Annotated in this window: 48 protein-coding genes and 2 pseudogenes (2 of these 50 cut by a window edge); 26 read left to right on the forward strand and 24 right to left on the reverse strand. The window is 42.2% G+C overall.

The features are described from left to right. On the reverse strand, window positions 1-722 hold the 5' portion of the coding sequence (locus tag AC5JM2_RS21555; protein ID WP_495836876.1) for an NAD-dependent epimerase/dehydratase family protein. Its footprint begins 217 nt before the window's first position; only the first 722 of its 939 coding nucleotides appear in the window; the start codon lies at window positions 720-722; its stop codon lies beyond the left edge, outside the window. A gap of 370 nt (window positions 723-1092) precedes the next feature. On the opposite strand from AC5JM2_RS21555, the gene AC5JM2_RS21560 reads away from it, so the two are divergent. The 6 genes from AC5JM2_RS21560 (at window position 1093) to AC5JM2_RS21585 (ending at window position 7033) form a co-directional block, all read left to right on the forward strand. Next, window positions 1093-2235 carry a glycosyltransferase gene (locus tag AC5JM2_RS21560; RefSeq protein ID WP_495836931.1) on the forward strand — a complete coding sequence of 381 codons (1143 nt, stop codon included), beginning with the start codon at window positions 1093-1095 and terminating at the stop codon, window positions 2233-2235. Between the two features lie 315 nt (window positions 2236-2550). Next, window positions 2551-3303 (forward strand): undecaprenyl-phosphate galactose phosphotransferase family protein, encoded by a 753-nt coding sequence (locus AC5JM2_RS21565; RefSeq protein WP_495836932.1) that lies wholly within the window; start codon window positions 2551-2553, stop codon window positions 3301-3303. Window positions 3304-3894: 591 nt separating this feature from the next. Beyond that, window positions 3895-4974, forward strand: a complete 1080-nt coding sequence (gene gmd, locus AC5JM2_RS21570; RefSeq protein WP_495836877.1) for a GDP-mannose 4,6-dehydratase — start codon at window positions 3895-3897, stop codon at window positions 4972-4974. A gap of 22 nt (window positions 4975-4996) precedes the next feature. Then, the gene (locus AC5JM2_RS21575; RefSeq protein ID WP_495836878.1) at window positions 4997-5941 is read left to right on the forward strand and encodes a GDP-L-fucose synthase family protein; all 945 of its coding nucleotides are present in this window, start codon (window positions 4997-4999) and stop codon (window positions 5939-5941) included. Window positions 5942-6010: 69 nt separating this feature from the next. Next, window positions 6011-6553: a 5-formyltetrahydrofolate cyclo-ligase gene (locus AC5JM2_RS21580; RefSeq protein ID WP_495836879.1), complete on the forward strand. Its 543-nt coding sequence runs from the start codon at window positions 6011-6013 to the stop codon at window positions 6551-6553. A 168-nt stretch (window positions 6554-6721) separates the two neighbouring features. Next, window positions 6722-7033 carry a hypothetical protein gene (locus tag AC5JM2_RS21585; protein WP_495836880.1) on the forward strand — a complete coding sequence of 104 codons (312 nt, stop codon included), beginning with the start codon at window positions 6722-6724 and terminating at the stop codon, window positions 7031-7033. A 173-nt stretch (window positions 7034-7206) separates the two neighbouring features. Here the strand turns inward: AC5JM2_RS21585 and AC5JM2_RS21590 are convergent, their stop codons facing one another. Next, window positions 7207-8418, reverse strand: coding sequence for a HEAT repeat domain-containing protein (locus AC5JM2_RS21590; protein ID WP_495836881.1), 1212 nt, complete (start codon window positions 8416-8418; stop codon window positions 7207-7209). Between the two features lie 411 nt (window positions 8419-8829). Beyond that, window positions 8830-9234, reverse strand: a complete 405-nt coding sequence (locus AC5JM2_RS21595) for a QcrA and Rieske domain-containing protein (RefSeq protein ID WP_495836882.1) — start codon at window positions 9232-9234, stop codon at window positions 8830-8832. Between the two features lie 597 nt (window positions 9235-9831). Here AC5JM2_RS21595 and AC5JM2_RS21600 point away from each other — a divergent pair. The 7 genes from AC5JM2_RS21600 to AC5JM2_RS21630 all read left to right on the forward strand — a co-directional run bounded on the left by AC5JM2_RS21600 (window position 9832) and on the right by AC5JM2_RS21630 (window position 19946). Next, window positions 9832-11439: a ferredoxin--nitrite reductase gene (locus AC5JM2_RS21600; protein ID WP_495836883.1), complete on the forward strand. Its 1608-nt coding sequence runs from the start codon at window positions 9832-9834 to the stop codon at window positions 11437-11439. A gap of 203 nt (window positions 11440-11642) precedes the next feature. Continuing rightward, on the forward strand, window positions 11643-13154 hold the full coding sequence (locus AC5JM2_RS21605) for a NarK family nitrate/nitrite MFS transporter (RefSeq protein WP_495836884.1): 1512 nt from the start codon (window positions 11643-11645) through the stop codon (window positions 13152-13154). Between the two features lie 444 nt (window positions 13155-13598). Further along, window positions 13599-15833 carry a molybdopterin oxidoreductase family protein gene (locus tag AC5JM2_RS21610; RefSeq protein WP_495836885.1) on the forward strand — a complete coding sequence of 745 codons (2235 nt, stop codon included), beginning with the start codon at window positions 13599-13601 and terminating at the stop codon, window positions 15831-15833. A gap of 746 nt (window positions 15834-16579) precedes the next feature. Continuing rightward, window positions 16580-17035 (forward strand): phosphate-starvation-inducible PsiE family protein, encoded by a 456-nt coding sequence (locus tag AC5JM2_RS21615; protein WP_495836933.1) that lies wholly within the window; start codon window positions 16580-16582, stop codon window positions 17033-17035. A gap of 19 nt (window positions 17036-17054) precedes the next feature. Further along, entirely contained in the window at window positions 17055-17507 is a 453-nt protein-coding gene (locus AC5JM2_RS21620; protein ID WP_495836886.1) for a nitrate reductase associated protein, read from the forward strand. A 199-nt stretch (window positions 17508-17706) separates the two neighbouring features. Next, window positions 17707-18306, forward strand: a complete 600-nt coding sequence (locus AC5JM2_RS21625; protein ID WP_495836887.1) for a DJ-1/PfpI family protein — start codon at window positions 17707-17709, stop codon at window positions 18304-18306. A 239-nt stretch (window positions 18307-18545) separates the two neighbouring features. Further along, a complete protein-coding gene (locus AC5JM2_RS21630; protein WP_495836888.1) occupies window positions 18546-19946 on the forward strand; it encodes a PrsW family glutamic-type intramembrane protease in 1401 nt (466 codons plus the stop codon). 274 nt (window positions 19947-20220) lie between these two features. Here the strand turns inward: AC5JM2_RS21630 and AC5JM2_RS21635 are convergent, their stop codons facing one another. From AC5JM2_RS21635 to AC5JM2_RS21645, 3 genes are all read right to left on the reverse strand, one after another. Further along, window positions 20221-20868: a hypothetical protein gene (locus AC5JM2_RS21635; protein ID WP_495836889.1), complete on the reverse strand. Its 648-nt coding sequence runs from the start codon at window positions 20866-20868 to the stop codon at window positions 20221-20223. Window positions 20869-21014: 146 nt separating this feature from the next. Further along, window positions 21015-22604: a CHAT domain-containing protein gene (locus AC5JM2_RS21640; RefSeq protein ID WP_495836890.1), complete on the reverse strand. Its 1590-nt coding sequence runs from the start codon at window positions 22602-22604 to the stop codon at window positions 21015-21017. A gap of 246 nt (window positions 22605-22850) precedes the next feature. Then, entirely contained in the window at window positions 22851-25181 is a 2331-nt protein-coding gene (locus AC5JM2_RS21645; RefSeq protein ID WP_495836891.1) for a protein phosphatase 2C domain-containing protein, read from the reverse strand. An 851-nt stretch (window positions 25182-26032) separates the two neighbouring features. On the opposite strand from AC5JM2_RS21645, the gene AC5JM2_RS21650 reads away from it, so the two are divergent. Next, complete coding sequence (locus tag AC5JM2_RS21650; protein WP_495836892.1) at window positions 26033-26302, forward strand: hypothetical protein; 270 nt, start codon at window positions 26033-26035, stop codon at window positions 26300-26302. Between the two features lie 693 nt (window positions 26303-26995). On the opposite strand, the gene AC5JM2_RS21655 is transcribed toward AC5JM2_RS21650, so the two are convergent. Beyond that, window positions 26996-27370 carry an NAD(P)H-quinone oxidoreductase subunit M gene (locus AC5JM2_RS21655; protein ID WP_495836893.1) on the reverse strand — a complete coding sequence of 125 codons (375 nt, stop codon included), beginning with the start codon at window positions 27368-27370 and terminating at the stop codon, window positions 26996-26998. Window positions 27371-27423: 53 nt separating this feature from the next. Next, the gene (locus AC5JM2_RS21660) at window positions 27424-27969 is read right to left on the reverse strand and encodes a LeuD/DmdB family oxidoreductase small subunit (protein ID WP_495836894.1); all 546 of its coding nucleotides are present in this window, start codon (window positions 27967-27969) and stop codon (window positions 27424-27426) included. A 473-nt stretch (window positions 27970-28442) separates the two neighbouring features. Here AC5JM2_RS21660 and AC5JM2_RS21665 point away from each other — a divergent pair, with 473 nt between their 5' ends. Continuing rightward, on the forward strand, window positions 28443-28721 hold the full coding sequence (locus tag AC5JM2_RS21665) for an Npun_R1517 family heterocyst differentiation transcriptional regulator (RefSeq protein ID WP_048869887.1): 279 nt from the start codon (window positions 28443-28445) through the stop codon (window positions 28719-28721). 771 nt (window positions 28722-29492) lie between these two features. Here AC5JM2_RS21665 and AC5JM2_RS21670 read toward each other — a convergent pair. The 8 genes from AC5JM2_RS21670 to ctpB all read right to left on the reverse strand — a co-directional run bounded on the left by AC5JM2_RS21670 (window position 29493) and on the right by ctpB (window position 37375). Further along, the gene (locus tag AC5JM2_RS21670) at window positions 29493-30188 is read right to left on the reverse strand and encodes a response regulator transcription factor (RefSeq protein ID WP_495836895.1); all 696 of its coding nucleotides are present in this window, start codon (window positions 30186-30188) and stop codon (window positions 29493-29495) included. Window positions 30189-30346: 158 nt separating this feature from the next. Beyond that, a complete protein-coding gene (locus AC5JM2_RS21675; protein ID WP_495836896.1) occupies window positions 30347-31108 on the reverse strand; it encodes a class I SAM-dependent methyltransferase in 762 nt (253 codons plus the stop codon). Continuing rightward, window positions 31089-31862: a polysaccharide deacetylase family protein gene (locus AC5JM2_RS21680; RefSeq protein WP_495836897.1), complete on the reverse strand. Its 774-nt coding sequence runs from the start codon at window positions 31860-31862 to the stop codon at window positions 31089-31091. The genes AC5JM2_RS21675 and AC5JM2_RS21680 overlap by 20 nt, the downstream gene beginning before the upstream one ends. Further along, window positions 31855-32586 carry a glycosyltransferase gene (locus AC5JM2_RS21685; RefSeq protein ID WP_495836898.1) on the reverse strand — a complete coding sequence of 244 codons (732 nt, stop codon included), beginning with the start codon at window positions 32584-32586 and terminating at the stop codon, window positions 31855-31857. The genes AC5JM2_RS21680 and AC5JM2_RS21685 overlap by 8 nt, the downstream gene beginning before the upstream one ends. A 309-nt stretch (window positions 32587-32895) precedes the next feature. Continuing rightward, entirely contained in the window at window positions 32896-33573 is a 678-nt protein-coding gene (locus AC5JM2_RS21690) for a class I SAM-dependent methyltransferase (RefSeq protein ID WP_495836899.1), read from the reverse strand. Window positions 33574-33602: 29 nt separating this feature from the next. Continuing rightward, entirely contained in the window at window positions 33603-34850 is a 1248-nt protein-coding gene (locus AC5JM2_RS21695; RefSeq protein ID WP_495836900.1) for a hypothetical protein, read from the reverse strand. Between the two features lie 87 nt (window positions 34851-34937). Then, window positions 34938-35903: a glycosyltransferase family 2 protein gene (locus AC5JM2_RS21700; RefSeq protein WP_495836901.1), complete on the reverse strand. Its 966-nt coding sequence runs from the start codon at window positions 35901-35903 to the stop codon at window positions 34938-34940. Window positions 35904-36028: 125 nt separating this feature from the next. Next, on the reverse strand, window positions 36029-37375 hold the full coding sequence (gene ctpB, locus AC5JM2_RS21705; RefSeq protein WP_495836902.1) for a carboxyl-terminal processing protease CtpB: 1347 nt from the start codon (window positions 37373-37375) through the stop codon (window positions 36029-36031). A 447-nt stretch (window positions 37376-37822) separates the two neighbouring features. Between ctpB and AC5JM2_RS21710 the strand changes: the two genes are divergently transcribed. Beyond that, window positions 37823-38569, forward strand: coding sequence for a YdcF family protein (locus tag AC5JM2_RS21710; protein ID WP_495836903.1), 747 nt, complete (start codon window positions 37823-37825; stop codon window positions 38567-38569). Between the two features lie 9 nt (window positions 38570-38578). Further along, a pseudogene (locus AC5JM2_RS21715) lies at window positions 38579-39038 on the forward strand (DUF4351 domain-containing protein); the annotation flags it as partial. A 30-nt stretch (window positions 39039-39068) separates the two neighbouring features. Here AC5JM2_RS21715 and AC5JM2_RS21720 read toward each other — a convergent pair. The 3 genes from AC5JM2_RS21720 to AC5JM2_RS21730 form a co-directional block, all read right to left on the reverse strand. Beyond that, on the reverse strand, window positions 39069-41516 hold the full coding sequence (locus AC5JM2_RS21720) for a single-stranded-DNA-specific exonuclease RecJ (RefSeq protein ID WP_495836904.1): 2448 nt from the start codon (window positions 41514-41516) through the stop codon (window positions 39069-39071). Window positions 41517-41754: 238 nt separating this feature from the next. After that, entirely contained in the window at window positions 41755-42393 is a 639-nt protein-coding gene (locus tag AC5JM2_RS21725; RefSeq protein WP_495836905.1) for a GNAT family N-acetyltransferase, read from the reverse strand. A 29-nt stretch (window positions 42394-42422) separates the two neighbouring features. Continuing rightward, the gene (locus AC5JM2_RS21730; RefSeq protein WP_495836906.1) at window positions 42423-43271 is read right to left on the reverse strand and encodes a PD-(D/E)XK nuclease family protein; all 849 of its coding nucleotides are present in this window, start codon (window positions 43269-43271) and stop codon (window positions 42423-42425) included. A 188-nt stretch (window positions 43272-43459) separates the two neighbouring features. Here AC5JM2_RS21730 and AC5JM2_RS21735 point away from each other — a divergent pair, with 188 nt between their 5' ends. Together AC5JM2_RS21735 and AC5JM2_RS21740 are read left to right on the forward strand one after the other, a co-directional pair. Then, window positions 43460-44302, forward strand: coding sequence for a lysophospholipid acyltransferase family protein (locus AC5JM2_RS21735; RefSeq protein WP_495836907.1), 843 nt, complete (start codon window positions 43460-43462; stop codon window positions 44300-44302). A 396-nt stretch (window positions 44303-44698) separates the two neighbouring features. Beyond that, window positions 44699-44893 (forward strand): hypothetical protein, encoded by a 195-nt coding sequence (locus AC5JM2_RS21740; RefSeq protein ID WP_210611790.1) that lies wholly within the window; start codon window positions 44699-44701, stop codon window positions 44891-44893. 299 nt (window positions 44894-45192) lie between these two features. On the opposite strand, the gene AC5JM2_RS21745 is transcribed toward AC5JM2_RS21740, so the two are convergent. Further along, window positions 45193-46614, reverse strand: coding sequence for an NADP-dependent isocitrate dehydrogenase (locus AC5JM2_RS21745; protein ID WP_495836908.1), 1422 nt, complete (start codon window positions 46612-46614; stop codon window positions 45193-45195). A gap of 433 nt (window positions 46615-47047) precedes the next feature. On the opposite strand from AC5JM2_RS21745, the gene AC5JM2_RS21750 reads away from it, so the two are divergent. From AC5JM2_RS21750 to AC5JM2_RS21760, 3 genes and pseudogenes are all read left to right on the forward strand, one after another. Next, window positions 47048-47761: a GUN4 N-terminal ARM-like repeat domain-containing protein gene (locus tag AC5JM2_RS21750; protein ID WP_495836909.1), complete on the forward strand. Its 714-nt coding sequence runs from the start codon at window positions 47048-47050 to the stop codon at window positions 47759-47761. Window positions 47762-47817: 56 nt separating this feature from the next. Then, window positions 47818-48241: pseudogene (locus tag AC5JM2_RS21755) on the forward strand (ATP-binding cassette domain-containing protein); the annotation flags it as partial. A gap of 390 nt (window positions 48242-48631) precedes the next feature. Next, window positions 48632-49033, forward strand: a complete 402-nt coding sequence (locus AC5JM2_RS21760; protein WP_495836910.1) for a hypothetical protein — start codon at window positions 48632-48634, stop codon at window positions 49031-49033. A gap of 166 nt (window positions 49034-49199) precedes the next feature. Here the strand turns inward: AC5JM2_RS21760 and mtnA are convergent, their stop codons facing one another. The 3 genes from mtnA to AC5JM2_RS21775 form a co-directional block, all read right to left on the reverse strand. Continuing rightward, complete coding sequence (gene mtnA / locus AC5JM2_RS21765) at window positions 49200-50261, reverse strand: S-methyl-5-thioribose-1-phosphate isomerase (protein ID WP_495836911.1); 1062 nt, start codon at window positions 50259-50261, stop codon at window positions 49200-49202. 579 nt (window positions 50262-50840) lie between these two features. Continuing rightward, window positions 50841-51536: an acyltransferase gene (locus AC5JM2_RS21770; protein ID WP_495836934.1), complete on the reverse strand. Its 696-nt coding sequence runs from the start codon at window positions 51534-51536 to the stop codon at window positions 50841-50843. Window positions 51537-52193: 657 nt separating this feature from the next. Next, a complete protein-coding gene (locus AC5JM2_RS21775; protein WP_275944996.1) occupies window positions 52194-52322 on the reverse strand; it encodes a hypothetical protein in 129 nt (42 codons plus the stop codon). A 312-nt stretch (window positions 52323-52634) separates the two neighbouring features. Here AC5JM2_RS21775 and AC5JM2_RS21780 point away from each other — a divergent pair, with 312 nt between their 5' ends. The 4 genes from AC5JM2_RS21780 to rsgA all read left to right on the forward strand — a co-directional run bounded on the left by AC5JM2_RS21780 (window position 52635) and on the right by rsgA (window position 57215). Then, a complete protein-coding gene (locus tag AC5JM2_RS21780; protein ID WP_495836912.1) occupies window positions 52635-54275 on the forward strand; it encodes a purple acid phosphatase family protein in 1641 nt (546 codons plus the stop codon). A 182-nt stretch (window positions 54276-54457) separates the two neighbouring features. Further along, entirely contained in the window at window positions 54458-55312 is an 855-nt protein-coding gene (locus AC5JM2_RS21785; RefSeq protein ID WP_495836913.1) for a DUF72 domain-containing protein, read from the forward strand. A gap of 43 nt (window positions 55313-55355) precedes the next feature. Continuing rightward, window positions 55356-55784 carry a hypothetical protein gene (locus AC5JM2_RS21790; RefSeq protein WP_495836914.1) on the forward strand — a complete coding sequence of 143 codons (429 nt, stop codon included), beginning with the start codon at window positions 55356-55358 and terminating at the stop codon, window positions 55782-55784. A 369-nt stretch (window positions 55785-56153) separates the two neighbouring features. Then, entirely contained in the window at window positions 56154-57215 is a 1062-nt protein-coding gene (rsgA, locus tag AC5JM2_RS21795) for a ribosome small subunit-dependent GTPase A (RefSeq protein ID WP_495836915.1), read from the forward strand. Here the strand turns inward: rsgA and AC5JM2_RS21800 are convergent. Continuing rightward, a protein-coding gene (locus tag AC5JM2_RS21800; protein ID WP_495836916.1) for a calcium-binding protein crosses the window boundary here: on the reverse strand, window positions 57212-57671 show its 3' portion. It continues 485 nt past the right edge of the window; the window shows 460 of its 945 coding nt (coding positions 486-945); its start codon lies beyond the right edge, outside the window; it ends in the stop codon at window positions 57212-57214. The two genes, rsgA and AC5JM2_RS21800, sit on opposite strands and share 4 nt — an antisense overlap.

The following is a 57671-nucleotide window of genomic DNA, read 5'->3' on the forward strand; positions in this document are numbered from 1 at the left end:
TTCGGGTCGTAATGCACGATTTTTATCTCATCGGGAGATTTGCCAGCAGCAACGATGCAGGCGCGGGCTAAACCATCAAAAGTGACAAAGCGATCGCCAGATACATTGTAAATTTGTCGCAGTGCGATAGAGTTGCCTAGAACTTTGGACATTGCTGTCGCTAAGTCTTTGACATGACCGAATTGAGTTATGTGCAAGCCGTTTCCAGGGATAGGAATCGGACGGTTACGCACAATTCTGTCAAAAAACCAAGCTTCTAAATCGTTATAGTTCTGAGGACCATAAATGTAGGTGGGACGAATTGAGGTAAAAGGCAATCTTTGTTGCGTTAGGTAAGCTTCTGTTTCATGTTTACCTAAGTGGCGACTTTTGGGATCGATAGCATCCCCTTCCACATGAGGCATTTGGTCTGATTTGAGATACACTCCAGCAGAACTCATGTACACAAAATGTTCTACGCGGTCTTGAAAAATTTCTGCTAATGGTTGAGTATCAGTAAGTTCTCGTCCGTTGTTGTCAAAAATGGCCTCGAAATTTTCTTTGGATAATTTTTCTTTTAACTGGGCAGCATCAGTGCGATCGCCTATAATTTGTCCTACACCCTCAACTGGTGCAGGACGATTCCCACGATTAAATAGTACGACTGAATGTCCTTGTTCTACTAATAATTTGGTTAAGTAAACACCAATGAACCGCGTGCCACCCATAACTAAAATTCGCATACCATTACCCGATCTTAAGTTGCTTGATAAAGGGACTAGTGCCGCTTTGCGGAATTCGCTCGTTCAAAAACCCTGAACATAAGGGCTTTTGATATTTTGTCACCTGGTATGCTTATTTCCGCGCCCGACGTACTAGGGACTGGGAGTAGGAGTGAGGATATGAAAAAAAAATCCGCGCCCTAAGACTCAATACCTAGTATTTTGTCCCCATCTTGAGGTTATCAGTTTGCGGTATTCTGCAGGAACCTCCAAGAATTGGATTACGTCTTTAGCCAGAAGTGGGGCGTTTTCCATTCCTTTGGGAATACTGTTTGGTGTAAAGCAACCTCTAACTCCCGCCTTGCGTGTTCTCTACCAATTACAGTTAGCTGTGCCCTTGAAATGTGCCCTCGTTCATGAATGGTTGACACCGAAAGCCACTGGTGGTTCAGAACTCGTTGTGCGAGAAATTCTCAACCACGTCGATGCTGATTTATACGCCCTCATCGATTTTGAATCCAGTCACTCGGAAAGTTACTTATACCAGCGGAAGATTGGCACAACGTTTCTTCAACACTTTCCTTTTGCCCGTAATGGTGTACAAAAATATTTGCCCTTGTTACCACTAGCAATAGAACAGCTAGATTTACGGGCGTATGATGTCATTTTATCTTCATCCCACGCTGTAGCCAAAGGAGTTATAACCACTTCCGAACAGTTACATATTTGCTACTGTCATAGCCCCATGCGCTACGCTTGGGAGTTGACTTTCGATTATCTTCAACAGAGCAAGTTGGGAAGTGGTTTACCTGGATGGATGACGCGGTATGTACTGCATCGTCTGCGTGAGTGGGATGTGTTAAGTGCGAATCGTGTTGATTACTTTATTGCTAACTCAAAATATACTGCTCGTCGTATTTGGCGTTGCTATCGAAGAGAAGCAACAGTCATTTATCCGCCAGTTAATATTGAGAGTTTTCCTTTCTTGCCTCAAAAAGAAGATTTTTATCTAACTGTTTCCCGGTTGGTGAGTTACAAACAAGTATCTTTGATAATCAGGGCTTTTAATAAATTGCAACTACCTTTAGTAGTAATTGGAACAGGATCAGAGATGAAAAAAATCCGGAGGATAGCACAATCAAATATACAAATATTGGGGTGGCAACCCGATGATGTGGTAAAAAAATATATGGCTAACGCTAAAGGTTTTGTCTATGCAGCTCGTGAAGATTTTGGCATAGCTTTAGTGGAAGCGCAGGCTTGCGGCACTCCGGTGATCGCCTATGGTGCTGGTGGTGCTTTAGAAACTGTGCAAGATCTACGCGAACACGGTGAGCAAGGAACTGGTATCTTTTTCAAAGAGCAAACAGAGGAGGCATTGGTAGACGCGATCAAAAAATTTGAAGTTTATCAAGGAAAATTAAATCCTGAGTATGCGCGAGTGCACGCTGCTCAATTTTCGCCGCAAATGTTTGCACAGCGCTATCTTGACTTTCTAAATAAGTGTATACAAAAAAGACCATCACCTGATTGATGGTCTTGTTTTACAGGCTTTTGGAAATTTGCCCCCAGAAGCACCTCCTTTTAGCTTTAAGATTGGGACTATGTGTGGTGTGGATTGTTAAGGAGTATGATGACTGCCCAGAGCTCACTCCTCTCCGGGAAGCGATCGCGTAGTAAGCCCGGGACTGGGCGCTGTTTTTCCAGCAGCGTCCGCTCATCTGAAGGACGGACACAACTAAATGCACCTCGGTCAGCGTTGAGCAGGAAATCGCCCTTTAGGGCACTGCGCTCCGCACAACCGCATAGAGCGTCTTTACGCTCAACTGCAACAAATGTGGCTGCCCTATTGCCCTGGAAACGGGCAGGTGTTGTTGAGACAAACACTTCAACAACATACAGAGGAGCACGGCTTTTCTTCAAACGCGGTCAACACAAAAAGATACCTAGAGTTCAAACTAAAGGTCTGTCTTTTCAGGTTTTAAACGGAGAGTTTACCAAGCGACTGTTCGATATTTTCTTTTCCCTGTCGGTACTAATTCTGTTCTCCCCTGTGTACTTAATTTTGGCTTTGTTGATTGCTTTAAGCTCACAAGGTCCAATTTTTTATATACAGGAACGGGTTGGTAAAAACTACAAACCCTTTTATTGTATAAAATTCCGAACAATGGTAACCAATGCCGACGAAATCCTCGTGCAAATGATGGAAACATCTCCTCATATGCGGCAAGAATTTGAGGCAAATTTTAAACTCAAGCACGACCCGCGAATTACGACAATCGGTCGTTTTTTGCGAATGACTAGCTTGGATGAATTTCCTCAGTTCTGGAATGTTTTAAAAGGAGACATGAGTGTCGTCGGTCCAAGACCTCTAGTCACAGAAGAGTTACCTAAGTATGGTTGTCACATAGAGCAGATTTTAACTATCCAACCAGGAATTACTGGATTGTGGCAAGTCTCTGGACGTAATGATATTCCCTATCCTCGACGGGTTCAAATAGACTTGCATTACGCCAAATTCAGAAATTTTTGGTTAGATTTGTGGATAATTTTTAAAACCATTGGTGTTGTGATTATGCCCAAAGACAATGGAGCGTACTAAACAATTCAAAATCAAAAGTATGGCACTTTGTCTGGGGCACAGGCTAACGCTCTACGTACCAAGCTATCTCCTTTGGAGACGCTGTGTGTATGCCTACGATACCTTTAGTGTTTTACACTATCAAAATTGACAAGTTAATGCTCGGGAGCATTGTAATCATTTTGCGATTGCAAATTAAATTTGCGACAATGATCTCGTGATCAAAAATTCGTAATTCGTAATTAAAGTTGTGATTATGAATTACGAATTTTTCCTGAGACTCTGTGCTAAAGCGGCAATTTGACTGCTGAGTTGAGCCTAAATGGCCACTTCACTAAATTTTCCCTTATTTTTAAGATAACTTTAAAGTAAATGGTTATATATAAAGTTTTAGTGAGTGTAACAAAAAATTACAAAATAAGATAAAACAGTGTATATGGGGTAAGAAATATTGCCGTCAACTCAGGTATCGGCAGATTTACGCATCTGTCCATGAATCTACAAATTAGAACTTGTAAATTTCCCGTTGGAAAATTAAATAAATACCTGTTAGGTTGTACCAGGGTCGCGTGTAGTATTCATCTATTCAGTAACCACAAGGGATAAGAAAGCATGATGCAAAAGAAGCGAGCGTTGATTACTGGTATTACCGGTCAAGATGGTTCATATCTGAGTGAGTTTTTGCTAGAGCAAGGATATGAAGTTCATGGTATAATACGTCGGACATCCACCTTTAACACTGACCGCATAGATCATATTTACGAAGACCCTCACAAAGAGGGAGTGCGGTTATTTCTACACTATGGCGACTTGACGGATGGTACCACTTTGCGCCGCATTCTAGAAGAAGTCCAACCAATAGAAATTTATAATCTGGGTGCTCAATCCCATGTACGGGTGAGTTTTGATTCTCCTGAATACACAGTGGATTCTGTAGGGGTGGGAACGCTGCGTTTGTTAGAAGCAATTCGTGACTACCAGCGTCGCACAGGTATCCAAGTGCGATTCTACCAAGCAGGTTCTTCGGAAATGTTTGGTTTGGTACAAGCAGTCCCACAGAGAGAAACCACACCGTTTTACCCCCGTAGTCCTTATGCTTGTGCTAAGGTTTACGCTCATTGGCAAACAGTAAATTACCGTGAATCTTACGATATATTCGCGTGTAATGGAATACTCTTTAACCACGAATCACCAAGACGCGGTGAAACATTTGTCACCCGCAAGATTACTATGGCAGTTGCCAGAATCGTTGCTGGCAGACAGAAAAAGCTTTACATGGGTAATCTTGATTCCAAGCGAGACTGGGGCTATGCCAAGGATTATGTCAAGGCAATGTGGTTGATGCTTCAGCAGGATCAGCCTGAGGATTACGTGATTGCTACGGGTGAAACCCATACAGTACAAGAGTTTCTCGAACAAGCGTTTGGTTATGTCAACCTTAACTGGGAAGACTATGTGGAATTTGACGAACGCTATCTCCGTCCAGCAGAGGTGGACTTGTTAATTGGTGATTCTACCAAGGCGCAGCAAAAGTTGGGTTGGAAACCATCGATAACATTTGACCAACTGGTAGCCATTATGGTAGAAGCTGACCTGCAAGGATTGGGACTGACTTTACCAAATGGTAAGGTAGCAAAAGTCCTCAAGGATAATGCTATGATTCGGCAAGAATTGGGTGCGCTCCACTTGTGATGTACACCGCGAGGAAGAAAATATGAACGCCTTAGAACTCAAGGATAAAAGGATTCTCGTGACTGGTGGAGCTGGTTTTTTGGGGCGTCAAGTGATAAACCAGCTGTGTAAGGCAGGAGCCAATGAGAATAAAATTACGGTACCGCGATCGCAATCTGGCGATTTACGTGTCCTAGAAAATTGCCAACGAGCAGTGGATCAACAAGACATTGTAATCCACTTAGCAGCACACGTCGGCGGTATCGGTCTCAATCGCGAGAAACCTGGGGAATTATTCTATGACAACTTGATAATGGGAACTCAGTTGATTCATGCATCTTATCAAGCGAAAGTAGAAAAATTTGTCTGCGTTGGTACAATCTGCGCTTATCCCAAATTTACCCCAGTTCCATTCAAAGAGGATGACCTGTGGGATGGGTACCCAGAAGAAACCAACGCTCCCTACGGAATAGCAAAAAAAGCTCTTTTAGTCCAACTGCAAGCTTACCGCCAGCAATACGACTTTAATGGTGTTTACCTGCTACCTGTGAATCTGTATGGACCAGAAGATAACTTTGATCCAAAAAGTTCTCACGTCATCCCAGCGCTGATTCGCAAAGTTTATGAAGCACAAATCAAGGGAGAAAAGAAACTCCCAGTTTGGGGTGATGGTAGTCCTACCCGCGAGTTTCTGTATTCAGAAGACGCGGCACGGGGTATTGTGATGGGGACTCAATTTTACAACGACCCTGAACCCGTTAACTTGGGAACAGGTTATGAAATCTCCATCCGTGACTTAATCAATCTCATCTGTGAATTGATGGAGTTTGACGGTGAAATTGTTTGGGAAACCGACAAACCTAACGGTCAACCGCGTCGCTGTTTAGATACCGAACGGGCTAAGAAAGCCTTTGGTTTCAGTGCGGAAGTAGACTTCAAGCAAGGGTTGAAGAACACGATTGAGTGGTGGCGTAAAAACGCTGCTTAATCGTCGTCAAAAGACTAATTTATTGTAGGGTGGGCATTGTCCACCTTATTTTTGTTTTTTAGAACTCAGATGAGAAAAACAGAGTTACGCAAATCGTTGCTCAAAACACGTCAATCTTTATCCATAACAGACTGGAAACATAAGAGTCAGCTTATCTGCCAAAACCTTTTAGACTCCCCCCAATTTAACCAAGCAAAAACAATACTCGCTTATTTTAGCTTTCGCCAAGAACCAGATCTGAGTTCTTTATTTTCAGATTCCTCTCATCGTTGGGGTTTTCCTCGCTGTGTTGGTAAATCGCTTTCCTGGCATCTCTGGACACATCAAGACACCGTAGTAACCGGAAATTATGGTATCACGGAACCCCATCCTGACGCACCAACTATAGCTCCTGCAGACGTTGATTTAATTCTCGTTCCTTGTGTCTCTTGTGACTATCAAGGATATCGCTTGGGTTATGGGGGGGGATATTATGACCGGATGCTGAGTTCTCCAGAATGGATAAATAAGCCAACCATAGGTATTGTGTTTGCATTTGCCTATTTACCTGAGATACCCATTGATACTTGGGATAAACCGTTGCAAAGTGTATGCACAGAAATAGCCACTTAGAAATTGTTCTTTTGACAGAGTTACAAAAGATTTTTATCTAGTTTCTTTCTCCTCCTATAGACAGAATAGTTGATGATAATTTATAGCAATAATTAAATGAAGCAGATGACACTTAAGTCACTTGCAACTGAATGAATCGTGCTTACGAACAAATTCAAGGGGATTTTTATGGCAATTTCAGATGACGTGCAACCCGGAAGCGAACGACCAGATAATCTGCGAGATGAAATTTTTTACTATCTACTTAATAAAGTCAAACAGAGTCAGCAAGGACAGGATGTTACCTACTTCGCTGAAGATTTTGAGGGTAAATCAGTAAGCAAACCTGAATTGATTGAACATCTGGAGCATTTGATTCGGGAAGGAGCGATCGAGGGTAAGGTTGAATCTGATGGCTCGTCTGGTTTAGTGACTTGCAAGAACGCTCGAATTACGACAGAAGGTGAAAACCTGGCGAAAGTCAATTTTTTCAAAGTGTAGCCGTCATTAAAAAATGATTTAACAAGATTCGGCAAACTGAACTACCAACTTGCCAGACTCCCCACATCTGCCTGTACGGGCGTGGGGATATCTCGTTTTAGACGGCGTTTTATACTGATTAAATAATTTTGAAAGAAATCACATATGGAAGGAAGCGCTTGTGCAAGTAGAACTTAAAAGTCGGGAGTGAGTTTCTTCAGTGCAGCGCTTGCATGTAGCCTGACTTGAGGATCTTTGTCTGCCAACATCTGGGTTAATGGATTTATTGCTTGCTTTTTGCCCAACTGTCCTAAAGACAGAGCGATCGCACTTTTAATATTGGCAATTTCAACTCCCGGATGGTTTTGTTGCAACATTTCCAATAAAATTTCTGTTGCTTTGTCGCTTAAGCTTGTATCACTGACTCGCCCTAAAACGGTAACAATTTCCTGCCATACTGTGGGGAACTGCAGTTGATAAAGTGCTTGTTGCAGATACTCCAAGCCGGACAGTGTCCCCACCCAACTTAAAGCGCGGATGGCTTCTAGTTGCAACCGAATTGGTACATTAGGCGACACCAAAACCTCAAATAATTGCTGTGCTGCAGCTTCGCCACCCATTCTAGAAAGAGCAACGACGGCGGCACAACAAACATCTTGGTTAATGTCAAAAAGCCTCGGTTGCAATTGTGCCACCAAATCTAGTGCTTCACGTAAGTCAGGGCGAAAACCCAAACCAACGACTGCTTCTCGCCTGACTGGGGCGGCAATATCATTCAAAGCATTGATAAGCACTGGTGGCACACGGTGATCGTGAAAGCTACTCAGTGCTTCAATTGCCACAGCACGCACAGCAACTTGTGAATCTTGTACTATGCTCAACAAAGGTGCGATCGTTTCTTTTTGCCGAATGTAAGAAAGCATTTGAGTCGCTAATAGCCGTGTCTGTTCCTCGGCTAAAAGTTCTGTTAAGGAAGCAATAGCAACAGAACCCATTTGCCCCAAGGCAGTGGCTGCTATCTCCTTGAGTTCCTCACTTTCATCGGTTTTGAGCAATTCCATCAGAGGTGGAATGGCATTTGGATTTTTCAAATCCCCCAAAATGCGTGCTGCGTAAGCGCGTAACTCTTCCTCTGCATCTTCATCTTTTAATATATCTATCAATGGGGGGATGGCAATCGTCCCTAAGCTAGTTAATACTTTTGCTATTTCCCAGCGTTGCTGAAAATCTCCATTTTCCAGAAACTGAAGTGCTAATTCCAGGAGATGTTCTTGATTTTTCAGTATCTCTGGATGTTTTAAGTTGTGTTGTTGAGTCAACTGTTGCAAGCATTGAATCAGTGATGACCAATCAGCTGCGTTGTATGCTACTTGCGCTTGCACTAAAAGCTGGTTGATGTTATCCACAATTAACAAAATCTCTCGCTAGGTTTCAAAAGCTATCAGCTTTTTGTCATGTGTCCTCGCTTGCAAGGCAGAGGTGATAATACCAATTCAAAATGGACTGCGTCCCGCTGCGCTAACAAAATTCGTCTTGAAAAGTTTTGCGCCGGGAAACCCCTATGGCTAACGCCACGCCTTACGGATATCGGGGAAGACCTCCTGTCTCGCTGCGCTAACGCCAGATGCCTGCTGAGGGAAACCCTCCCGCAGCACTGGTCTCACCGGACGCGCAAACTTTTCGCAAAATGAAGAAAGCCAGACGTAACAGGGGTTTGGGAGTGTGTATCTGTCGCATTCTTTTTTCAAATTGGTATAAGAGAAGAAAAAGTTTTAAGATATGGGTTTGAGATCCCCGCTCCTACCAGGGGTGTTCTATTAGCGACTCATGACTAACACCGAATTTTTCTCTATCTTGACGGAGTAAGTTGCTAAAGGTTCTGTAGCTGGACCTGTTTGCACCTTACCATCAGTTCCAAATTTTGAGGCATGACAGGGACAGGAGAATTTTTTTGCATCATCTTTCCATTGAACTGTGCAACCTGCATGAGTACAAGTAGGGTCAACTGCAATTAGATTATTTGATTTAGATTTACCAACTACCAAGACTGGACCAACAGGTGAGTTCTTGGCAAGCAACTGACCAGTCTTATCTAAATCTTCCGTTGTACCTACAGTTTGCCAACCTTTAGGTTTTTGGGAAGAACAAGCTGCAATTAATACGGGTAAGGAACTTGCTATCCAACCCAAACCAACGAAAGTTATGAAATCACGACGATTCATGGCTGCTAAAAGAAGGTTGAAAATATAACCCTAGTGTGCCATCTCAAATGCTGTTCTGGGTAAATAAAAGGCATTGCGTGTCTTGTGCTTAATTTTATGCGAAAAATGCATCTATTTGATACAGTTTAATCAATTTATCTAAAATTTCGTAACTAAAGATACGATTTTCATCGCTTTACAACATTAAGGTAATGAGGAACAAGTACATAATGTGTATCCAGACAGTGCAGCAAACAGATTATTTTTAGCAAGTATGTAAACACCAAAAAATACAATTTTTTCTACTTATATACCTCATAAACCTAGAAAAACAGGATGTTATGAGGTGAACTAGCGCCGTGCGGTGAGACCAGTGCTGCAGGAGGGTTTCCCTCCGTAGGCATCTGGCGAACCCGGAGGGGGGTTCCCGAGCCACTGCGTTGGGCGGGTTTCCCGACTTGAAGCATGTGGCGTCCCGTTGAGGCGACTAGTGTTAGCGCAGCGAGACCGGAGGTCTTCCCCGATAGCCGTAAGGCGTGGCGTTAGCCATAGGGTGAAAATTTGATGTTGAGCAACGACCTCTAAAACTTTTCTGGAATTCGCAATTGAGTTGAGCTCATGACAGACCTAGCAACTACCACTACAACCAGCTTAAACAAGTTTGAGAAATTTAAGGCACAAAAAGATGGTCTTGCTGTTAAGGCAGAAATAGAAAAATTTGCCTCTGTTGGCTGGGAGGCGATGGACGAAACTGATCGCGATCATCGGCTTAAGTGGGTGGGTGTATTTTTTCGCCCAGTCACTCCTGGTAAGTTTATGATGCGGATGCGGATACCTAATGGTATTCTCAGTTGCGAGCAAATGCGTGTGCTTGCTGAAGTGATTCAGCGTTACGGTGATGATGGTAACGCTGACATTACTACCAGACAAAATATCCAACTGCGTGGTATCCGGATTGAAGATTTACCAGAAATCTTTGATAAACTTCGTGCAGTTGACTTAACCAGTGTACAGTCAGGGATGGATAACGTCCGCAATATTACAGGTGATCCCGTCGCTGGGTTAGATGCGGATGAGTTGTTTGACACGCGAGAGTTGGTGCAACAAATTCAACACATGATTACCAACCAAGGTGAAGGTAATCCTGAGTTCACCAACCTCCCACGCAAATTTAATATTGCGATCACTGGTGGACGGGATAATTCAGTTCACGCCGAAATTAACGATTTAGCTTTCGTTCCCGCTTTTAAGGAAGTAGAGGGAGCAGGGAGCAGGGAGCAGGGAGCAGAGGAAGAAATGACTTTCTCATCCCCAATATTTGGCTTCAATGTTATTGTTGGTGGATTCTTTTCTGCCAAGCGTTGTGAGGCGGCTGTTCCCCTGAATGTTTGGGTTCCTCCAGAGGGTGTCGTCGCTTTGTGTAGAGCCGTTTTGGAAGTTTTTCGTGATCACGGTTTACGCGCAAATCGGCAAAAAGCCCGTTTGATGTGGTTAATTGACGAATGGGGTTTGGAAAAATTCCGCGCAGAAGTTGAAAAACGGTTTGGTAAGTCGTTGATCAGCGCAGCAGCACGGGATGAAATTGATTGGGAAAAACGCGACCACGTTGGGGTATATAAACAAAAACAACCAGGATTGAACTACGTAGGGTTACACATTCCGGTTGGTCGGTTGTTTGCCGAGGATATGTTTGAAATCGCACGTCTGGCAGAAGTTTACGGCAGCGGCGAAATCCGTCTCACCGTTGAACAAAACTTGATTATCCCCAATATTGCTGATTCATTGCTGGAAAGTTTATTAACAGAACCTGTACTTAACAAGTTTAGTATTAACCCCACTTTGTTGACGCGATCGCTCGTTTCTTGTACAGGCGCACAATTTTGCAACTTTGCCCTCATTGAAACCAAAAACCGCGCTTTAGAAACCGTAAAGGCGTTGGAAGCAGAGGTAGAACTAACTCGTCCTGTACGAATTCACTGGACAGGATGCCCAAACTCTTGCGGACAGCCCCAAGTGGCAGATATCGGCTTGATGGGAACTAAAGTTCGCAAAAATGGTAAAACTCTGGAAGGGGTTGATATTTACATGGGTGGGAAAGTTGGCAAGGAGGCACAACTAGGAACCTGTGTCACCAAAGGTATCCCTTGTGAAGACTTGCTACCAGTCTTGCAAGAACTCCTGATTTCAAATTTTGGCGCACGCTTACGAGAACCAGCCACAGTTTAAAGCTACGCCTGATTAAGAAACACTGGGTGTAGGGGTGTAAGGGTGTAAGGGTGTAGGGGAAAAGAGTGAGATTTTACGAGGTTCTGTCAAGAGTTCCCTGTTCCCTATAACTGCCACGAAGTCTAATGTTTTTCAGGGCGATCGCACGATTGTGCCCAGATTTGTCGATGCAATTTTTCTGATCTTCTATTCAATAAAACCCAATGCTCAAAGGATTGTTCTCATTCAACGGTCGCTACCGCATTCTGCACCAGACTTGGTTTGCCTTTTTTCTGACTTTTGTTTGTTGGTTTAACTTTGCTCCTTTTGCGACAACTATTGGCAAGCAGTTATCTCTAGCACCAGAGCAAATTAAAACTTTGGGCATCTGCAACCTTGCCCTAACAATCCCCGCACGAATCATCATTGGGATGCTTCTAGACCGTTTTGGTCCGAGAATTACTTACTCAATGCTGCTGATGTTTGCCGCTGTTCCTTGTTTTGCAACGGCGCTATCGCAGAATTTTAACCATCTTGTCATCAGTCGCCTGCTGATGGGAATTGTTGGCGCTGGGTTTGTCGTGGGTATCCGGATGGTGGCGGAATGGTTCCCACCAAAGGAGATTGGAATTGCCCAAGGGATTTATGGCGGTTGGGGTAACTTTGGGGCTTTTGGGGCAGAGTTTGCGCTACCGACAATTGCGGTTGCTGCAAGCTTTATGAGTGGTGGCGCTTCTAATTGGCGGTTTGCGATCGCCCTCACTGGTATCATCGCCGCTATCTATGGCGTGATTTATTACAACAGTGTCCAAGACACGCCTCCCGGCAAAGCTTATAAAAAACCCAAGAAAAATGGTGCTCTGGAAGTAACCAGTGTTAAAAGCTTCTGGGCAATGATTGTCTCAAATTTCGGTTTGATTTTCGCCTTGGGTTTATTGGCTTGGCGTCTGGAACAAAAGAACATTCACTTTTTGAATCTGAGCCAAATGTATTTGGTTTGGCTACTGTTGGCAGGATTATTTGCTTACCAAACCTATAAAGCTTGGCAAGTTAACAAAGAACTTCTTACAGGCAAGAAAACATACGCTCCCTCTCAACGCTATCAATTTAGTCAAGTCGCTTTACTCGAATTCGCTTACGTGATTAGCTTTGGTTCGGAACTTGCTGCTGTTTCCATGCTACCTGCGTTTTTTGAAAAAACTTTTGGTTTAGAACATGTGGTAGCTGGGATGATTGCCGCTACTTATCCCTTTTTAAACTTAGTTTCTCGTCCCAGTGGAGGTTTAATTTCTGATAAGTTTAGCTCTCGTAAATGGACGATGACAATTATCGCTGCTGGCATTGGTGTTGCTTATTTGATGGCACATTATATTAGCAGCAGTTGGGCGCTTCCAGTTGCAATTGCAGTGACGATGTTTGCCGCTTTTTTCGCTCAAGCTGGCTGCGGTGCTACCTATGGAATTGTACCTTTGATTAAAAAGGAAGCTACAGGACAAATTGCAGGTAATGTGGGCGCTTACGGTAATTTTGGAGGCGTGGTTTATCTGACGATTTTCAGCTTAACTGATGCACCAACGCTGTTTACCACAATGGGTATAGCTGCTCTGATCTGCGCTTTTATGTGTGCTTTCTTTCTGAAGGAACCAAAGGGTTCTTTTGCTGCTGTTTATGAAGGTGAAGCACCAGAAATGGGAACTGTAGCGAATCACAATTCTGGTCTGATGGCGGAGAAATAAGATGAAATAATTGATCTCTTCTAAAAATCTGGCTTCAGAGTATTTATAACCCCAGATAAACGCAGATAAACGCAGATAAATTGTTTGTGTTTATCTATGTTTTTCCCAAAAAAATGACTGTTTGAATCAATTTAAGAATTGACATAGTTTGCAGAATAAAAGTCTATCTAAAAAATCAGCTTATCATGTTTTTTGTATCGGACATAACATTTTTTAGAATTCAATTTCGATTTAATTAAGTAGAAATACTTTTGCGATAATTGCCAAAAGAATCAACTATATTCAGGAAATATTAGTCACTCTCATCTCAGGTTTTATCAATCGGTATTCGGAGAATTTTGTCAGTCCTATCAACTGAAGAAAAAATGAAAACACAGTAATTTGCTGGAATTTATCTTTGACAAACTAAACATTTAAACAATTTATGAACATGGTGCAATTGCCATGACCGAATCTACTAAAACTCTGTGTCCATACTGTGGTGTTGGCTGTGGACTGGAAGTTTCTCCGCCAGCACAATTAGGCAAAGCAACTCATCGAGATAGTCACGGAAATCCGATTTGGCGGGTGCGAGGCGACAAGGCGCACCCATCTAGTCAGGGTATGGTTTGTGTTAAAGGTGCTACGATCGCTGAGTCTTTAGATAAAAACAGATTGCACTACCCAATGGTACGAGACTCGTTGGATGGGGAGTTTCGGCGTGTCAGTTGGGATGAAGCTTTTGATATTATCGTTAATCGCATTCAAACACTGCGCCTCACCACTGGACTAGAAGCTATATGTATGTATGGTTCTGGTCAGTTTCAAACTGAAGACTACTACATGGCTCAGAGACTCTTAAAAGGGTATCTGGGTACTAATAATTTTGATGCTAACTCGCGCTTATGTATGTCCAGTGCTGTGGCTGGATACATACAAAGCTTTGGCTCGGATGGTCCGCCGTGTTGTTATGAAGATTTGGAGTTAACAGATTGTGCGTTTTTAATTGGGACAAATACGGCTGAATGTCACCCAATTATTTTCAACAGACTTGAGAAGTACCACAAAAAGAACCGCAAAGTGAAAGTGATTGTGGTTGATCCCCGTCGCACACCAACTGCAGAAGCTGCCGATTTACATTTAGCTATTCGTCCTGGTACAGATATCGACTTGTTAAATGGTATCGCTCACTTGTTGATGCGCTGGAACTACATAGATACCGGGTTTATTGACGACTGCACCAGCAACTTTCCCGCATATGCTGAGGTGATTCGCCACTATTCTCCAGATGTGGTGGCTCGTCAATGTGGAATCAGTGTTGAAGATTTAGAAACAGCCGCACGCTACTGGGGTCAATCTAATCGGGTGTTGTCCCTGTGGTCGATGGGTGTGAATCAATCCTCGGAAGGGACTGCTAAGGTCAGAACTATTATTAACCTGCACCTGATGACTGGACAAATAGGCAAGCCCGGAGCAGGACCTTTCTCGCTCACAGGTCAGCCAAACGCGATGGGAGGGCGAGAAGCAGGAGGTTTATCCCATTTGTTACCTGGTTATCGAACGGTGAAAAATGCTCAGCACCGGGCAGAAGTTGAGGAGTTTTGGGGACTCAAGCCAGGACAGATTTCTCCAAATCCCGGTATGACGGCTTGGGATATGATTACTGGGCTGGAAAATGGCAGTGTGGGGTTACTGTGGGTTGCTGCTACTAATCCTGCTGTGAGTATGCCGGATTTGGAACGGACTAAGAAGGCTTTGTTGCGATCGCCCTTTACTATCTACCAAGACGCTTACTATCCAACAGAAACCGCTGCTTACGCTCACGTCTTGCTCCCAGCTGCACAGTGGAGTGAGAAAACTGGCGTGATGACCAATTCCGAACGCATGGTCACGCTATGTCCAGCATTCCGACAACCGCCTGGTCAAGCAAAAGCAGATTGGGAAATTTTCGCGGAAGTTGGTCGTAGGTTGGGTTACCACAAAGAGTTCGCCTTTGCTAACTCTGCTGAAGTTTACGCTGAGTTTGTCAAACTGACTGGCGATCGCCCTTGCGATATGACGGGTATTAGTCATGATCAATTGCAAAAAAGTCCAATACAATGGCCCCACCCGGAAAAAAGGGGTAGGGAGGATGAGGCAGATGAGGCAGAAGTTTTACCTCCTCATCCTCCTGACTCCAAACGCCTCTACACCGACCTCCGCTTTCACACCCCTGATGGACGTGCTCGCTTTGGGGCATATCACTCGCGAGGCTTGGCAGAACCACCAGATCCGAATTATCCTTTTGTCTTGACAACTGGGCGACTTTATGGTCATTGGCATACCCAAACCCGCACTGGCCGGATTGAAAAGATTCGCCAAATGCATCCCGAACCGTTTGTTGAGATTCATCCCCGTGATGCTGCAAAATTGGGGATTACAGATAACCAGTGGGTGGAGGTGCGATCGCGTCGCGGAAAAGCCAGGTTTCCAGCAAAAGTCACAAAGGCGATCGCACCTGGTACAGTGTTTGTCCCTATGCATTGGGGTGCGCTTTGGGCAGATAATGCTGAAGCTAACGCTCTCACCCACCCTGAGTCTTGCCCCGACTCACTCCAACCAGAATTAAAAGCTTGTGCGGTACAGCTACTGCCGATTAATGTTCATATCGAATTGCGTAACTTTCAACAAATACAGGGGTGTAAGGGTGTAGGGGTGTAAGGGCAAAACAAGTCAAAAGTATCAAGTCAAAATTCAAAAGTAAGTAGATAGGTGGAAATAAACCGAACTATGTTAAGAAATGTAAAGGGGCTAGTCTGCCCGTAGGGCATAGTCCTTGTTTTCCTCTCAGTAGCGGAGACGCTAGGCGAACACGCTTGTTCTGGTGACGACAACCGGCTGCAGGAAAGTTTCCCGACAGAGGCGACTGGCGTTCGCCCTTCGGGCGTGAAGGGTGTAGGGGAGCCGCTCTCAAAGGGCGCTTAGGCTTGGTCAGTCGGACGCTCACATTTTACATCTGAACAATTGAATGTTCTTTAAGCACTAAGTATTAAGCCGTAAATACATGATTTCCCAGAAATATCCGCATAATAAAATGTATCTTTTTTTGTGCTTTTTTTAGTAAAGCATGGTTTACACGTATAGGTACAAGATATCAGTTAATCAATACTATATTATGCATTGAAAGAATCGTTATCAACTGTCACCCTAAGAATGTTAAGCTGCTAGACATACACCACAGTATGTTTAGCTATAAAAACAATTCGTCAATAGTTAATAGTGTTTAAAATTCTTGACTATTGTTTATTGATGGTTTCTTAGCTTTAGCTATGCAAAAGAAAAAAGTGCCATTTCAACACAAAGGACAAATCGACAAAATATCCTTTTCCCATCCTAGAAATTTATCTTGGTGGTTTTTCTTTTTTCTTTTTGCTGTTAACTTTTTACTTCATAGGGGGGTGCAGCAGATGCGAAAGCTATTCAAGCGAATTGCAGAAAACACCAAAGATGATAAGTTTATGCACTTCATTGAAAACATAGAAGTGCTAGTATCCAAGTTGCTATCTCTTTTTATGGTGATAGTGATTGTGGCAGCAATTGTTGACCTGGGATTTTTTCTTTTTAAAGAGTTATTTTATACTCCTCATGGTGAGTTTAACGCAGTTTTATTTGAAATTTTTAGTTTATTCCTCAATATCTTAATTGCTTTAGAAATATTAGAAAATATCACGGGGTATCTAAAGAAACACGTTTTGCAAATTGAATTAGTTATTGTTACTTCATTAATTGCTGTTGCTCGTAAAATAATTATTCTTGACTTAAGAAAAGTAACAGGAATTGACATCATCGGTTTAGGTATTGCTATTCTTGCTTTATCAATCAGTTATTTAATTATTCGATTTAGTAACAAACAAAATGTTTAAAGTAGAGTGAAATATTATTATGTCAGAGTTTTTTGAGTTTGAAGCAGATTTTGTTGATTCCCTGCGTTGTATTCCTATGCAGGTGCGCCAAAAACTTGATATTTCTGGCATCAAGTTAAAGTTATCTGATTGGAGTCATTTGACGAAAGCTGATCGTGAAGCTTTGGTTGAATTACCTTGCTCTACAGAATCTGAAATTCAAACATACAAGGAATATCTCCAGAACCTGATTTTAGAACGCATTGGCACACTAGCCGCTGAGTTACCAATCGAACCACATCCAGCATGGTTAGATGCTAAAAGTGTACCAACAAACCTCCAGGAGAAAGCGAGAGAATTTGGTGTAACGCTTTCTCCTCAACAGTGGGCAGAATTAACCTCGTTACAACGTTTTGCCTTAATTAAACTTAGTCGTCCAGGACATGAAAATCAAAACTTTCCTAAAGCTTTAAAGGAATTTCATTTACTTTGAGGAGTCATTATTCATTAGTAACGCACCTGAAGAATTTAGAAAATTTGATATCATGTTACGATTTTTAAACTTATAGTGTTTAAGTCGGCCTGGAGGCTAAAAAAAATTCTATATTGGGATTGAAAAATTATAATTTTGCGGCACTAACACGAACAAACATAAATTAAAATTAACTAATGATTAATAACTAAAAAAGAAAATGAGTACTAAAAAAATTTTGATGCTCGTAGGAGACTATGTCGAAGACTACGAGGTGATGGTTCCCTTCCAAGCTTTGCAGATGGTGGGACATACCGTTCATGCAGTTTGTCCAGACAAAAAAGCTGGAGAAAAAATTAGGACTGCTGTCCACGATTTTGAAGGTGACCAAACTTACAGTGAAAAACCGGGTCACAATTTTATTCTTAATGCTTCCTTTGCAGAAGTAAAAGCGGAAAACTATGATGCGTTGGTTATTCCCGGAGGACGTGCACCTGAATATATCCGCCTCAATAAGCAGGTGCTAGAAATCACCCGCCATTTTGCCCAAACAAACAAGCCCATTGCTGCTATTTGCCACGGCTTGCAGTTGTTGGCTGCAGCTGATGTTTTGCAAGGCAAAAACTGCACTGCTTACCCTGCTTGTAGCACAGAGGTGTGGCGTGCTGGTGGTAACTATGTGGATGTTCCAGCTGATGAGATTGTCGTTGATGGTAATTTAGTCACAGCACCAGCATGGCCTGCTCATCCCCGTTGGTTGGCAGAATTCCTTAAAATACTGGGTACTAAGATTGAGCATCTGGAAATGGCTGCTGTTTAGCTAGCACTTCAAACAATTTAGGTATGAAATATTATATTGTAAACTTATAATAGTCAATTGTCAAGGGTAATACTGACCAACATTGTGTAAAACTCTATGTTTATTTTGATTTTTTTAATTTCTCATTGATAAGCAGTGACTGAAGCTATAGTGGATTTAGCAATTTTGCTGTTGTGGCCAGGCTTAAGTCCTACCGCCCAATTGTTTGAAGAAATACTTTAGAAACACCCTGTAACTCGATGACAGGTAAAAATGCAAGACAGAATGCAATCCTGCGGCAAGTGTCTGGTGTTGGAACCTATGCTGGATCGGAAACTCGCTACTCGCTGCTTCCCAGTCAAGAGGTAGTCATTGGACGTGATCCCAGCTGCCAAGTTGTGTTAGATGCCATGTCATATCGCATGGTATCTCGTCGCCATGCGGCTGTTCGCCCTCTGGCTTCATCTCCAGATGCTCGATCTAGTTGGTTAATCTGTGATTTGGCTAGTGCCAATGGTACGTACTTAAATGGACAACGATTGCAGGGTTGTCAGCAATTGATGAACGGAGATAGCATTACTCTGGGTCATGATGGTCCAGAATTTGTTTTTGAGTACGAACAAAACCACGAACAAGCCACTGCGATCGCCCCACCAGCAGCGACACCACTTACCCCAGCAAATAGTTATCCAACACCAACCTCGGCGTATTATCGACCTCCCTCAAAAACACCAGATGCGCTTAGCTTCACTCAACTGTTTCCGATTATTTCTACTGGCAAAGATTTAACTAGTAAAGCTTATCTGATACCGGGAGTTCTCACAGTTGTCTTCGTGGTACTTATGTTTGCCACGGTCGGTCAACCACAAGCCAATCAAGTCATAGTCGCAATTTATATAGCCTCTGCTGCTTACTACTTTATTTATCAGTTGTGTGGTAAACCAAAGCCTTGGTGGGTGCTGTGTTCATCGGCATTGACGACGGCAGTGATTTTACTGACTCCCGTTTTGGATTTGTTTATCTTTGTGTTTCGCGGTCTGTTGCCTGGTAGTTTGCCCTCAGAACAGGAGTCCATTACTTTAACAGAGTTGCTGGTGCGAATGTTTTTTGGCGCTGGCTTGATGGAGGAATTACTCAAGGCAATACCTTTACTGATGGCGTTTATGATTGCTAAGGTAGTCCCGTCACCGTGGCGGGAACGCATCGGTATCGCCGAACCTCTTGATGGTATTCTACTGGGAACAGCTTCTGCTGTGGGCTTCACCCTGTTGGAAACATTGGGACAATATGTGCCAACTATTACTCAAAATATCTCAGCACAATCGGGCTTAGAAAGTGGTCAACTTGTGGGCTTGCAACTGCTGATTCCACGAATTCTCGGTTCTGTTGCCGGACATATGGCCTACAGTGGGTATTTTGGCTATTTTTTCGGTTTGGCTGTACTCAAACCCTCTAAAAGTTGGCAAATATTGCCAGTTGGTTATCTGACAGCAGCCGGATTACATGCTTTGTGGAATACAACGGGAATTTTTAACGGTTTGCTGTTGGTGATTGTTGGGGTTTTGTCTTACGCCTTTTTAATGGCAGCTATTCTCAAAGCTAGGGTGCTTTCACCAACGCGATCGCAAAACTTTGCTACCCGTTTTCTTGGACGTAAGTAATGAGTGCAACAAGATGATGAGGGAGATGGCGGATGATTGATTTATAGTCCACTCTTGTGTCTACAATCGGCTACTGTTGCTGCACTCCTCTGAGTATTTGTATTTTTATATACATTGGCTTGATTGGGAACTCGCTACCAACATATTAAGTCAGACATTTTGTGTCTCAATGAGAAAAACCCTGCATTTTTAGATAAACAACAAAATTATCGCTCTTCTGGCAAGGTAAGTTTTCCTCGCTCGTTGAAGAGGAGCAGGAAACAGGGAACAAATCTTAGACTTCTTCTTCAATATTCTTTAGTTCATCAAGTGCATGGTAAGCAACTGCCAAACTTACCTTTGCCTTCTCAATTTCAGATAGATTTGTCCACTCACGATTGCCGACGTGATCTACAACTGAGTTTACATTTTTCTGTTCACCGCTCCTCATTGCGTAAGCGAAAGGACGCGCCATAACTAAAAGATCATCTGTTTCCCAATTAGGTAATACAGATTTTACACAACTTACCAGTTGTTCACCCTTAGATTGCCCTGAATGAAAAATTTCAGCAGCTTTGTGGGCAATTTCCTTTATCCAATCTTGAGGGACACTGGCGGCAAAGCCTGCTTGTAAATTTTTTTGAAGATTCGCCAAGACAGTAGATTTTGTAGTAATTTTGTACTGCTGAGAATTCAAATTATTATGCCAAAGCGTATCCAAGCAATTATAGAAAGCTTGGGAACGTTCTGCCAGTTCCTCATCAAGGACGTCCTCAAACTGGAACTGTTGTTCTAGTTGTGCAAAATAGTTTTCTGATTGTTCATCTGCGGGATTCCAAGGATATGTAGCATCCTCTGGTTCAAGCAGTGCTTCTAAAAGCTGGAAATCAACTTGAGACACCAGGGAAGGAGAAGTTTTTGATTTGTTGATTTTCTTAACCATTATCGCTCGCTCCGGGTTAATTATTTAGTGTACATACACAGCTACAACTGCCAAAATGTCATTTCCGCAAAAAGAACGCCGTTCTACCAAAAAGTACTGGTTTATTTAGCTATATTTCAATGGGAGAAAATCAGTGTTCCCAATCCTTATCCTGGGGAATGATCAATGATGAACTCCCAAGGTTGACTTCTGGTACTGCCAAACTTTAACTGCATGCCAGACTGTAACGGAACTTCCTGACGATGGATTTGTTGCCAACCATTAGATCGAAACACCCAGGTTGTCCCGTAGGTGGACAAATCTTGCAGATAATAGGTTCGTACTGCTGTTGCTCCTGTCAGACTATTTCGACATAATATCTCAGCATGGCGTTTTGAAACCGAAGGCTCTGGAATGACAATATCATTATCTCCGGTGCGTCCAATGCGCGTGATTCCAGGTCGCAATAACGAAGTTTTACCTCCAGGGGAGAGCGATCGCAAACAAGCATTGGAAACCAAAGAAGCGATTCCCGGAATAGAAGTTTCTGGGAGTTCTGTGATCCCCTCATCAAAATTTTTTATCAGTTCTCCATCGTAATCTGGATGCAGGTAAAGAATCGGCAATGTCCAAGCGGGTTGATTGAACCTGTAAACTATTAATAGCTGTTGCCTTGCTTCTGCCACAGCTTCATCAATTGGCAGTCGCTTTCGCAAACCTGTAGCAAAAGCTTGAATAAAAGTCTGGCTTTCTTGGGATGCTATTTCATCACGCATCGCCAAAACTGCAGGCAAACCTTGACGTATCAGCACTTCTGCTAAACTGCTGTGAGGAACAGCCTGGTGATTAGCCGCTGCTGGTTGTGCTCCCCAACAAGCATTGAAAACTGCCAGCTTCACACCTGTACGAGTCAAAACTTGGGCTAATTCCATGCCATTGAGGGTCATACCCGGTCGCAAAAATAACAAACCTCCGTCTGGTCCTTGCAGACCGTGACCTGCGTAAAACAAGACGTTGTATGCCTTAGTTTCTAGTTGTTGAATTAACTCAATAGGGGTTGGTTGCAGGAGTGTCTTCACCATACACGGTGCATAGCCACTGTTATAGTTTGCTACAATAGAACCATTGGAAAGGGTTTGTTCTAGTATATTGGCTTCTTCATTAAGTTCTAGATGCTTTTCATCTTCACCCAAAACCAACAGTATATTTAACCCCTGTTCTGAGCGTAAATACGGTAGAGGTTCGACTTCACTAGTGGTACGACTAAAAAGTATGTGTTGCGACAGAGAAATAGCAGATTGACCAGGTTCGCGCTGCATAACTTCCCAAGGCAAGGCAATCAGATTCGGATCACGAACTTCCAGTCGCACGCGCAAACGCGTATGCTGCCCCATAGCAATGCCACGACTGCGTTCAAAGCTATTGAGAATTGATCCGTCAAATACCCAACCCCACAAGCTAATTCCCAAATATTGCATCAAACGAGCAGTGTAACTGGTGGGTTGACCCGAAGTTGGGGCAACAAAATCCAGAGGGAGAGGACTTGCCGAATTGGGTGTTGCTCCTGGGGAAATATCTAAGCGGCTGTGACCAGCAAACATTTCCTGCCACTCAAGCCATGCTTGAGTTAGATGTGGAGGCCATACACAATCATGTAAAACATAGCCACTGGGGTAAGGAGCATTCACCACCCAAATGGCGAAACTGTCATTGCCGGTATTGATGAGACGGGCGATCGCCAAGTTAAGGGATGGCATGGATTCGTTAGTCTTGGTTAATCTATAGAATCAAATAATTTCAAATAACAATTTTCAAAGGCAAAAATTTTTACCTTTCGAGTTTTTGATTTAAAGTTATATCATCTATACTATTTCAGGCTTCTACCAGTTTATCGAGTTTTTGACGAAGTGCTGCTCTTCGGCTAACAGGTGTCACCTAGTTTAGCCAGTTATCTGTTATCAGTTTTTGTTAACAACTCTTAAGAGTTGACCCTCCGCGAGATCTCATTGCTCAAGCACAGAGTTTGGCACAGACTCAGTTGTTGATTCTCCATCAGGAGGTGTGGAAGTGTCTTTTGAGGGCTGACAGAATCTTGCCACTTCTGGTTGAGCTTTGGGAATATTCAATGACTTGAATTTGGAAAATGAAATTTTCACTTCATCCCCTGGCTTGAGTAAAGGTTTTTTTGCTGTAGCAGAAGTTGGTTGTGAGTTTGATGGACTTGGTTGCCCGATAATAGAGCAGACTCGCAAATACACACTCGCGTCTTTCTGTGTTTTTGGTGTCTGAAGAATTTGCAAAACACTACCATTTGGGGCGATCGCACCTTTTGGGGGCGAGGTTGTTGTTGTGAATTCTATTTCCCTGTTAGTTTGAATCACCCTTGCTGCATCCACACTATCTTTACTCGAATTACCCGAACTGTCTTGAGAACCACTTGTCATCGGTAGTGGTGTAGGTTGTGTGCTGTCCTTTAGACTTATTTTTGGTAAGAATTTGAGAGGGAGTAACTCTTGACCCCACAGGAGGTATGCCAACGCCAACAAACCGCTAACAGCAAGCAGAAGAATAATAATGATTTGTAGCGGTACTTTTAGACTTTTGACGGGCTTGCTTATTGGCATTACTTGAGTTTTCTGATTTCTACCCACAGGTGATGCAACTAGTGGCGTTTTGATCGCAGTGTTAGAAGCTATTGGTAATGTAGAGAGGTTAGCAAGAGAAGATTTGAGGATTGATTTTGGTTCTGAGTATTTAACTTGGCAGTGTACTAGCGCGATCGTGACATTATCGTGTCCATTTTGAATATTCGCTATTTCTACTAATTTATCTGTGACTTTTGCTATGTCATAATTTTCAGTAAGAATGGGTAAAATTTCTGTTTCCCAGTATTGATCTACGCGGTCAAAGTCACTCAAACCGTCAGAGCACAACAGAAAAACGCTATCTTCGTCGAGAAGAAATCGTTGTGACGTCGGATGCAATGAATTACTAGCACTCATGCCTAATGCCTGCACCAAAGACCCTGATGCTCCCTGTTGCACTGCATCTCGGTATGTGGCATAGCCCAATCGTACCTCACGAGAAGCAACATCGTCATCTAAGGTCACTTGATAGCAACCAGAGCGTGTAATCCAGTAAGCACGACTATCACCAACGTGAGCAATGTACATTTGATGAGCAATGGGCAATGCCATCACTAGGGTTGTGCCCATGCGTTGACGCCCTTGCCGATGTTCGTCGTCGTTGCGCTCACTGATGATGTCATTAGCTGCTGCGGTTGCGCCTTCTAACTCCGCAAGTACAATAGATGAGTCTATATGCTCAGAAGGCAATTTCGTCAGTTCATGCAGCTGTTGTTGAATCGTTTCAATGGCTAAAAGTGATGCAACATTGCCTCCCTCGTGTCCACCAATGCCATCACAGACAATAGCTAAAGCTGTTTGTGATGGTGGTTTGCTGACAATACTGCCACCAGGAGGGTAACAAGCATCTTCATTACGTTGGCGACTTGGTCCTGTGTCAGTCTTGGTGACTATTTTGATAAGAGGTGTTTGGGTTTGCCCTAATTGTGTCAACCCCCTGTCTATAATGGCAACGAGTTGCTCACCAGAGTGTATTTCTCCAGCAATCAGAGAACGACAAATTTCACTCAAAAATTCGGCGATCGCTCCTTTGGCTTGTGGCTGCAACTGCTGCCAAAATTCCCCGAGTTGGGGTAAACCAGGCGAAGTTTGATTGTCTTGACGCAATTCCAATAAGCGTACTAAAGACCCTTCTATCCTGACTAACTCTGGGTTCAGTAAGCTAGAGGCTACGCCTTCACTCGCCAGAGGTTGCCACAGATTAGCTATCTGCCACAGCAAATTCAGTTGGCGTATTGATGTTGCGTTACGCCAAGCTGTGGTTAACTCGTAAGCAATCTGGACTTCCAAGGGTTCTGTACTGTCTAGCACAGAAAGCGGAGGTTTTTCTAAAAGTAATATTTCTTTGTGATAAGTGTCCCCACTTATTGGCATAATTCCATACACTTGCGGTACATGCAAGCGGTAGGGAAATAGCCGCAAGTAAGGTTTTATTGCCTGTGCATGTTCTCCATTTGGCGTTTGAGGTAACAAACCGGGCTTGGTATCCAAAACAAGCGCCTTGCTGATAACCAAATAGCGATCGGCTAATAATTCTCCGGCATTAGCCAAGCTTTCCCCCTCTGCCACAGCCCAGAGGAATCGTTTAGGCAGGGGTGTGGAGCATCGTAGGCAAAATTTGTGTGTCAGGGGGTTTGGAGCTTGACAAAGTTCATTTGGGCAGTAGAGCGTTGCCGCATCATTTTCCATAGTCTTCGCACCGATCAGCGGATTGGCATTTTTTCAACAGCATTGGCAGCGGCACTGTTGACCGCTCATATCTTTTGGATCACGATTTTAACTTGTGAACAAACTTAAGATGCTAAATTTTTGGAAAAGTTTGCTTAATGATAAAAATAGATATTTTTCAGTTGGTAAGCAATGCCACCCACTGGACTGACTCACAGATACTTTAACTGGATAAGGCATACAAGCTATTGTTTATTTTTCAACATACAGCATTCCCAAATTAGTCGTGAACTCCAAAAGCCACCACAAAGATTATTCTGAGCGAGAATTTTCTGGTTCACAAACAATAATAAAATAGCTGTAGCAGGCTGAAAACCACTCTCCGATGGGAAAGTCATGTCACTTGGTCATAGAGTCCTAGGATGATTACAGTTGTGTCTTCAAAGAACAGATGTTGGCACCAGAGCTTACTTCACCAAAATTTCATACCTTTACCTAGATAACTTTGTGAAAGCTTCATACCTCCCCTCTTCAGGATTCTCTTTAGAAAAAACTGTGTTTTCAGTCACAAGTTTTTTCATTTGCTTTTTTTTATGACATATCTCAAGGTGTGCAGAGTGTCAAGTAGGTTTATTTTACACTTTACACCCTTGTTCAAAGAAATTATTCCATCAGAAAGAGGAGATAAGTGAGCTTTTTCTCTAATTTATAGGTAGGTGGTAATCAATTAACTTTAGTTAAGACCAACAGGTAAATTAAAGGACGTCTTGCTAGTTACTATTAGCTTTTCACAGTGACTCCTCTTTTGGGTTATTGATTACATTACCATTGCTAATGAAAATTGCACATATTTAAGAATTTGGTGAATCCGAATGGTAGATAACAAAGAAAAAGAAACTCATCGTGCAGTGAACCCTGGTGACGTCATTTCTGAAGAGCCAGAAACAGTGGAAGAAAAAAAACAACAACTTGCCGTTGATTCTCCAGATATCACAGGTGAAGAAATTGAAGTTCCGGCTTATGTTGCCGTTAAAGAGCCAGATGGTGAAGAAAAGGCTCTTCATCACGTTAAAGATGCAGAAGAAATCTCAGATGTGATTCGCCAAGCACGAGTAGACGATGAAGGAAATAGAATTTGGTGATAGATATTAAACGGTCAGCAGTCAGCGATTAGCTCTGGTGGTAGCTTTCTGCTGCCGTTTTCTATTTAAAAATTTATGAATACTATTCAGTTGAATTTTTAGACACTTTCTTATAAGTTATCAAGTCATTAAACAGACGAGATTTTGCACTAATAAAAATTGATTTAATTTAGTCACTCAGTATTAAACCAAAAGTTCTTTATTGAGAAAGAAAACTCAAGATAAATCACACAATTTTCTTGCGTATGTTTTTCTCTTGTATAATTTTATATCCATATCTGCAAGATGTGAGCCTCCAACCGGCGTGGCTAGTACAGGGTGGCGTAAATCAACCAACCATTAAACAGCTAATACCAACCAAACAGAATTTTACTTGTTGTTTCTTATTCTGCCACTAAATAGTAGGTTTACTTCTGCCCAACTGTACTAGGCCTTGGCAACATATAAAAAAATCTACAGAATTTATCTTCCTTGATTTGCGATCCTTTTTTACGTCACCGTAAAAAGGATCGCAAATCAAAAGTTTGATGACCTTAGACAAAGTTCATCCAAGCAGCGAATTCCGTGGCTGATTTATGGTGGGCTGTACTAAGACGCTGAGCGAGCGTAAATTGATAAAAACGGTATACTGCAGAGCAGCTTACAATTTTCGAGGTTTGTTATCACTCAGTACTTGTTTTCACTTACAACTGCTCACACGCCATTACCTTCTGTATTTTCCTCAGATGCAATTTGGGGTAGTCCCATGCTGTAATTAGTGACGCGTGCGGAAAGATTGTAGCTGACTTCGCCTTTTTGCAAGAGCGATCGCAGAAAATGCTCTAAGTCTGAGCCAATCCGGCGTAAATTATAGTCTGTCAGGTCTGCCCCACTAGATCCTTCTACCAGTTCATCAAACTTGCGATAAACCTTTTGCAGAGCATCTTCATTCCAGTTGAACTCGTTGTCTGGGTCAACATCTAAGGTTAAAACCTGACTACTGGGAACGAGTTCTCCGTCCTGGTCTATTTCGCCGGCAAAAATCCTTATGTGCCGGGTTGTGGACTTAAGCAGCATCGGGTTATCCATTGGCGGTTTTATTTAGGGGTTAATCGCGCTCTCAATCATTGTAGACGGAATTCTTAGCGAGAAGAAATCATGCCTGTCTGACGAGCATAAGCAAAAATACCTCCTGCGTCAATCACTGGTCCAACTTCTCCTAAAGGTTTGAGGTTGTATATCTGACCAAGAGTGTGATTAATCAATTGATTGCTTTCAAAATCTATTGATACTTCATGACCAGTCTCAAATTTGTCACATAATCTTTCTTGTGATTCCCAAGGATAAAGTTCTCCTGTAGCAGCACAATTACGGAAAAAGATGCGGGCATAAGACTCGGCAATCACTGCTTTGACGCCGCTTGCACCCAAAGCTATGGGGGCATGTTCCCGTGAGGAACCGCAGCCAAAGTTTTCTCCTGCCACAATGATGGGGTAAGTTGTTTTCATTTCGCCTGGAGGGATAAATTTGCCGTAACGGTCTGGTAAACCAGCTAAAGCATAACTTCCAAGCTTTTCGTATTCATCTGGTTTGGAAGGAACTAAGGTAAGATATTCGGCTGGAATAATTTGGTCTGTGTCTATGTTGTCGTCCAAAATGAAAATTTTACCCCTAATTACTTTGGTCATTTCAGTTTCCTGCATTTTTCAATGAATAAATTGTACATTTAGTAATTTTACGGAATTATGGTACAGCAACGTCTGGCTATCATTATATAGGAAATATTCAGCGGATTCACTTACGTGTTAACACCAGTTTTACAGTAACAACTCAAACTCTTATTGACTTCCAGATAAAGTTGATGTAAAAAGCTTTAAAAAGCTTGAACAAGTTCTTACAGAAACTTTATTGCATGGAATCCTAAAAACTGAATAATAGTTATGGTTTACTTGAACCATAGCTATTGCAGAAAACTGAAACACCAGAGAGTGAAAATCAAACCTGAAGATAAATTAGGAGAGTAAAATGCAATAAGATTGTTTCCCGACAAACAAGGATTGTTAATTCCGACACTTTGAAAGTCAAAAAAGTATAAAGAATTCTTGCTTGAAAAATAGCAGATCACCCAAATTACCTCTTAGTACAAGGAAGTCTAAAAGCTATGAACTTTGAAGCATTACCACGGCAAGTAAATAGTGTCGATGTAGGTGTTTATGAGTGCGAAATTCACCTGAAATTCCGGTTGATAGAAGAAAAAAGTTTGTTGAGCGATCGCGACCAACTTTTGCAGGTTCTGCTAGACGCTTTAACCGAGGGTTCTGACGACTTTTTAGAAACCTTGCAAGCAAATGTCAAGGCTCAAGAAGTTTCTGAGTTCAAAGCTTCACCGCAAATGAGACGCCAATTGATGCGCTTACGCAACTCTGCTGAAGCTAGTTAATACTTAAGTTTGTGTCACCCTACTAATGGCAGATTGTGCATTAATTTTTCCTATTGACAGATTGTTCTAATAATGACTTGGCTTGCTTAACCATCCCCCACAAACCATAGCGCTGGGGCTTATAATAGTCCTCACCCTTAGCACTACGGAAACAATGGGTGCCTACTTTAATGTTGTATTCATGCTTTGCTTTTATAACAGGGTTGTGGTTAGTAAAAATTAGATTTCAGTGTAATTCCTCTATCCGCATTATTCCTCTAAGATATCGAAGGAGCTTGAAGAAAACCTGAGAATTTTACTTTAAAAAAATAAAAATAGAGGAAAACAGCGAAACCTGAACAAATTAGTGTTGTTAGGAGATTTTCCTTTTTCTCAATGAGTTAAATAGAATCTGTTGTACTTAAACTCAAACGTGTTAGAATTAATTCCCCTTAGTCTAAATGGAAAAAATTCAGCGTTAAAGTTGTCATAGATCAAGATCGTTCAGTAATCTACAGATTGCTACGCTCACGCTCGCAACGAGGCACATACCAAACGTATTCCCAAAGGGGTAAACGCGCTGGGAGCCGTCCATAATTGCGGTATGGTGTAAAAAGCTGTATTTCGGACGAGTATGAGCTGTAAGACTTCAGAAGGGAAACCCAAAAAAGCAAGCCCAGCCCGAGAATCCCATCCGCTTTTAGCGGTGGGAGTCTCAACTCAAAAATTGGGGATGTAAGAAGCAAAATCTTATGGTGGCTCTGCGACTTTTCAGAACGCAGAGCCTCAATGTTACTTTGCAAGACCGTGTTCTAAAGCAAAACGAACTAACTCTGTACGGCTATTGGTACCAGTTTTACTGAACAAACGGCTAACATACTTTTCTACATTTCGGACACTCGTTTCTAGACGGCGAGCAATTTCTTTATTCATCAACCCCTCAGCTACTAAGTTTAAAACACTTTGTTCTCTGGGCGTTAAATCAATACTAAAAGGTGCTGGGGATTGAGCTATTGCATTTCTTTGAGTTAACAAAGCTTTGATTTGGGCAATCTGATTAGCCAGTTCGGTAATATCTGGCGTATCACCTTCTTCTGTTGGAGTTGGAGTTCTGGCGGTGCGCCGTTCCAGTAAATTTTCCACAATTGCCACAAGTTCATCTGGATCAAACGGCTTGGGTAGATAGGCGTCAACGCCAGCTTGATAACCTTGGATGCGATCAGTTGTCATGCCCTTAGCAGTGAGAAATATCACTGGTAGCGATCGGAAGCGAGGATCGTCCCGCAGTTGTTTGAGAAACTGGTAACCATCCACCTGAGGCATCATAATATCAGAAATGACTAAGTCTGGTGTATTTTGCTGCATCATCTCCCAGCCCTGTCGGGCGTTACTGGCAACTTGAACGCTAAAACCGCTCTCTTGCAAATAGTCTTTTACGGCTTCACGCAATCCTGGTTCATCATCTACCAGTAACAATTGTGCTGCCATTTACCGTTTCCTTTGCGCTACTTTTCTCCAATTTAGCGAACTTGAGTCACACTGGGCTACTGGCAAGATGGGGAGATTTGCTTTCAAGAAACACGCTTAACGCTTAACGCTTAACGCTTAACAACGTCTCAAATCCTTACTAATGACTAATGACAGCCTTAACGAGTTAACTTTATTTGTACCGACTTACTTAGCTTTTTTGCTGTTGCTAACGCTATTAATGAGATGCCAAGAGGGAAAGAGACTTTAGACTCAAATCCCAGTAAATTTTCTAAGATTTTTGTCGTCACTGACTGATTCTCTAGTTCGCCTACTGGGTAAGGTTTGCGTAACCACCGACTATAAAATAAGGCAATGGGAATAAGACTGGCTCCGAAATAACGGCATTTACTTACATTGAAGTAAACAGATAATTTCTTGATTAATTCTTTGCGATGATAGCGGCGATAATGAGCAAGCATTTCATCGTGATAACCAAAGAGCCATTGTAAAGCTGGTACAGAAATACCTATTAATCCATCTGGTTTGAGTATATCTGAAAACTTTTTTATCACTGCCTGGTCATCTTCAATATGTTCTAAAACATCATTAGAAATGATAATATCGTATTTTTCTGGTGCTGTGTAGTCTTCAATAGTCGTGTGATAAAGATTGAGATTTTTAATACTATTTTCTAGTTTTAACTTTTGTGAAAGCCTGATAGCTTCTATGTCTATATCCAAAGCATCTACTTGCCAAGTTGAGTTTTGCGATAGCAAGATGTTCATTTCTCCCGAACCACATCCCGCATTTAAAACTCGCATTTTTGGTGTTTGAGGTAACCAGTTCATTAAAATTTTGTACTTGGTTAAAGAATAGCGATCGCTAGAACGAGCTAAATAATCAGCCAGCTTGTAATTTCTATCTTCTGATGGTTTCATAAAACTCCGAAAAGTAAATAAATTCTCCTTTACTTTGCAGCCAAATCAAATATTTTTCCAGACGTTCAACCATTTCTTTTCCGGAGTGTTTAGTAATATAAGTTGGCATCCTAAAATGGCTAATATCAGTAAATTCCCACGGATGAAAATAAAGACTTATGTAACGGTCATTTTTGAGAGTCAGTTGAGAACCTAATTTGATTAACGATAAGGGAAAATTTTTAAAGCTTAACCAGAACAAAGGAAATCTGAGGAGGGGTGTAACTGAAACAGGAATATTAACTAAGTTGTTTGAGTAAAAGGCTGTTCTTGGTTTAAAAAAGTTATTGTATCTTCCTGGGATGTAAGTAGGATTCATGGACGAGTTATATTTGTATCCTGCTTTTACTATCTCTGTATCATCTACTTTTTTCAGTCTAGGCATCCTGAAACCAAGAACTTTCTGGCTGGTTATTTCTTCTAAGGCTTGCCGTGACTTATTTAAATCTTCTAATAAAAAAGTGCAATGATCAAAACCATGAGAAGCTATTTCATGTTTTTGGGAAATTTCTTGGATGAGGGCTTTGTAATAGATAGCAAATCTAGCTGTGACAAAAAACGTGGCTTTGATATTTAATTTTGTTAAAACTTGAAGAAGTTCTTTTAAGCCTTTGTAAGAAGTTTCCATTTTTACTGTTTCTTCAATTTTTTCACCATATTCCTCTGGAATATCAAATTCTTCTAAATCAAAGCTCAATAAAATCATGCTATTCATATTTGTTTAGTATGAGATCACGGTAGACTATTTGCAATAAATCAAAGAACATTTCTATGGAATGCTTCAATAATTTAACTTGTGATTTTTTATGTAAATGTTTTTTAGAAACGACAACTGGAATTTCCCCAATAGTATATCTTTTCTTTTTGGCTAAATATAGCAACTCTACATCAAAGGCAAATCCGGGGATTATTTGAGTTTTAAATAAATCTTTGGCTGCGTATCTGTCAAATCCTTTGATTCCGGCTTGCATATCGGTAAAATTCAAATTTAAAAGACTTCTCGATATCAAATTAAAAATTCGACCAGCCAGTATTCTCCGAAAATTAAACCCGTTGTTTTTTTCGGGGGTGAGATTTCTACAGCCAATAACAATATCAAAATCTGCTAGTTTTGCTACCATCAAATCAAGGTAGTCTAAAGAGTAAGCTAAATCTCCATCGAAAAAGCAAATATAGTCGCTATTGGCATATAAAACTCCGGTTTTTACGGCATATCCTTTGCCACGATGAGCTTTATAAGAAAGTAACGAAATCTGCTTACTATTGAACAATGTGATTTGACTTTCTAATATTTCTCTAGTTCGATCAGTTGAGCCATCGTCAACAAAAATAAAATCGTACCAAGGTTTATTGACAGCAAATTGAAGAACTGAAGAAAAAGTCGAAACTATACATTGTGCCTCGTTATAAACGGGCACAATTATGGAAATTGTGTTCATTATTATCAAGCACTCCTCACATATTAATAAGTACATCTAATTCAGCTGTCGGGCATTAAAATTGCACTTTTTTTGTCCTGGATTCCTGACACTAGGGCATTCTAGTAGGAAAAAAATCAACAGCTAATTAACGCATGACCATATCTATGTATGGTTATGCGACTAGGGATATACTTATTTCTACCTAGCATACCAACCTTGTTTCGATTAGTTAATAGGTTAAAATAATCAAATCTTAGAAAAAAATGTCGTCGTGATGACTACAAAATGCTTTTTTTTTGGATGTGCAACTCAAAAAGAACTCAGAAATCAGGATTTATGCTGGCTTGGAGAATTCTTATTCGACTTGCACCCAAGGAAAAGAATATCACTGTAAGGACGGCGTGAAGGCATAGGCACGACAGTTGGATCTAACCCAGCATTACGAATAGCTTGGAGCGATTCTTCGCTATCCATAAAAAATATACCAGCACCTTTGGTAGGACCAAGCTTAGTCATGAGCCATTCTTGGGCATAGGTTATAGTATATTTCCACTGGGGGCGATGGCTGTGGGTTTTCCAAATCAGCACACCGTTTGGTTCCAAAGCACAAGCAATACTTGCCAGAATTGCACGTTGGATGTCAGGGGGAATAAGGTACATAACATCGGCAATAGTGACAGCGTGGAAGGAAGTATCTGGCAAAACAGTGGCGTCACCAACTTTAAATTGGATGTTACCTCTGTTGCCAACAGTACCTTGTGCAGCGGCAATTTTTTTCGCGTCAATGTCAATGCCAAGTACCTGTCGCTGGGGACTGGTGATGGCAAGTAAGTTACTCAGTAAACCGTGACCACAACCTATATCAAGAATTCTACCCTCCTTTGGTACGTAAGACTCTAACTGATATAAATTACTCAAAAACAGGCGAGTGCGGACAAAAAAGCGATCGCTCAATGGCAGCGGATCATACAGTGCAACTAGTGTGCGCAAAATATTGTCAGTCACGGCAAGATTCCTTGCTTGTAGTGATGTGCTTAATGCTTAACAAGTTCCATAAACCAACCGGGTGGATTAATAGGAATTGTTACCTTAGTTCCTGTTGGTGCTTCAATAAACTGCCTTGAATAGTTCTTGAATTTTAAGTCAGCAAATGTATGATAACGCCAGTCTACTACAATACCAGCAAGCATAATCACCAGAGCAATTCTAGCGGTTAACTGTAGCTGACGGGGTCTTGTTGCACCTAACAGCCAAGTTAATATTGTCACAAACGCAACTATCGGTATAAACCAGTACCGAACACCAGTTCCAGGACGCCACAGAAGCGACCACTGAGGTACAGTTTCGCTGACTACTGGAGACAAAAGCGACATACCAAAAACTCCAGCAGCAAAGATAGAGAAAAGTCGAAGTTCTAAAGGGGCTTTCAGAAGGCAGTAAACGAATGCGGCGCTTCCAGCGATAGCGATTAAAACTGCTATTATGCTGTACCCAAAAGAAATAGAACTGATCAATTTACTGCCTTTTTGTCCTATCAAAGCAGCTAAGAAAACTTGACTCGCAAGGATTTTGGCGAATAGCTCTGGTGTTGCCCCTAAAGGAGTGTGAAAACGGCTAGAATTCCCAGTTAGTAGAATAGCTATACCTTGAACTACAGCACCTGCACTTAAACCTAAGAGTAAAAGAAATGACCATTTCTTACGACGTAACCACAAAATAATTGCAGCAATAGGAGCCAGCAAAACCGAGAAAGGTCCACTTAATCCTGACAACATGATGACTGCGATGTCAAAAATTTGCCATACTAGAAGGCGGCTGGGTGTTGCTAACACGACCATGCAGGCTAGTATTGCCAAGTGCCAGTGTGCATTAGTGATGTTGGCATGAGTTTCAAAAGAGTTGGGTAAGGCTAAATACAGAAATCCCAAAAACAACCTAGTCTGAAGGTTTGGTATTAACTGCGAGAAGCGCACCGAAGCAATAAGATTAACTGGCAGAATTTGAATAACAATTGCAGTTAGATTGAAGATGAAGGGTGCCCATACCAGTGGGAAAATTTGCACAAAAGCAGCTGTCAGCCTGGAAATAGTTTGGAAGTAGCCACCCTTAGGCAAAAATAGGGATTGGATTATCCCAAGATTGTAAGCCTCAGCATACCAGCACTTGCCATCTTCAGCCCAAAATTGTGCATTGAAAAGTGCATCTGGTCTTCTGGAAACCAGAATTGCAAAAGCAGTTATAAAGATGAAAACTTGAAGACGCCAGCCAGCATGCAGCTTCATTTGTTGTTTATTGATTTGTTGTAGTAAGCTGTTCGGGATTTTACCATTTGGCTTGGTAGTCTGGTGTCAATCCAGAATTTTAAATCCCTACAACGACTCAATTATCTTGGCATTCTCTGGCAACTTCGCTTCTTTTTGCCCAGCCGCACGTGCGATCGCTGTGTACAATCCAATAGGAGTACTCACTAAATCTACAAGGCTGGCTTTTCCTGCTAAAGCTTTCACGCTGTCTTTTGGTAGTTCCTTCAATAACCACCGTCCCAATAGATAAAAGCATTCGCTGAGTGTGATGTCCCGCATTAAATCCACACCGTGAAGTTCATGCAAATAGCGATTTGAGCGTCCGTAGCGCCGCCATTGACTTTCTAGTTCCTTAAGTGTCGCGCGGTGGCGGTGCTTCACAATGGCATTGGGGGCAAATTCCAAACGTCCAATTTTTTGTTGCAAAATTCGCCAACACATATCAGCATCACCACCACTGGTTAGGTAGGGACGAAACAAACCTACTTGTTGCAAAGCTTGGCGTCGAATTGCTAAATTTGCTGTTTGACCGTAGGGACAGAAGGGATGAGCAAGAGTGTGCTTTTGCGACAGGGTTTCTTGGCGGTCTGCGTGCTGTTCTAGCAGGGTTTTTCCTGGTAGCGCCAAAATCTCACCGGCGACAAGGACAATATCTTGGTTGACAAAAGGAGCAATTAATGCATCTAACCATTCTGGTTCTGGACGACAATCTGCATCGGTAAAAGCAAGTATCTCACCAGTTGCGGCACGAATGCCAGCGTTACGGGCGGCGTAGGAACTTTGGATCTGGTTCTCGCTTTTGGGACGAATAGTGATTTGGCTATTTTCACTCGCTTGTTGAAGTAAGGCAAAAGTGCGATCGCCACTGTTATTATCTACCAGCAAATACTCTACCTGGTGTTTTGGGTAAGTTTGAGCCGATAGACAACACAGCAACTCTGGTAAATCTGGCTCACCGTTATAAACAGGTATAACCACCGATACCTTTGGCAAGAAGGTATTAGTGGTTCTTTCAACTGGTTCATGATTCATAGTCTTGAGATTTTGGATTAAGAATTGAGGACTGTAAGTTGTTTTATTAACAGCTAAGCACTCATCACTACTTACTAACTACTGTCCTTTGTCCAATATTTTCAATCCAAAATCTAGAAGCTTAGCTAAAGTTTTAGATTTCCGGCGCGATTACTCATTGGTTGTTGCTGCGACTGTTGATTTTGTTGCATAGGTTGGGCAAAGTTGTTACTAGACAGAGCTGCTAGCGCACGCGCGTATTGAGGATCACTCTTAGTTCCAATCAAATCTGGATTTGCTGCGAGTTGACGCTGTTGTGCCTCTGTCAGATCTAACTTGATATCTGGCGCAATTCCCTTGTGGTTGATATCTGTACCTTTGGGAGTGAAATAATGAGCTATGGTAATAGCTACGCCAGAACCGTCTGCAAGTTCATGAACCGACTGTACTAAGGCTTTACCAAAGGTTTGGCCGCCAACAACCACTGCTCGGTTATTATCCTTGAGTGCGCCTGTGAGGATTTCGCTAGCACTGGCTGAATTGCCATCCACTAGTATCGCTAGAGGGCGTTTTGTGATCGCAGTATGATTTGCCTTCATTTCGTCACTGCTTCCCACACGATCCACTGTCTTGACAATTGCACCATTGTCCATCCACATCCGAGCAATTTCAATGCTCGCCTGCAATAAACCGCCAGGGTTTCCACGTAGATCTAAGACAAAGCCATCAACTTGCTTGGTATTTAAATCGCGGATCGCTCGTCGCATCTGAGTTGAAGCATGAGCACTGAACTCACGCAGGCGGATATAACCAACACGGCGATCGCCTTCTTGCTTTAAGGTGTAACGTACTGTTGGTACTTCAATACTTGCCCGTGTCAAATTCACATTAAAAGCACTTTGCCCAACTCTAGCTAGCCGCAAAGTCAACTTAGTTCCTGCTTTGCCACGAATGAGCTTTGAAGCATCTTCCACTTTCATTTGGCTTGTGGGTTTGCCGTCAATTGCCACAATTTCGTCCCCAGCTTTAATACCTGCTTTTAGTGCAGGGGAATTTTCTATGGCTTCGATAACGGTGAGCTTCTTGGTTTTCTCGTTCAATTCCATCCGAATGCCAATTCCAGAGACTTCCCCAGATGTTTGGTTGGTTAAAGCTTCATACTGTTTGGGATCCATAAATCGAGTGTAAGGATCACCCAACTTTTCTAAAGCTTGACGGATGGCAGTGTATGCTTCTTCACGGTTCGTATAGTCTTTACTCAGCAGACTCTGTCTGACTCCTAGCCAATTTTGTTTATTAAATGAGCCATCAACATATTCGCGGTTTACTAATTGCCAGACGTTATCGACTACTGCTTTTGGGCTATCTTGCAGAGCTGCACGCACAGAACGACACCAAACTGGACCAAAAGCGGACAACGTAGCGGTTGAGGCGATTGCTCCGCTAATTAAAGCTACTTGGAGCGGCGAGTAACGTTTCGCAGATCGATTCATGTATCTTGACTAGAATAATTGTATTGTTGACAGTGTAGCAATCTGACTTTGTAGGAATTTATAAGCTTTTCTTCTTGATTATGCTTTGTTCATCACTTTTCCTTGATGTTTTTTGAGAAAACTACATATTGTTCAAACAGCTTCTTTACTTTAGCTTACTTTTCCTGCCAGCTAAGTGCCACCATATGATGGTTTCATCCGCAATCCTATCCAATCCGGCAAAATTGCTTAAAATAGCACTTATGGCAAAGGAAATAGGGAACGCTTAACGCTTAACGCTTAACAGGGAAAAGCGAACAGGGGACGCTTAACTATGAAGTAAGAATAAAGGTGTACGAAGCTTCGCAAAAATCTTTGGAGGAGTCCTATAGTACACCTCACCATTAACAGAGCAGTCAACCGTTTCTCACCTTTCTTATGGAAATGTGTACTTGGCTGCTTTAAATAATGTTGCCGATTATACAAATAAAGCTTGTATTGAGTACCGATCACAAACCTAAAGTGACAAACAGTCAACCTAATTCAGTGTCAGAGCGGTTCCACAAAAAACGGCAATTTTTACGAAGACTCGCTTTGGGATTGTGTCTCGTATTGCTTAGCTGGGTAGTTTTTAACACTGTAACTATTATTTCTGCATCTTCTAGGCAAGTAGATGCCTTTTTTGTACTCGGTGGCAGTATTCGTCGGGAAATTTATGTTGCTGAGTTAGCACAACAATATCCACAAACCCCAATTTTAATTTCTCGGGGTTCTCCCGATCCGTGCATTTTGCTGGTTTTTCAACGCTTAGCACCCCAGAGACTGCAAAACGTTTGGTTGGAAAAGTGTGCGGATTCTACGTTTGATAATTTTTACTATTCCATTCCCATTCTGCGTCGTTGGGGAGTCCGCAAGGTGAAGCTAATTAGTTCTCAAACACACTTCCCGCGTGCAAAATGGATGGCACAAATTCTTTTTGGTGTTCATGGTATTTGGGTAGAAACAGACATTGTTCCAGAACAAGGTGTGCCTGGTAATCGAGAATCTTGGTCAAAAACAGGACTAGATGTCACGCGTAGCTTGTTATGGGCAGGGTTAAGTCGGATTATTCAACCAAAATGTTTTTATGTTATGAAATTAGCAGACGTAAGTATTGACTTTTGGAGGTCTAGGGGTTTTCAATGTGAACACCAGGAGGATGTCAACCTCCGTTAGGATAAATTGTTGATGGTGTTAACTACGGTAGATGATGAACTTGCACCGCAGGAAGCTAGGTATTTGATAGCCAGAAGTCAACAGGAAACATCTCAACCATCAAGTCGCGCCATAATTGAGTTAGTTACAACAATCATGGTGTACAAGTTTGAACAATTAAGTCGAACGGAGGTAGAACAGATGTTAGGAATTACCCTCAAGGAAACGAGAGTTTATCGGGAAATTAAGGAAGAAGGACGAGAACAGGGAGAATGATCGCTCATTCTTCGTCTACTAACTCGACGGGTAGGAGAATTGTCTACTGATGTGCGTTAGCAAAGCTTACCGTTTGCGCAGCGCCCCTTTTAGGGGCTAGGTATCGCGTATTGAAACTCTCTCCCTAGAACAGTTAGAAAATCTTGGTGAAGCACTGCTAGATTTTCAGGGAATGGCTGGTTTGTTCGCTTGGTTAGAAGCGGTTCAAAATTAAATTAGTAGGAATTAAGCGTGTGCTTTGTGCTTAGGCGATCTGCGCTCCGCGCAGCAGCGTTTGCGCAGCGCCCCCTAAGGGGCTAGCTATCGCCTCAATTATAGATAACGGAACTTCCGCAAAATACTGTCGCTGAAATTGTTCTTCCCGAACGGCAGCTAAAAATTTTTCCACAGCAGCTTCTGCTTGAGTTGTTTCAATGGTAGAGTGCTGAGTGAAAACCAACATACGGTCAGTACGTGAGATATTAAAACCTAAGTATCTCAAACTTCTTAACCCGAAAAGTAAGGTTTGGTCGTTAATACCAAGTTTTTCTAATAACTGGATACGGGTAACAGGTTGATTTGTGCGGTTCAAATATTTGGCAATTCCTACAAGGGTAAGCCAGATTTGTTGTGGTGGTTGGGGATTTGGTTTCAACCAAGCAAGCACGAGGGGTTGTTGGTTGTGAAGCGATCGCCTCAAATGTCCGCGTAAATCGTCCCAACTTGTTGGACACTCTTGCAGTATGAGTGCTGAATCGTGAGTGCTAAGTGCTAAGTCTTTTTCTAATGGCTGGTTGCGTAAATCTAAAATGAGTCCTGCATGGTGCTGCGTACTCAGTGCTGAGTTTGTCAGGGAACGAACAGCTATCAGTCGGATTTCATAGCGTTTTTTAAACGTATTATAGTCCAATTCCGCTATACAGTCACACCTTCCTGGAGGTAATTCATCCTTATAGTGTCCCCACCAGATGCCAGGAAAAGGATTTCTCGTCGAGTCATCTCGAATATCAAACTCGGCTTTTATGTACTGTACCTTTTTCCCCTGCGAATCTTGCTGATTGCGATGCCAAGCATTTTCAAACCAACAGTTTTGAATCAGAAGTTTGGGAACTGGGTTTCCCATTCCACAGGGTTCTAGCAGCTTCAGTTCCAAAAATAAATCTTTCCCCAAATCTGATACTGTCACAGTTAAGTCAGCTTGTACAGTTGGTGTTAGGGTTGTTCCTCCCAGAGATTGACGTAACCTCTGGTTAATTGCTTGTGTAAATAAGGGTATATTCTCTACTGGAAGACTTAACCCTGCTGCATAAGGATGTCCACCAAATCGATGCAACAAATGTGCTTGGTCTTTTACTAATTGGTATAAATCAACCGAGTTTACCGATCGCGCCGAACCCCGCGCCAGAAGAGGAGGGGGGGAAGAGGAGAGGGGGGGAGTGGGGGAGTTTTCATTCCCGTTGTCCCGTTGTCCCGTTGTCTCCTTGTCCCCGGTTCCCGTCTCCCCGGCTACCTCTGTACTCAAAAGAATCGTCGGGCGTCCTGTCTCTTGTGCGACTTGTCCTGCAACTAACCCCAAAACGCCAACAGCCCATTGAGGATCTTCCAAAACGATGACGCTGGTGGTTGATAAGTCCATTTTGGAAAGCTTTTGCGCGACTTGTCCAGCAACATCTTTCTGCAAAGACTTGCGACGACTGTTCGCTAATTCTGTGACTTCTGCAAGTTCTTTCACACGCTCTTGATCGCGGCTTGTCAGTAATTCCACGCAAAAAGAAGCATCGCATTGAATGCGACTGACAGCGTTAATTCGTGGGCCTAAACCAAAGGAAATATCTGTGGGGCGATCGCCACTTTTCTGGCATAATTCCAACAGCCGCCCGACACCCGGACGCCGCCTCTTATCTGGTGTTTTCTTAAAATCCTCTTGCAGTCGCCCAATTCCCAACTGTGCCAAATAGCGACAATCTCCACTCAACTGCACCAAATCAGCAATCAGTCCAACTGCGACTAAATCCAATAAATCCTCTAGCTGTTGTTGCGCTACATTTGGCAGAGTTTGATAAAAAGCTTCCACCAACTTATAAGCCACCGCCACCCCAGAAAGATGAAACAGTTGATGTGTTTCGCTCAAATAGCGAGGGTTAATAATTGCCGTTACTGGGGGACGTTCTGGTGGTAAAGTGTGATGGTCTGTGACTATAACATCTACACCTAACTGCTTAGCATAAATAATTTCATTAATATTTGTACTGCCAGTATCACAAGTCACAATCAACTGAAAGCCCTGTTTTGCAAGCTTATCAATTCCTTGACAATTCAAGCCATGAGATTCCGTTAAGCGATTAGGAATGTAATAAACAAGCTGCGTATTTTGAGCAAAGAATTGTCCCAAACCATCCCACAGAACAGCCGTAGACGTGATACCGTCAGCGTCAAAGTCTCCCCAAATAGCAACTTTTTCCCCAGCATCTCGTGCTTGTTGCAACCGTTCCACCGCCAGATGCATTTCTTGCCCAAACTCAAATGGACTCGCAGCTTCATAAGCTTGTGAGTTGACAAAAGCGGTTAATTGTGCATTGTCTCGTATTCCTCGTTGCCACAACAACTGCGCGGCAAAATGTCCACTCGATGCAGGTGCATATTGCTTTACCGCTTGGATAAACCATTCGGGGGGTTGTTCAGTTGTCGCAAGAATCCACTGTTGTTCTGGCATATAAAAATCAGAGATTTATCAACCAAACTTTGAAAAATCAAATCACAGACAAACACAGATAAATACAAATAATTTATCTGCGTCCATCTGCACGGCAGGTGCTTCAAAGAGGGCATTGCCTCCCCAACGCACTGCCTCGTCCATCTGCGGTTCCAAATACTAAATCATGATTTAGGCACTAAGTTCGTTAAAACAGTGAACAGTGAACAGTGAACTGATAACTGATAACTGGTAACTGTTAAACTGGTGCTTCTTCCTCCGAGATTTGAGGTTCACTCACCAAAGTATTCAGCGCGACTTCACTTGCAACTGCATCCGACTTGCGAGGACGCATCGCAGGACGAGAACGTCTGTAACCTGCCCTTTCAGCTTTTTGATGTTCATAATCAATAAGTCTGCCATAGTAATCATGCTTGCTTAAATTCATCGACAAGAAAACATGCTGACGAACATTGCCAAAACCCTTGCGGTTGAAAAACTTCACGGCGGGAGTATTTGCCGGATCAGTGTCTACCAGCATGAACCGCGCCCCATCTTCAATCATACGTGCAATAGCTCTATCAACCAGCTTGTCTGCCACACCGCGACGCTGAAATTTCGGACTGACTCCTAGCCACAGAATGTATCCGTAAGTCCAGCTTGCTTTAGTAATAATAGTTCCTAAAATGAATCCTGCTAGTTGTTCATCAACTTCTGCTACTAGGCAGTATTCTGGATCAGTGTTGTAAAGTCCTATAACTTCCCACTCATCCCAGCAACGATATAAATAGGGATATGAATCACTGGTAAATAACTGTTCTCCCAAGTGATAAACAGGGGCTATGTCATCTATTCGTATTTCGCGGACATAAACCGCATCATTTTCATCAAAATGCATAAAATAATAATCAAAAAGTTATCTGTCATTTACAGACTGACTTCTTGAATGCTAGCTATATTCAGTAGGTTCGTCTCTACTATTGTAGAATTTGTAGGAGATATCTGCCCAGAAATTGTAGGTGAGTTAATGTGTTGGACACTACTTTGCCGATTGCACCGCGTTGTATACTGGCAGTAGTCACAGGCTTTGCTACCTTCTGGTTCTTGCGGGAATGGCTGTCCCTGGTAGTAATGTTCCATCCAATCTGTGAATCGACTTAAAAGCTGGTTAAGTTTTTTTGCTGTTTGTTGGTGTCGGGTGGTGTTGTAGCTAAATTTAACGCTTTGCGGTTTACCTTCGGGTTGGACAAACCAGTAAGTCATAGAAATATTTTCTGGCAGATAATTACTCGTTTCAGCTAAAACATACAAGTAAAGACGCGTCTGCCAGTTTTGTTCCAACTTGCGTTTTTGAGATGGTTTGGGATAAGTTTTCCAGTCAAGAATTTGTGCTTGCTGGTTATCTGCAATTAATAAATCATAAATAACCGTAAGCAAATAGTCTTGAACTTGCAGAGTACGGTAGTGTTCGCTTTCGCGAAAAGTTTGGCTATTAGGAGTAGAGTTTAAAATTTCTGGCGCTGCATTCGCGAAAGCTGACATCCAGCGTTGTAGTTGAGCATCCTCTTGTAGGAAAGTATCAATAGGTAAACCCATTTCTCGCTGCTGCATTAGCAGGTGAAAGCGGCTTCCTAAAGTTTGCCGTTCCTCATGTTCTGGATCTAAGGGAGAATGAAGTTGCTCTAGGTAGGTGTGTTGAAATTGACGGGGACAACGTTCTAGTAGGTTAAGTTGTCCTTGTGAAAGTCGCAATAGTTGAGTTTGAGTTGATTGCATACTTGTATTCTAGAGTGAATCATTGCTTGCAGCTTAAATTTGCAGAACGTTTTTACCGTTGCTTCAGGATTAGACTGATAAAACTGCCAAATTTATTGCGTAGTACAATGAGATATTGATTTCCCTGACGATAAACTGCTGAACCACATCTTGTCCACCGATAATATGTGTTAGTAAAAAAACAATTTATGAGTAATCAAAATTCAACTACATCATTACCAGGTTGGACGTTATCGACGCGAGAACCCGAATTTATTGAATCGTTGATGCCAATATGGGAATGGTTTTACCGCTACTACTTTCGAGTACAAACTTCAGGTTGGCATCACATTCCAGAGGATGGAAAGGTTTTGCTGGTTGGTTCACACAATGGTGGGATGGCGTCTCCCGACTTACACATGATGATGTACGATTGGTTCCGTCGCTTTGGCACGCAACGTTTAGTGTATGGTTTAACGCATCCTTCTGCGTGGAAAGTCAGTCCTCCTATCGCCAGCCTCGCACAAAAATTGGGATCCATTCCCGCACATCCAAAAATGGCTTGTGCCGCCTTTGACATCGGTGCAAGTGTCCTTGTTTATCCGGGAGGACAATACGATATGTTTCGTCCTCATAGCCAGCGTTACAAGATTCAGTTTGCAGGTCATAAAGGATTTATTAAACTAGCATTAAAAAAGTCAGTACCAATCATTCCGGTTATCTCTGTAGGGGCACATGATACCTTCATTGTTTTGGGTGATTGCTACGAACAGGCTAAACAGTTAAATGAGTGGGGTGTCCCTTGGTTATACAAGATAGACCCAGGAGTTTTTCCCATATATCTAGGTTTGCCTTGGGGTTTGAGTATTGGTCCGCTACCCAATTTTCCCTTACCCGTCCAAATTCACACTCGTGTCTGTGCTCCGATTGTTTTTGAACGTTATGGCACACAAGCGGCTCGCGACCGTGAATATGTGGATGCTTGTTATGATTTAGTTTACATGCAAATGCAACGCGAATTGGATTTTTTAGTAAGGGATGTGGCGATGTAGTTGATTGGGTTATGTTGCAACCGCGCTAAGAATATTTTTGAAAGCGACAGGCGATCGCAACAGAAAGCAGACGCGCTTGGCCGTATCGCAAATGAAAACCCTGCTATTCCCTATCCCCGGATTGGTGAAACCAACACCAGATTAACTAGAATCTTTAAGACGGAAAATCCGTGATGGCAAGAATCCACGAAGCTACTCTAAACTTGATATATAAATGTATTAATTAACGTATGATGCCGAAAAAAGCGATAGTCAAAGTATTCACAAGCAGTTTGGTGCTTCTTGTGACTTGTGCCTGACTCAATTGGTTTTAGATCTCGTTATTATTAAAGTGCCAATATAGTATAGGTAAAACTTAACTCAAATTCTGACCAATTGGTTGTGGAGTTGTGCGCAATGGAATTACTCGTCTTTGGATTAGTAGTGGTTTATACAGGTGGTGCTTGGAAGTTCTTTAATGGGTTTAACCGGACTAACTTCCAGCGAACTCTGCCCAATCGCCTAAAATTAGCTTTGTTATGGCCAGCTTTGTTTGCCACAAATAAATCCTATCGTCAAAACTTTAGAAAGGCTCTCAAAGGTCATAAATAACTTTTTTTCTCTGAGTTGCCAGTGAGCCTTAGCTTGCAGGTTAGCGTAACGCACGAAAAATGTCTTCGGTGACGGCTCTGATTGCCCATTATCAAAATCTCGAAAGCTATGGTGGCTAGCGTTATTTTCTCTGCTTCCTCTGAGGTCAATTTTTAGCTAATTTTTGGTTAGGAAAAGAGTAGCTTACATAACAGGAGGCTTGTGGCAGCTTATAACCATATTAAGTACCTATGAAAAACTCAAACCCCCTCCCCGTTAACGGAGAAGGGGCTAAAAAGCAAAATTTTACTAACTATCCCCTAACTAAAATGTTTAATGATTGCGTCTGCGAATTCAGAACACTTTAAGGGTTCGACTGGGGGTTCTAGCAACCTTGCTAAGTCGTAGGTAACTTGACTGTTAGCGATCGCATCGCCTAAGCCTTTCTTAATCAAATCAGCCGCTTCTTGCCAACCCAGATACTCCAGCATCATCACACCAGACAAAATTACTGAACCGGGGTTTATTTTGTCTAACCCTGCGTGTTTAGGTGCTGTACCGTGGGTAGCTTCAAAAATGGCACATGCATCGCCGATATTTGCCCCAGGTCCCATTCCCAATCCGCCAACAATAGCCGCTGCAGCATCAGATAAGTAATCACCATTCAAGTTCATTGTTGCCAGAATAGAATACTCATCCGGGCGAGTTTGAATTTGTTGGAAAATACTATCGGCAATGCGATCATTGACCATTATTTTATCTTTCCATTTGCCGTTACCGTGAGTTTCCCAAATTGAGTTAAGAACTGTTTCAACTTCCTTGACAATTTGACCTTGCTTGTCTGTGGTCAGGGCGTTAAATCCAGGGTCAATCATTTGGGCGTTTTCTTCTAAGGAGATATCGGCGTTATGCTCCTTATTACTCAAAATCCAAGATTCCCTTTCGGTAATGGTCTCATTGCGAAACTCGGTTGTTGCCAACTCGTAACCCCAATCGCGGAAAGCGCCTTCAGTGTACTTCATGATGTTGCCTTTGTGCACCAAAGTCACCTGTTGCTTATTTTTGGGGAGTTGCAAGGCGTGTTTGATGGCACGTCGTACCAAGCGCTGAGAACCCTTTTTGCTGATGGGTTTAACACCAATGCCTGAGTCCAAAGGAATTCTCTTTTTGCCGTGTTCTGGTGTGGCGGGAATGAGTTCGTTGTTGAGGATAGAAATCAGGCGATCGCCAATTTCATCACCTTGTCGCCACTCAATCCCCAAATAAATATCTTCCGTATTTTCCCGGTAGACAATGACATCAAGTTTTTCTGGATTTTTATGAGGTGAGGGCGTACCTGCATAGTAGCGGCAAGGACGTACGCAGGCATAGAGGTCGAAAATTTGCCGTAGTGCTACATTGAGAGACCGGATGCCACCCCCGACCGGAGTTGTCAAAGGTCCTTTAATGGCAACACCATACTCTTTAATTGCCGTTTGAGTGTCTTGAGGTAAATACTGATAAGTACCGTATAATTCACAGGCCTCATCTCCGGCATAAATCTTAAACCAACTTATCTTCCGCTTACCCTTGTATGCCGTTTCCACTGCAGCATCAAGGACTTTCACAGTTGCGGGCCAAATATCAATCCCCGTGCCGTCACCTTGAATAAAAGGGATAATCGGGTTGTCCGGAACAATTGGCTCTCCATTCTTGAAGGTAATTTTTGCTCCGGTTGTGGGCGGGGTAATTTTGTCGTACATCAAACACTCCTGATGGCTACGCTGCAACATAGTACCCTTTGGGGCATGAACTCAAAGGAGAAAGACTCATGTCTGGAAGGCTAGTAGATTTTACTGTGTCTTGTTTTGATAGATGTGTAAAGTTTATGAGGCGCAGAGTTTGTTCCCTGTTTGCATCGTGGGCACAGGCGCGTAGGATTTCTTCAAACCGTCGCTATCTTATAGCCTGCACGCTTTATTAGTATACTCTTTGAATATATAGCAAACCCAAATCAATTGTGAACTTATTCGTGAAGACCGTCTTTGGTCTTTAGTAACGGATAACCAAAGTAAAGTAATGAGTGGGCATTCTTTGCGATTTCCTGTAAACTACTCTTCGCTATCAGTGCAACGCCCGTCCACAAGACCTGATAGCCAGTAGCTTGTTCACCAACTGCATTCCGCGAGTAATAGCATGACAGACCCATTGATTGTATCAGGCACTCATAGTAACATCGACTCCCTGCGCCAACCGTTGGTCTCTGGGTCTACTAACACCCAACAGCAGGTGATCCCACAGTTAGCTAACCTGGGAGATACAGGCTTAGATGTCCTGATGGAATTTTTATTTGGACGTAAAGAAAATCCTGCAACTTGGGTGGATGGGAAAGTATACCAGGTTCTTTATAATTCTGATTCATCCAAGGCAAAAGATTTTTTGCAAGCTTATTTCCCGAATGGGATCGTACCTCTGACATCAGAGTGTGACATTGATTACAGTTCAGTACAACAATTACTTGCAGCTTCTGACTTTCAAGCAGCCGATCGCATGACTCTACAAAAAATGTGTGAACTTGCAGGAGGCGCAGCAGTGCAAAGAAAATGGTTATATTTTACTGAAGTAGGAAATTTCCCAGCCACTGACTTAAAGACCATCAACAGCCTGTGGTTAGTCCACTCGGAAGGAAAGTTTGGCTTTACTGTACAGCGAGAAATTTGGTTGAGTCTGGGTAAAAATTGGGAGAATCTTTGGGAAAAAATTGGTTGGAAAAAAGGCAATAACTGGACGCGCTACCCTAACGAGTTCACTTGGGATCTAAGCGCTCCGAGAGGTCATCTACCTTTATCCAACCAACTACGTGGAGTGCGAGTGATTGCTTCTTTACTATCTCACCCTGCTTGGAATTAGTCATTAGTCCTTATTTATTAGTTACAAGGGACAAAAAAAGGTTCACAATATCCCAGCCAGCCCGACAACGGGATGTGGCGATGTTGTTTCAAAACTACGCTTTGTATCCCCACATGATGGTGGCGCAAAACATTGCTTTTGGGTTGCAGATGCGAAAAGTTGATGCCAAGGTGATGAGTGTGGCGCGATACGCACATGCGATCAGCCTCCGGCTTATCGCTCTGTTTGGAATATCTATTGGATCGCAAACCCAAACTGCAATCTTTTGGACAGCAGCAGCAGGTTGCATTGGGAAGAGCGATTGCCTACGGCAGAGCTACGCTTAACGCCCGTCAACCACAAGTCTTTTTGCTGGATGAGCCTTTGTCTAATTTAGATGCTCAATTGCGAGATGACACGCGAGCAGAGTTAAAATAGCTTCATCTAGAATTGGGAGTTACGACTATTTACCTCACCCACGACCAAGTTAAAGCAATGACCTGCCCCTCCGGGGCGGGAACAGGGAATAGGGAACAGGCAACAGCAAAAAATTAGCCCCGGATATTGGATTCAAGCCCCTTAATTTATTAATGGAAGAATTCAAAAAAATTGTTGACAGATGCGTAGCACGATTCAACAAGACGTCCTTGTTTAAATCCCCTAATTTTAATTATGGGGATTCCCCTGTTGCCTGTTGCCCGTTCCCTGTTCCTTTTTAATTTGGCTAACAAAATTGTCGTGGTAAATCGGGGACGAATTCAACAAATCGGCGAACCCCAAAAGATCTACTCTCAACCAGCGAAGTTTCCCCTCTATTGACATTGACTGCTCAACCTGTGAAGCGTTATACGTTATTTCAGATTGTAGAAAATTTTGAGGGTCTTTTAAATCATGGTTTTCAAGAAAATATCTGATCAAGCGCAAGAAAAAGCAGCAGGTGTAACTTCTGCTGCACAAGAAAAAATTGATGTTGTTATAGACGAATTCAACAAGATGCTTCCTTTTGCAGAGCAACTGGGGCTAAGAGTCGCTAGCTTTGATATAGAGGCGGGACTATTACCACAAATAAAAACTTCTTTGATTGGTTCAATTGATGAGATTAAAAACGAAACAGTTGAACGTCTGATAAAAGAAAATGAAAGCAACAAGCTACTCATAGCAGTACTCAAAGCCGTATTATTTGCTAAAAGTATCCATCAGCGGCTCGAAGGGGTTTATATCTCAGTTCTGAAAGATTTGGTGATTGATATTAAGTTGGGTATACCTCCTAGTATCTCCTGCCGTTTTCAATAGACTTTGGACAAAAAAGTAAAAAAAGTCAGAATGCAGAATACAGAACTCAGAATGATTACATCTACAAGAGGACACAAGTTTAGCTTTGTCATACCTATTCTGAGTTCTGATTTTGAGTTCTTCTTAAGGGTGATAAGCCCTTGGCTTTAGCTTGTGCGTATCGCACTTAAGCAAATTGCTTGATCCGGGATTTTGTTAACTCCCCTGGAGCAAACACTCCATTTTCTGTGATGATTGCTGTAATCAACTGGGCTGGTGTGACATCGAAAGCTGGGTTATAAAATTCTACGCCAGTTGGTGTAAGAATAGTGTCGCCAACTTGGTAGATTTCCTCTGGATTACGCTCCTCAATTGGAATTTCGTTACCGTCGGATAAAGAAAAATCAACGGTGGAAAGGGGTGCAGCAACATAGAAAGGAATGTTATGTGCTTTAGCAACGAGTGCTAAACTATATGTACCAATTTTGTTTGCTGCGTCTCCGTTAGCGGCAATTCTATCAGCACCAACGACAACGACATCAATCAAACCCTGCTTCATGCAGTGAGCTGCCATACTATCAGTAATGAGTGTAACTGGAATGCCTTCTTGGACACATTCCCATGTCGTCAGTTTTGCACCTTGCAAGCGAGGACGAGTTTCATCAGCGAACACCCGCGCTAAACGTCCTTCTCGAAAAGCAGAACGTACGACACCCAAAGCGGTGCCATAACCTGCGGTTGCTAATGCTCCAGCGTTACAATGGGTTAAAATTGTCAGCTTCTCTGGAGTTTGAGGCAAGACACTCAAGCCATTGTCGCCAATCGTATAGCAGGTTTGCAAATCTTCCGCGTTGATAGCGCGGGCTGTATTCAGTAGGGTTTGCTTAATGTCTTCTACTGTTCCAAGACTTTCGTAGGCGGTTTTCAGCATTCGTGAAATTGCCCAAAATAAATTCACTGCTGTTGGGCGAGTTGTACGTAGCAGTTGGGCTACTTTCTCCAATTGGTTCAAAAATTGATTGCGATCGCTAGTTTCAATTTCCCGTGCCCCAAGATACATCCCATATGCTGCAGCAACGCCAATTGCAGGTGCACCTCGTACAATCATAGTTTTAATTGCCCGTGCCATATCTGAGCAGCGATGGATTTCTACAAATGCATACTCGTTAGGTAAACGGGTTTGGTCAATCAGTGAGACCGAGTTGTTATGCCAAATAACGGGATAAACCTGGTTTATGGAAGAGTTCATGGAATTTAACGTAATGATTTTTTTCAAATTGTAACGTTAGAAATTCTACAGGTTATACCATATTTTCGTATCTGTACCATATCTGGAATCTCTGGGGTTTTCAGGTGCAACGGTTGTAAATGGCTAAACCCTGAAGAATTCCTTTCTTGGTGGAAACAGCTTACTTAAGGGTGAAATCCTATATTTTGAGCTTTAGGCGATGGGAGTTATTATGTTTATATTAAAATATATAGATTTTTTTAAATATCACATATTTGTTTTCAAATATTAACTATTCTGTCATCAATTGATAACAATGCCACTTCATTTCAGACTTGGAAACAAGTCTGGGCAAGAGCGCTGATTGATTGTGTCTTAGTATAAACTGTAGTCAATAAGAAGTAGAGGCTCGTCAACAACTAAGGGTGTAAGAGTGTAAGGGCTTCGCCGAACGTCCGAACGGTGTAAAGAGCATTTTTATTGAGAATGTATTACGAAGTATCAGTGTTTGGTAGGAGATGAGTGAGTGCTCTTGCAATAATGAATACTTGACTATCAAGTTTTGCAATTAACAAAAAGCCTGATAGTCGCTCCTATTTTTTACTCTGTGATATTGACCAATTGTTTGCGGGTGCGGCTTTTAATCACTTTCGCCGGGACTCCCACTGCAACTGAGAACGGAGGAATATCTTTGGTTACAACTGCACCTGCACCAATAACACTACCCTCACCGATGGTAACTCCGTCTAAGACTACAACACCATGTCCTAGCCAGCAGTCATCCTCTATCAGAATTCCTTTGCGGGTAATACCTTGATATTTAATTGGCTCAATGGGGTCTGCAAAATTATGATTATTTGCATATATTCCAGCATTTGCTGCGATCAGACACCGTTTACCTATTTTAATGTCTCCAGGTCCAGCAATACAAACACCAGGACCAATGAAAGTCTCTTGACCAATATCTATGTATGAATCCTCCAAACACCCAATGCTAACATTACGCTCAATTGCTACTTTATCGTTCAAATATATTCTATTGTTTTCGTGTCCTCGTGCATCTATACGAGTTCCTTTAAAAAGAAACGCTCCATTCCCTACTTCAATACAAGAAGCTTTTATAAATTCAACACCCTCTTGAATAAAAACTTTTTTACCCATACGGGCAAAAAGACTTCGGTAGAGTAGATTACGCAATTTTGGACCTAAAAGAATTGTGGGTAGAGCGCCTACTAAACTAAAAACTAAAAGTTCTTGAAAGCGCTGTAACTTTGAGAACAATTGCTCTATCTTCATAAGAAATACATTATCCTTGTGTAAAGTTTCTTGACAAGTATTGAGTTGATATGGTGTGATGGAAAACCGTGTTTCCTGACTTTGCGTTTCCACTCTTAGTGATAATTTATCATTGCATTGAGCAAATTCAGAGGTACATCAAAAACTCCCCATACTTCCTTAATATTTGAATTTGAGTTATGTGGAAACCCTTAAGTGCAGGTACTGTAAAATCCTCAAGTTAGATGCACAATATATACTCTTTTGGCTCTACACAATTTATGTTGCGTAGATTTACAAGACAAACTTGTAATAGTTTCATATTAGGTAGATACACAAGTAGTATTTACTCTGAGCTAGTTCAAAAGCCTTGCATTGGGATTGTGGAAGTATCAACCATCAAACCGTCTAAATAGGCTAATGTTTTCTTTCTCAGAGAATGTAAAAATCCTTATTTTTACATGATTCCCCATAGAGTTATTTTCTTTGAGGTAACTTCCTGCTGATAACTAGTAATTTTTACCTAAGACCTACAGTTAAACCAACTGCTTCTTCAACACAACTTTTTTCCTACTATTTTCCATCTGTAGGATAAATTTATCCTCCATTTACCTACATAAAAATACAATTGTTGTTGAATTTATCTTGGTATTTCTATTCAAGTGCAACTAATAAATATTAAGGTGGAGTGTCACCAACTTCTGCCATGACGTTAAAACTAACCATCGGTGCAAACAAGTAAGCACTTCCGCGATTACTATAACGGCTTTGCTGAAGCCAGTTTTTCGAGTGTGCTACTTTTCTCATGTTGCACGCAGATAATTTACTCACTAATTAGATGACGCTTGTAATGATACAGCTTTTTCTCAACCATCTCATTTATAAATTTATAATCTGCCGAATAGCATCAGACCACAGACGTATATTAAAACAGTGAATAGTGAACAGTAAACAAGGGGTGGACGAGTCCGTTTCCTACCTGATAACTGATAACTGATAACTGATAACTGATAACTGGTAACTGGTAACTGATAACTGGTTGATTGTAAACTCAATGCTTAACCTAACTTTCACGTTTATCGCTTAACCTGATAAACGTGTGTTTATCTGAGCAAACATATGACATCACCACCCCAGTTACTGACCGATCCGTTTGTGCAACTACCTACAGCAACTTCAGTGCGAGTCGTGTGGTTTACCGAGTTTGCTGGTTATGGACACATAGTTACCTACGGAGAGAATTTAGCACAAACTGCTATTGCCACAACTACCCAACTCAGGCGCACACGCGAAGACCAAAATTCACGCTTAGAAAACCAAACCCAAGACGGACAGGTTTATCAACATCCTGTCCAGCGTGATATTTGGCGACACGAGGCTGAGATTACTGATTTGACTCGTGACACGCGAGTTTCTTACCGTGTAACGAGTGTGCGGGAAGATGGCGAAAGTGTTAGTAGCAATGTGTTTACGCTTGCACCCAAGCCTAGTCCTGGTAAACCACTCAAAATTCTATTAACTTCTGACCATCAAATCAAACCAATGGTTGCAGCCAATTTGCAAAAGGTGGTTGAAACTATTGGACGAGTCGATGCGGTTTGGTTCGCTGGTGATTTGGTCAATACTCCTGATCGCGCCTCAGAATGGTTTGATGATCATCGTGGCGGTGCTTTCTTTCCTTGTTTGCAAGGTCGTGCTAACTATGAAATGAACAGCGACGGAGTCAAGACAATCTACACAGGCGGCGAAATGATTCAATACGCGCCGATGTTTACTTGCATTGGCAACCATGAGATTATGGGACGTCGTGATCATGGAAGTCTAGATGATGAATTTGATGCTACGATTCCTCGTACACTTGCTCTTAAGTTGTATGGACAAGAATCCTTAAAAGATAATTCTTTTAATACTGATACTTACGAAGAGATTTTCACTTTACCACAAAGTCAGGAAGGTGGAAAAACTTACTACGCACTCAGCTTTGGTGATGTACGTTTGGTCGTACTGTATGCGACAAATATGTGGCGGACTCCTCACTTGAATGCAGAGGCTAGAGGTAGATATCGAGAACGGGAAAAAGATTTCAATACCCCAGAGAATTGGGGTTACGGGCAACATATTTATGAACCAATAGCCAAAGGCAGTACGCAGTACAATTGGCTAGTGCAAGAACTCAACAGTCCTGAATTTAAGCAAGCAAAATACAAGGTGGTCATGTTCCATCATCCGCCTCATACATTGGGTGGTAACATAGTCCCAGCATATACAAATCCTGTACAAATCATTGAACGCGATGTTGACGGCGACATCAAGGCAATCCGTTACGAGTACCCCAAAAATGCAGATTACCTGATCCGTGATGTTGTGCCTTTACTTGAAGCAGCGGGTGTGCAGTTAGTATTTTATGGGCATTCTCATTTGTGGAATCGCTTTTGTAGTCAGTCGGGAATGCACTTTTTAGAAACTTCTAATGTTGGTAACTCTTATGGTGCTGCTTGGAGTGACAACAAGCGAGAAGTTCCTGTTGGCTATAAAGAGGATTATGCTGAACTTGGTGATCCATATGGTTTAGAACCTGTGGTGCCTACAATTGTCCCGTTGTTAGGCGAGGATGGTAAACCAATGCCCTACATTGCCAGTAATGACATCACAGTTTTTAGTATCTTTGATACAGGTACGGCTACAGTGAGTAGCTATCGTTTTGATGTACGTAAACCGGATTCAGAGGTTATTAAATTTGATGAGTTTCGGTTGAAATAAGGAACACTCCGCGATGGCGATCGCCTGGTAGCATCGCATGCAAATGATTTTTCTGTACTAAGTGCGATAAGCCTCCGGCTGATCGCATGTGCGTATCGCCATCGCCCAGAACTAGTACTCGATATTAAGTATTCAAAGAACTATAGTGGATATAACTACAATCGACTTTTTTTAAAGAACTTGTGAACTTTTTCATTGGTTGCGCTGTTTGGGCATATAAGGGTTGGATAGGCGAACTTTACCCTCAAGGGACTCGCCAAAGTGATTTTTTGCAACTCTATAGCCGACGCTTCACGACTGTAGAGGGTAACACCACGTTCTACGCTGTGCCTAATCAAGAGACAGTCACCCGTTGGGCGACACAAACACCCGAAAATTTTGAATTTTGTCTCAAATTACCGCGAGATGTGACTCACAACGAACAACTGCAACCTCATATCCCTGATGCTTTAAAATTTTTGGAAGGGATGCGTCCTTTAGGTAAACGTCTAGGACCAGTTTTTGCTCAGTTACCGCCCAGTTATGCGCCTACACTGATTGATGATCTAGGCGCATTTTTGGAAGCTTTGCAGCAAACAGGCGTACGTTTGGCGTTAGAAGTTCGGCATCAAGACTGGTTTACTGAACCATTAGCTAGTGAGTTGACAGCACTTTTAGAAAGGCTTGGTGTTGGCAGGGTTTTGCTAGACTCACGTCCTATCTACACTGGAGATGATGATCCACAAATACAATCTGAACGTCGTAAACCCAAAGTCCCTGTACAATTTAGCGTGACAGCACCTTTTAGTCTGATTCGATTTATTTCCCATCCCAACTTACCAGTGAATCAGCCTTTTATGGAAGAGTGGGTGACTCAGATTAAGCAGTGGTTGCAGCAGGGAAGGCAAATTTATTTTTTTGTTCATTGTCCTGTGGAAGAGCGATCGCCTACTACAGCACGTCATTTTCAAAAGTTATTGGAACACAGTGGTACAGTAGTTCCTCCTCTTCCTTGGAATATCCTGGAAAATCCCCCTAATCAACTCAGTTTGTGGTGAACGTACTGTGGTAATTTGAGTAGAAGAACCAAAGGAGGGTGAGATGAGTCGTCTTTTTTATGAGAATTCCGTTTCATATAAAGGTTATCTCATCATTCCGTTTGTCTTTGGTACAATTGATAGTCACGAGATTTATTCCTATAAATTATTATCAGAAGTTGCGAATCAAAGTCATTTTCACAAAGCAGAAAATCCAGCAGAGATCTATGGCAGTAGTATAGAGAATATTATTGATATTGCCAAAGAACATATTGACGAATATTCAGATTTTATCAGTGATCGCGATAGTTTTAAATTTCGCTACGTTTATCGCAACAACTTAATTATTGTCTTTCAAGAGGCTGGAAGATATTTTTATGATCATTATCCTCCAGACTCACTGAATAATATTGCAGCACCAAAGTTATTCTCATCAGAATACGATTGCTTGAGTTGGATTAAACAAGGTATGGATGGATTGCACACACGGTAAAGACTTCACGAGTTTTGCCCTAGAACACCAATTCATTAATGCCAAAAACCCGGTTTCTGTTGCTGGAAAGACTGATATTTGGTTATCTCAATGAGAAGAAACCGGGTTTTTTATCACAATTGGTGAATACTGAATCGGTGTTCTAGTTATCCGGAATGAGTAAGGGCGCAAGTGTTAGTATCTTTAACAAGCGCGTAAGGAGAAAGAACGATGAGTGTATTGTTAGCCGTCAAGGTAACCTTGACTACCCCAAACCATCGAACACAAGGCGCAGAGATTATCGTTCAGTCCTTTGTATCGTAGGAATGAAGCTCAAAAATCCTCTGTGCGCCTTGTGCAAAACAAGTAGCACACATTGAGGAAATTTAAATGAATTTAGATTTTTTGGGCTGGAGCAATTTTTTTGCTAACAGCTTTGAACCCTATCGCCAAGAAGGATTTATTGTTGGTAGGGTAGCCATTGAACATAGAAAGACATACATCCTTTACACCGAATATGGAGAACTGTCAGCAGAAGTGACAGGTAAACTGCGGTATCAGGCTTCCCAAACCAAAGATTTTCCTACAGTCGGAGATTGGGTTGTTATCCGTGCAAGAGATTCCGCAAAGCAAGCAACTATTCATGAGATTTTGCCCAGGAAAAGCAAATTTTCCCGCAAAATAGCAGGTGCGAAAACAGAAGAACAAATCGTTGCAACTAACGTTGATACTGTTTTCTTAGTCTCTGGATTAGATGGAGATTTCAACCCCAGAAGAATTGAGCGCTATCTCATTCTGGCTTGGGATAGTGGTGCAAATCCGGTGATTGTCTTAAATAAGGCGGACTTGTGTGAGAATGTTGAAGAGTGTTTGGCGCAAGTGGAGGCGATTGCCCCCGCCATACCCATCGTAGTTTTAAGCGCTACCAACCATCAAGGATTCAATGCCTTAAAGCCATACCTCCAACCTGGGCAAACGGTTGCTTTATTAGGATCGTCTGGTGTTGGTAAATCTACCATCACTAATCAACTCATGGGAACAGCCGTTCAAACTGTTCAACCAGTGCGAGACAGTGATGACCGAGGTAAACACACAACAACTCATCGAGAGTTAATTGTACTGCCAACGGGCGGCTTAATTATGGATACCCCAGGAATGAGGGAAATCCAAATTTGGGCGGGTGACGAAGGAATTAGGGAAACTTTTGCAGATATCGAAACACTAGCACAGCAGTGTCACTTCCGAAATTGCCAGCACAACTGCGAACCTGGTTGCGCGGTACAGCAGGCGTTGGACGAAGGGAAACTCGACTACCAAAGATTTCTGAACTACCAAAAGCTACAGAAGGAACTCAACTATCTTGCCCGTAAACAAGACGAAAGACTCAACTTAGCTGAAAAAGAACGATGGAAGAAAATCCATAAGGCAATGCGAAATCATAGCAAGCATTAGATGAATTTGAAGTAGCTACTGTCAAGACTCAAACCTGAAACACCTGGTACAATTGCAATCAGTTCATTCAATTCACCATCAGGCTTTTTCAGGTTGATAGTTACTCCATTTGGTAAGCCAGCAGGAGATGATCCCAAGATATAGTCAGATGCTGTTCCTACAAGCTGGATAACATCGTCATTTGGATTAAAGTCAGCAATCAGAGCGTAGTCATTCTGCCCAGTGGTGAATTTGTTACCGTCATCATAGTAAACCGAGAAGGTACCAGCAGCATTCCGCCCTCCAAGGTTGAATCTATCTCTGCCTTCCCCTCCAATCAGGGTATCTATTTCATTTACTCCATAGCTACCACCAGAACTACCACTGGGTATGTATCCAGCGCCCGTCAGAATATCATTCCCTTTTCCACCGACAAGAATATCATTGCCGCTTCCACCGTTGAGAATATCATCTCCA

Source organism: Brasilonema angustatum, assembly GCF_059505445.1.

Coding starts and splice junctions, on each gene's coding strand:
- AC5JM2_RS21725 (WP_495836905.1), bottom strand. CDS start 42,393: ATGCATTTTGATGAAAATGATGCGGTTTATGTCCGCGAAATACGAATA.
- AC5JM2_RS21745 (WP_495836908.1), bottom strand. CDS start 46,614: ATGTACGACAAAATTACCCCGCCCACAACCGGAGCAAAAATTACCTTC.
- AC5JM2_RS21595 (WP_495836882.1), bottom strand. CDS start 9,234: ATGAATCGTCGTGATTTCATAACTTTCGTTGGTTTGGGTTGGATAGCA.
- AC5JM2_RS21790 (WP_495836914.1), top strand. CDS start 55,356: ATGAGTCGTCTTTTTTATGAGAATTCCGTTTCATATAAAGGTTATCTC.
- AC5JM2_RS21635 (WP_495836889.1), bottom strand. CDS start 20,868: ATGGTTAAGAAAATCAACAAATCAAAAACTTCTCCTTCCCTGGTGTCT.
- AC5JM2_RS21730 (WP_495836906.1), bottom strand. CDS start 43,271: ATGCAATCAACTCAAACTCAACTATTGCGACTTTCACAAGGACAACTT.
- AC5JM2_RS21720 (WP_495836904.1), bottom strand. CDS start 41,516: ATGCCAGAACAACAGTGGATTCTTGCGACAACTGAACAACCCCCCGAA.
- AC5JM2_RS21640 (WP_495836890.1), bottom strand. CDS start 22,604: ATGCCATCCCTTAACTTGGCGATCGCCCGTCTCATCAATACCGGCAAT.
- rsgA (WP_495836915.1), top strand. CDS start 56,154: ATGAATTTAGATTTTTTGGGCTGGAGCAATTTTTTTGCTAACAGCTTT.
- AC5JM2_RS21660 (WP_495836894.1), bottom strand. CDS start 27,969: ATGACCAAAGTAATTAGGGGTAAAATTTTCATTTTGGACGACAACATA.
- AC5JM2_RS21630 (WP_495836888.1), top strand. CDS start 18,546: ATGACAGGTAAAAATGCAAGACAGAATGCAATCCTGCGGCAAGTGTCT.
- AC5JM2_RS21760 (WP_495836910.1), top strand. CDS start 48,632: ATGGTTTTCAAGAAAATATCTGATCAAGCGCAAGAAAAAGCAGCAGGT.
- AC5JM2_RS21580 (WP_495836879.1), top strand. CDS start 6,011: ATGAGAAAAACAGAGTTACGCAAATCGTTGCTCAAAACACGTCAATCT.
- AC5JM2_RS21770 (WP_495836934.1), bottom strand. CDS start 51,536: ATGAAGATAGAGCAATTGTTCTCAAAGTTACAGCGCTTTCAAGAACTT.
- AC5JM2_RS21740 (WP_210611790.1), top strand. CDS start 44,699: ATGGAATTACTCGTCTTTGGATTAGTAGTGGTTTATACAGGTGGTGCT.
- AC5JM2_RS21675 (WP_495836896.1), bottom strand. CDS start 31,108: ATGAAACCATCAGAAGATAGAAATTACAAGCTGGCTGATTATTTAGCT.
- AC5JM2_RS21700 (WP_495836901.1), bottom strand. CDS start 35,903: ATGAATCATGAACCAGTTGAAAGAACCACTAATACCTTCTTGCCAAAG.
- AC5JM2_RS21650 (WP_495836892.1), top strand. CDS start 26,033: ATGGTAGATAACAAAGAAAAAGAAACTCATCGTGCAGTGAACCCTGGT.
- AC5JM2_RS21775 (WP_275944996.1), bottom strand. CDS start 52,322: ATGAGAAAAGTAGCACACTCGAAAAACTGGCTTCAGCAAAGCCGTTAT.
- AC5JM2_RS21620 (WP_495836886.1), top strand. CDS start 17,055: ATGTCAGAGTTTTTTGAGTTTGAAGCAGATTTTGTTGATTCCCTGCGT.
- AC5JM2_RS21735 (WP_495836907.1), top strand. CDS start 43,460: ATGAGTAATCAAAATTCAACTACATCATTACCAGGTTGGACGTTATCG.
- AC5JM2_RS21625 (WP_495836887.1), top strand. CDS start 17,707: ATGAGTACTAAAAAAATTTTGATGCTCGTAGGAGACTATGTCGAAGAC.
- AC5JM2_RS21680 (WP_495836897.1), bottom strand. CDS start 31,862: ATGAATAGCATGATTTTATTGAGCTTTGATTTAGAAGAATTTGATATT.
- gmd (WP_495836877.1), top strand. CDS start 3,895: ATGATGCAAAAGAAGCGAGCGTTGATTACTGGTATTACCGGTCAAGAT.
- AC5JM2_RS21710 (WP_495836903.1), top strand. CDS start 37,823: ATGTTGCCGATTATACAAATAAAGCTTGTATTGAGTACCGATCACAAA.
- AC5JM2_RS21665 (WP_048869887.1), top strand. CDS start 28,443: ATGAACTTTGAAGCATTACCACGGCAAGTAAATAGTGTCGATGTAGGT.
- AC5JM2_RS21610 (WP_495836885.1), top strand. CDS start 13,599: ATGACCGAATCTACTAAAACTCTGTGTCCATACTGTGGTGTTGGCTGT.
- AC5JM2_RS21585 (WP_495836880.1), top strand. CDS start 6,722: ATGGCAATTTCAGATGACGTGCAACCCGGAAGCGAACGACCAGATAAT.
- AC5JM2_RS21695 (WP_495836900.1), bottom strand. CDS start 34,850: ATGAAGCTGCATGCTGGCTGGCGTCTTCAAGTTTTCATCTTTATAACT.
- AC5JM2_RS21600 (WP_495836883.1), top strand. CDS start 9,832: ATGACAGACCTAGCAACTACCACTACAACCAGCTTAAACAAGTTTGAG.
- AC5JM2_RS21605 (WP_495836884.1), top strand. CDS start 11,643: ATGCTCAAAGGATTGTTCTCATTCAACGGTCGCTACCGCATTCTGCAC.
- AC5JM2_RS21685 (WP_495836898.1), bottom strand. CDS start 32,586: ATGAACACAATTTCCATAATTGTGCCCGTTTATAACGAGGCACAATGT.
- AC5JM2_RS21655 (WP_495836893.1), bottom strand. CDS start 27,370: ATGGATAACCCGATGCTGCTTAAGTCCACAACCCGGCACATAAGGATT.
- AC5JM2_RS21780 (WP_495836912.1), top strand. CDS start 52,635: ATGACATCACCACCCCAGTTACTGACCGATCCGTTTGTGCAACTACCT.
- AC5JM2_RS21670 (WP_495836895.1), bottom strand. CDS start 30,188: ATGGCAGCACAATTGTTACTGGTAGATGATGAACCAGGATTGCGTGAA.
- AC5JM2_RS21615 (WP_495836933.1), top strand. CDS start 16,580: ATGCGAAAGCTATTCAAGCGAATTGCAGAAAACACCAAAGATGATAAG.
- AC5JM2_RS21750 (WP_495836909.1), top strand. CDS start 47,048: ATGACAGACCCATTGATTGTATCAGGCACTCATAGTAACATCGACTCC.
- ctpB (WP_495836902.1), bottom strand. CDS start 37,375: ATGAATCGATCTGCGAAACGTTACTCGCCGCTCCAAGTAGCTTTAATT.
- AC5JM2_RS21645 (WP_495836891.1), bottom strand. CDS start 25,181: ATGGAAAATGATGCGGCAACGCTCTACTGCCCAAATGAACTTTGTCAA.
- mtnA (WP_495836911.1), bottom strand. CDS start 50,261: ATGAACTCTTCCATAAACCAGGTTTATCCCGTTATTTGGCATAACAAC.
- AC5JM2_RS21575 (WP_495836878.1), top strand. CDS start 4,997: ATGAACGCCTTAGAACTCAAGGATAAAAGGATTCTCGTGACTGGTGGA.